A 49387-nucleotide genomic window follows, 5' to 3' on the forward strand; every position below is an offset into this window, starting at 1 on the left:
CCCTCTCCCCTTCCGGGGCGATGGGCAGCAGGGATTGCGGCCTAAGTGAATGCCTCACACATCTTCCTGGGGCTTGTAATAAAATTTCACGCGGCGGATTGTTTTGCCGGCCGCCCGGCAAGGCGGCCGTGTTTTCTGCTCATCTTGCTGCTTTTTTCTGGGCGCCTCTTTCCCGCCATTGAAGCGCCTTGGTGCTGGGGCGATTCTCTTCTTAATCAGCAGGGGAGGAAACCATGCCGATCTTTACCGCGCCGGACTTCGACAATCACGAGCAGGTGGTATTCTGCAACGATGCCGAGACCGGGCTGAAAGCCATCATCGCGATTCACGACACGACGCGCGGCCCGTCGCTGGGCGGCTGCCGCATGTGGCCCTATGCCAGCGAGGCGGCGGCGGTCACCGATGCGCTGCGACTGTCGCGCGGCATGACCTATAAGTCGGCGCTGGCCGGCCTGCCGCTGGGCGGCGGCAAGTCGGTCATCATCGGCGACGCCAAGACGCAGAAATCTCCCGCCTTGTTCCGCGCCTTCGGGCGTTTCGTCGATAGTCTGGGCGGGCGCTACATCGCCGCCGAGGATGTCGGCACCGGCGTCGCCGATATCGAGGCGATGCGGCAGGTCACGCGCCATGTCGCGGGGACGGCCGGCGGCAGCGGCGATCCTTCGCCGGTCACCGCCTATGGCGTGTTCCAGGGCATCCGCGCGGCGGCGAAGGCGAAGCTGGGGCGCGATGATCTGGCCGGGCTGCGCGTGGCGGTGCAGGGCCTGGGCCATGTCGGGCTCGATCTGGCGCGCCAGCTCTATGAGGCGGGGGCGGCGCTGATCGTGGCCGATATCGACCTCGACCGTATCGCCCGGGCGACCACCGCCTACCGGGCCGAGGCGATGCCGGCCGACCGCATCCATGCCGCCGATGTCGATATCTTCGCGCCCTGCGCGCTGGGGGCGATCCTGAACGATGCGACGATCCCGGAGATCAAGGCCGGCATCATCGCCGGCGCGGCCAACAACCAGCTCGCCGAGGAGCGGCACGGCGCGGCGCTGATGAAACGCGGCATTCTCTACGCCCCAGATTACGCCATCAATGCCGGCGGCATCATCAACATCCACCATGAATCGGCTGGCAAGTACGACCGTGCGGCCGCGCTGCGCCAGGTGGAGGGCATCTACGACACCTTGCTGGAAATCTTTGCCCGCGCCGCCGCCGAGGGCATTCCCACCAGCGACGCCGCCGACCGCGTCGCCGAAACCCGCTTCGGCAAGCACCGGCAGGCGGCGTAGGGGCGGGAATCTAAGCCTCGCCCTCCTGCTTGTAGGGGCTGAATTCGGCGGTCAGCGCGGCGATCTCGGCCTGCATGGCCGGGCGTTCGCGGCGCATCGCCTTGTCGACGGCCTCGCGCAGGCCGGGATGGGCGATCCAATGGGCGCTGTAGGTGGCGGTCGGCAGGTAGCCGCGCTGGATTTTGTGCTGGCCCTGCGCGCCGGCCTCGACCGTCTTGAAGCCGTGCTCAATGGCCCAGTCGATGGCGCGATAGTAGCAGGCCTCGAAATGCAGGAACTTCACATGCTCCTCGCAGCCCCAATTGCGGCCGTAGAGCGTGTCCGATCCGGCCAGATTCAGCGCGCCGCAGACATAGCGGCCTGCTTCCTCGCCCAGGAACAGCACCACCTTGTCGCCCAGCCGCTCGCCCAGCAGTTCGAAGAAGGCGGGGGTGAGGTAGGGCCAGCCCCATTTGCGGTCGATGGTGTTCTCGTAGAAGCGGTAGAACGCCTGCCAATGCTCCGGCCTGAGGTCGCCGCCGCTATAGGCGCGCAAGGAGACGCCGCCTGCCTGGGCCTCGCGGCGTTCCTTGCGGATCTGCTTGCGCTTGCGGGAATTCAGCGCCGCCAGGAAATCCTCGAAGCTGCCATAGCCGTCATTATGCCAATGGAATTGCTGGCCGATCCGCTGGATCAGCCCCAGCTCGCCCGCCAGATCGTATTCCGCCCGGGTCGGGAAGGTGATGTGCAGCGAGGATAGCTCGGCCTGCTCGCAAAGCTGGATCAGCGCCACGGTCAGCGCCTGGCGCAGCGCCAGCGCATCTTCGCCGGCGCGGACCAGCAGGCGCGGACCGGGGGCCGGGGTGAAGGGCACGCAGACCTGCAGCTTGGGGTAATAGCGCCCGCCGGCCCGCTCGAACGCATCGGCCCAGCCATGGTCGAAGACATATTCGCCATAGGAGTGCAGCTTGATATAGGCTGGCGCGCAGGCCAGCACCCGGCCGCCCGCGTCCTGGATGGCGACATGCTGCGGCAGCCAGCCGGTCTTTTCCGGGCCGACCGAGCCGGAATCCTCCAATGCTGAGAGGAATGCGTGGCTGACGAAGGGGTTGTCCGCCCCGGCGCAGGCATCCCACTCGGCCGCCGGTATGTCGGCGATGCGTGCGGCGATGCGCGCCGTCAGCGGCGGGGCAGCCTCGTCGGGCATGGCAAACCTCAGGGACGGCAGCGGGACGATGTAACCGTCTTATTAGATCGACCGTTCCGGGCCGGGCGCAAGACGTCAGTCGCGTTTCGTCGTCACCGCCAGGGTGAGCTGCGAGGGATCGACCGTCACATCCCGCAGATTGGCGTCGATCAAGTTGGTGTTGTGCAGCTTGGCCCCGGTCAGGTCGGCTTTGGCCATGTTGGCCCCGGACAGCATGGCGTTGCTGAGGTCGGCGCGCGACAGATTCGCCCCGGCCAGGTTGGCGGGCCAGAGCCGGCCGGTCGAGCGGCCCTCGCTGTTCTTGATGTCGACCGAGCCCATCTGCGCGCCGCGCAGCCGGGCGGCGGAAAGGTTGGCGTTGCTGAGGTTGATGCCGTCAAGCACGGCGCCCTCCAGATCGGCCCCTTCCAGATTCGATTCCGACAGGTCGGACATCACCAGCTTGATGTTGGCCATGCGCGCGCCGACCAGGACCGCGCCGCGCAAATCCGCGCCCGACAGGTTAGCGCCGCTGAGGTCCTGGCGGCTGAGATCGGTCTTGCCAAGCTCCGCGCGCGCGCCGACGACGCCGTCGCTCTCCACCCATTTCAGATGGTCGCGGATGATGTCCTTGATCGAGCGCGACATGGTGGTGCGGGTTTCGGCCATGTGGGCGCCGGTCAAATCCGCGCCGCTCAGATCGACATTGGTGAGGATGGCGCGGTTCAGCTCCGCGCGGCTCAGATTGGTCTTGGCGATGATCGCGCCGGTCAAATTCACCCCGGTGAGATCGGCGTCGGTCAGGTTTGTGCCGGTCAAATTGGCCCCGGACAGATCCGCCCCGTCCAGCTTCGCGCCGCGCAGATTGACGCCCGACAGGTTGGCGCCGCACAGCAGCGCCCCCTCCAGCGAGGCCTCCACCATGGTGGCGTTGGACAGATCGGCGCCCGACATGTTGGCGCTTTGCAGCACGGCGGAATCCAGCTCGGCGAAGCTGAGGTCGGCGCGCAGCATGGTGGCCGGGCTGGCCGGATTGCCGCTGATCAGCGCGCCGCCGCGCAGATCGGCCTCCTTCAGATTGGCTCCGGTGAAGTTCGCGTTGCGCAGGTGCGCGCCGCGCAGGTCGGCGCGATGCAGCATGGCACTGCGCAGATCGGCCGCATCCAGATTGACGCAGAACAGGTCGCAATAGCTGAGATCGGTGCCGGCCAGGATGCAGCGGCTGAGATTGGCGCCGGAGAATTTCGCCGATTGCAGGTTTAACTCGCCCAGATTGAAGCCGGACAGATTCATCCCCGACAAATTGGCGCGCGCGCCGCCCGGCTTGCGTTCAAGCCAGAATTCGTGGCGTTGGATGATCTGCAGGATTTCCTGAGGCGTCATCGGGCATCGATTGCTAAGGGAAGGACCTGGACAAGAGGACGGCCCTGTGGGGGTATCATTTGTTTCGGCATCCTAAGTAGCGGGTGCGAGACCATCAAGACGTATAACTGGTTAAGCGAGAATTAAGCCCAGCCATCCACGACCACTTTATAGATTCGCGTCAGGTTGGGCTGATGCGTGTAAAAATGTTCTTCCAGGCGACTGCCGAGCTGTTTTCGCTGACAGGTGTCGCGTAATTTACGAAAACCTTCGGTTTCTTCCATGTGGATCCGGTTGATGCCATGCTTGGTCAATACCGTGTCTTTCAAGGGTTCGCCATCGGCATTGCGCAGGAAATAGAGCATGAAACCGACGGCGGCGGGAACCGGGCTGGCATTGGCGTGCTGATGGATATCGCGCTCGACCCGTTGCGCGATATCGTCGAACTGCCGGCTTACAAGCGTAAGCAGCGCCTTTCGTGAATGTTCCTTGTTCAGGGGCACCATGGCGGTTCCGTCGTCAGAATCTGTTAGAATTCGTTTATACCACTTGGTTCTCGAGCCATCATCAGGAGACATACAGTCTCACTGAAAAGAATGAAGAGAAAGTTACGCCCAGCGTTACTCTTTTTTAAGCGCTTCGCGAGATTTGCGATGCAGGCGGCAAGCGAACCTGCCATTTTGCGGTAGATTCGATGCCTCAAAAGGCGGTCGTGGTGGCCACGGATAGTCAGACCAGAGAAATTAATTTTTCGATAGAGGCGGCGTCCCTGATGGATGGGGTGTTCGCCAGCGGGCTGTGCGGTGTCTTTCTGCTGGAGGCCCAGCCGGGGGGCGCGCTGGCCTATCGCCGGGTGAACAAGCATTTCGCCGAGATGGTGGGGCTGCCGGCGGACGAAGTGCTGGGCCGCTCGCCGGTCGATCTGGTGGCCGCGCATGAAGCGCCTTTCGTGCGCGCCCAATTGCGCCGCTGCCTGGAGCGCCACGCCCCGCATCAATATGAGGAGGTGGTTACCCTGCCGCGTGGACGGCTGTGGTGGCGCATTCACCTCAGCCCCGTGGCCGGCGCGCCCGGGCAGACGGTGCAACTGCTCGGCATGGTCACGGACCTGACCGATTCAAAGCGCGTGGAACAGGCCCTGCAACAAAGCGAGCGCAAGAACCAGGCGCTGCTGGAGGCCATGCCCGACATGGTGCTGCGGATCAGCCGCACGGGCGTTCTGCTGGATATCGAGGAAGGCAAGGATCCGGTGCTCAGCCTGGCGCCGATCCGGATGATGGGCCGGCCGGTGACGGAAACCTTGCCCGCCGCCATTGCCGGCCCGGCGATGACCGAGATCGCGGCGGCGCTGGCCACCGGCTCGACCCGGCTGTTCGAGTTTAAATGGGATGTCGGCGGCGAGGTGCGCGATCTGGAGGCGCGCATCGTGATGCTGACGGCGGAGGAGGTGCTGGCCTTCCTGCGCGACATAACCGAGCGCAAGCGCTTCGAATTGCAGGTCCTGCTGGCGAAGGAGCAGGCGGAGGCGGCAAGCCGCGCCAAATCCGAATTCCTGGCCAATATGAGCCATGAGCTGCGCACGCCGCTGAACGCCATCATCGGCTTTTCCGAGATGATCAAGAACGAGACCATCGGCGAGATCGGCCATCCGAAATACCGGGAATACGCCACTGATATTTACGAAAGCGGCGCGCATCTGCTGGAGACGATCAACGATATTCTCGATCTATCGCGCATCGAGGCCGGCAAATTCAGCCTGACCGAGCAATTGGTCGATCTGAACCGCACTTTCGAGAATTGCCTTCGCCTGATCCTGCCGCGCATCGACCGGGGCAGGTTACAGCTCGTGCGGGCGTTGCAGACGGACCTGCCCTATGTCCGCGCCGATGAACGGGCGATCAAGCATGTCTTGTTCAATCTTCTGTCCAATGCGGTGAAGTTCACCGCACCGGGCGGCAGCATCACGGTCAGCACGCTGCAGGCGCCGGATGGCGCGGTGGAGATTGCCGTGCAGGATACCGGGATCGGCATCGCCAAGGAGAATATCGCCAAGGCGATGGCACCGTTCGGTCAGGTCGACGCCACGCTCAGCCGGCAGTTCGAGGGCACTGGCCTCGGCCTGCCGCTGGTCAACTCGCTGGTCGATCTCCACGGCGGCAGCTTTATACTGGAGAGCGAGCCGGGGGTTGGCACCACCGCCATCGTGCGGCTGCCGACCAGCCGCCTGGCCGCGCTCAGCCGGCCGGCGGGGCCGGGCGCCGGTTAGCCTTACTCCATCACCGCGAGATGCAGATCGGCGCCGTCCAGCGTCGCGTCGGTCAGGTTCGCGCCGACCAGGATGGTGTTGGACAGCTTCGCGTCGGTCAGGTCGGCATCCATCAGATTGGCGCCGCGCAGATTGGCGTTCGACAAATCGGCGCCGCGCAGCTTGGCCCCGGCCAGGTTGGTCGGCCATTGCCGGCCGGTCTCCTGGCCCTTGCTGTCCTTCAGGTCGACCGGGGCCAGGCTGGTGCCGGCCAGGTTCGCGCCGGACAAATCGGCATCGACCAGGTTGGCCCCATCCATCACCGCCTGGCGGATTTCCGCATTGGTCAGCACCGAGCGCGACAGGTCCGACATCACCATCCGGCAGCCATTCAGCCGGATGCCGATCAGCTTGGAATCCCGCATTTCCGCGCCGCTGAGATTGGCGCCGGTGAAATCCATATAGCTGATGTCGATGCCGCTCAGCACCGCGCGCTCGCCCTTGCCGCCCTGGCCTTTGATCCACAGCGCGTGACTATCCAGGATTATGCGGATATCCGGCGGCAACCCTTCATCGCTGCTGGCGATGGTCGCCCCGGTCATATCGGCGGCCGACATGTCGACATCGTCCAGATTCGCGCCGACCAGCACCGCGTTCTTCAGCACGGCGTTATGGACGATGGCGCCGCGCAGATTGGCCCCGGACAGATTTGCCCCGGTGAGGTTGGCTTCCGATAAATTCGCGCCGGTCAGGTTCGCGCCGGTCAGGTCCGCGCCTTTCAGGTTGACGCCTGACAGGTTCGCCCCGGTCAGCGTCGCGCCTTTCAGGTTGCAATTCATCATCGCGGAGTTGGAGAGATCGGCGCCGCCGCTATTGGCGTTGCGCATCCGCTCCGAATCGCTGCCGGCCGCGCCATACAGAGCGCCGCCGCGGAAATCCGCCATTTCCAGATTGGCATTGTTCAGATTGGCGCGCCTCAGGCTACAGCCGCGCAGATCGACCTTGCGCAGATTGGCGGCCCGCAGATCGGCGCGGTCCAGCGTCGCGCAGAACAAATCCGCCTCTTCCAGATTGCAGTTCGACAGCACCGTGCGATGCAGATTGACGCCCGCCAGATTCGCCGCGCGCAGATTGGTGTTGGCCAGCGTCAGGCCGGACAGGTCGCGCATCGCCAGATTGGCGCGCTGGCCGTTCTTGCGTCGGTTCAGCCAGCGCTCGTGCTGATCGATAATGCCGGCGATTTCCTGCGGCGTCACCGTGGACCCGCCAGCTTGAAAGGAGAGTCGCCGCCGCTTGTTTCCGGCGTTGTCTTATGGCGCGTCGGCACGAATTACCCCCTCGAAAGCCGCTAAAAATTCCGCTAAACCCCACCCACCAGTATGTTGCGCCCACGCTGGCCCTGCAAGCCATAGCAAAGACCGGTTGCAGCCGTTGCGGAAGGGACGCCGGTGCAAGAGTGCACCGGCTTTGATGAACGGATGGTAAAGATTCGTCCGATTTCCTGCCGGCTTGTTCCGGTCAGGCGGGATGGCTACACTCCGCCACCTTTATTCCGGCTTGGGAGCAAGGCAGAACCATGAGCGACGACAAGCACGCCGATATCGCGGCCATGAGCTTCGAGCAGGCGCTGGCGGAGCTGGAGGCGATCGTCTCCAAACTGGAGAAAGGCGAGATCGGCCTCGAGGATTCCATCGACGCCTATGAGCGCGGCGCCAAGCTGAAGGATCATTGCGAGGCCAAGTTGAAAGACGCCCAGCTGAAGGTGGAGCGCATCAAGCTGGGGCCGGACGGCGCGGTCTCGGCCGAGCCTTTCGACCCGGCGAGCTGATTTGCCATGACCGTGAAAGCCGCCATGGCGGAGGCCGCCGAGGCCGTGCTGGAGGTGATGGACCGGCTGCTGCCCATCCCCGACGGCCCGGAGGCGCGCGTCGTGGAGGCGATGCGTTATTCCAGCCTGGGCAGCGGCAAACGGTTCCGTCCCTTCCTGGTGCTGGAAAGCGCCCGGCTGTTCGCGGTGAACCGCGCCTGCGCGCTGCGCGTCGGCGCGGCGGTGGAGTTCCTGCACAGCTATTCGCTGATCCATGACGATCTGCCGGCGATGGACGATAGCGATCTGCGTCGCGGCCGGCCGAGCTGCCACAAGCAGTTCGACGAGGCGACGGCGGTGCTGGCCGGCGACGCGCTGCTGACCTACGCCTTCGAGGTGCTGGCGAACGAGGCGACCCATGCCGATCCCCGGGTGCGGGCGGAGCTGGTGCTGGCGCTGGCCAGGGCGTCGGGCACGCAAGGCATGGTCGGCGGCCAGATGATCGATCTACTGGCCGAACAGCAGAGCGAATTCGACCATGCCCACGTTACCCGCCTGCAGCGCATGAAGACGGCCGAGCTGATCTGCTTTTCCTGCGAGGCCGGGGCGATCCTGGGCAAGGGCGGGCCAGCGGCGCGTTATGCCCTGCGATCCTACGGCCAGGAGATGGGGCTGGCGTTCCAGATCGCCGACGATCTGCTGGATATCGAGGGCGACAGTGCGGAGACCGGCAAGCCGACCGGCCTGGACGCCGCGGCGGGCAAGGCGACGCTGGTCGCGGTGCAGGGCGTGGAAAGCGCGCGCGCCCATGCGTCGATGCTGGTGGAACAAGCAGCCCGGCATCTTGATTTCTTCGATGAGAAGGCGGACCTGTTGAAGAGCGTCGCCCGATTCGTCATCGACCGCCGTTCCTGATAAGAATAACGGTTTACGCATAACCAACGAGAAGCCTGATGGCCGACAGCCGTACCCCTTTGCTCGATAGCGTCAAGACGCCGAAAGACATGCGTGGCTTCGATGTCGAGCAACTGACGCAGTTGAGCGACGAACTCCGCTGGGAGACCATCGACGCGGTATCCCGCACCGGCGGGCATCTGGGCGCCGGCCTGGGCGTGGTCGAGCTGACGGTGGCGATTCATCACGTGTTCAACACGCCGGACGACCGGCTGATCTGGGATGTCGGCCACCAGGCCTATCCGCACAAGATTCTGACCGGCCGGCGCGACCGCATCCGCACGCTGCGCCAGGGCGGGGGCTTGAGCGGCTTCACCCGCCGGTCGGAGAGCGAGTACGATCCGTTCGGCGCGGCGCACAGCTCCACCTCCATCTCCGCCGGGCTCGGCATGGCCGTGGCGCGCGACCTGAAGGGCGGCGCGAACAACGTCATCGCCGTCATCGGCGACGGCTCGATGAGCGCCGGCATGGCCTATGAGGCGATGAACAATGCCGGCTCGATGGACAGCCGGCTGATCGTCATCCTGAACGACAACGACATGTCCATCGCGCCGCCGGTCGGGGCGATGAGCAATTATCTGTCCCGCCTGATCGCGTCGAAATCATATCGCGGGTTGCGCGAGGCGATGAAGCAGATGGCGGCGCACTTTCCCAAGCCGCTGGAAAACGCCGCGCGCCGGGCCGAGGAATATGCCCGCGGCATGGTCACCGGCGGCACGCTGTTCGAGGAGATGGGCTTCCTGTATATCGGCCCGGTCGACGGGCACGACATCTCGCATCTGGTGCCGATCCTCAAAAGCCTGCGCGACCGCCCGCAGGCCGGACCGGTGCTGCTACATGTCGTCACCGAGAAGGGCAGGGGCCATCCGTTCGACAAGGACAGCCCGGAGAAATATCACGCGGTCCAGAAGTTCGATCTGGTCACCGGCGCACAAGTGAAGGCGAAAGCCAACGCGCCCAGCTACACCAATATCTTCGCCCAGGCGCTGATCCAGGAGGCGGAGAAGGACGAGCGCATCGTCGCCGTCACCGCCGCGATGCCTGGCGGCACCGGCCTGGACAAGTTCGCCCAGCGCTTCCCGGCGCGTATCTTCGATGTCGGCATCGCCGAGCAGCACGCCGTCACCTTCGCCGCCGGCATGGCGACGGAGGGGATGAAGCCGTTCGCGGCGATCTATTCCACCTTCCTGCAGCGCGGCTACGATCAGGTGGTGCATGATGTGGCGATCCAGCGCCTGCCGGTGCGCTTCGCCATCGACCGCGCCGGGCTGGTCGGCGCGGACGGGGCTACCCATGCCGGCAGCTTCGACGTCGCCTATCTGGGCTGCCTGCCGGAATTCGTTATCATGGCCGCCGCCGACGAGGCCGATCTGGTGCATATGGTCGCCACCTGCGCCGCCATCGACGACCGCCCGTCCGCCGTGCGCTATCCGCGCGGCGAGGGGGTGGGGATCGAGCTGCCGGCCTCCGGCGTGCCGCTGGAGATCGGCAAGGGCCGCATCGTGCGCGAAGGTACGGCGGTCGCCATCCTATCGCTCGGCGCGCGCTTGCAGGAATGCCTCGCCGCCGCCGACGAGCTGGCGGGCTACGGCCTGTCCACCACCGTCGCCGATGCCCGCTTCGCCAAGCCGCTGGACGCCGACATGGTGCGCCGGCTGGCGCGCGAGCATGAGGTGCTGATCACCATCGAGGAAGGCTCCATCGGCGGTTTCAGCGCCTTCGTGCTGCATCAGCTCGCCACCGAAGGGTTGCTCGATACCGGCCTGAAAATCCGCCCGCTGGTGCTGCCCGACCGCTTCATCGAGCATGACAGCCCAGCCAGGCAATATGCCGATGCCGGCCTCGATTCGACCGCCATCGTGCGCACGGCGCTGGGCGCGCTGGGCCGCGACGTGCGCACCGCGCCGGCGCGGGCGTGAATGGCGGCCAGCAAGAAGCAGCGCCTCGACATCCTTCTGGTCGACCGCGGCCTGGCCGAGAGCCGGGCGCGGGCGCAGGCGCTGGTGATGGCGGGGCTGGTCTATTCCGACACCAGGCGGCTCGACAAGCCGGGCGTCGCGATCCCCGAGGATGCGCCGATTGAGCTGAAGGGCCAGGATCATCCCTGGGTCTCGCGCGGCGGGCTGAAGCTGGTGCAGGCGCTGGACCATTTCGCCATCGACCCGGCCGGCATGACCTGCCTGGATGTCGGGGCCTCGACCGGCGGCTTCACCGACGTGTTGCTGAGCCGGGGGGCGGCCAAGGTCCATGCCGTGGATGTCGGGCATGGCCAGCTTGCCTGGAAGCTGCGGCAGGATTCCCGCGTGGCGGTGATGGAGCGCACCAACGCCCGCACGCTGACCGAGGCGGAAATTCCCGACCCCATCGATCTGGTGGTGTGCGACGCCAGCTTCATCGGGCTGGAGGTGGTGTTGCCGGCCTCGCTGGCGCTGGTGCGGCCCGGCGGCTGGCTGGTGGCGCTGATCAAGCCGCAATTCGAGGTCGGCAAGGGCCGCGTCGGCAAGGGCGGCGTGGTGCGCGAGCCGGAACTGCATCGCGAAGTATGCGAGCGGATCGAGGCCTGGCTGTCCGGCCTGCCGGGCTGGCGCGTGCTGGGCATCGCGGAATCGCCGATCCTGGGCCCGGAGGGCAACAAGGAATTCCTGATCGGCGCGCGGAAAGACGCTACATCAGCAGCTTGACGTAGATCTCAACCACATGGCCGGGGAATTGCTGGCCCAGCGCCTGCATCGATTTCACCTTGAAGGCATGGATGCTTTCCGGCGCCGGGCGGCCCTTGGCGTACATCTCCATCGCCAGGGGCAGCAGGATGCTGTCGATGCGCTGGCTGTTCTGGGTCAGGGCGCTGCGGGCGACCAGATCCTTGGCCTCCAGCGTCAGGGCCAGGCGACCGTTCACCGGCTTTCCGTCGACGAAGAGATTGATCAGATAGGGGCCGACATTGACGAACTGCACGCGCTCCGTTGAGCCGGCGTCCTTCTTGGAGGCGGCCTGGGCCGGCAGTGCCGTGGCCAGCGCGATCAGGAAAGCCAGGAAAATAGCGCGGCGCATGCCCGCTCCCCATTTCAGCCTCATAACGGGCGATCATGCCTTATCGCCCGTCGATTGGCGAGCGGCGCGCTGACGCAGCCCCGTCGGCTTGTGCAATAAAGGGCGTAATGCCAGACTATGCGGCCTTGCCTAACTGCTTCAGAAAGAACCACGAATGATCGATGTGGCCCGTGCCCGGGCGGAGACGCCGGGCTGCGAGAAGGTGATCCATTTCAACAGTTGCGGCGCGTCGCTGATGCCGGCGCCGGTGCTCCAGGCGGTGAAGGATCATCTGGACCTCGAAGCCGGGATCGGCGGCTATGAGGCGGCCGACAAGCAGCGGGCGGAGATCGACGGGCTGTATGACAGCGCCGCGCGCTATTTCAACTGCTCGCCCGGCGAGATCGCCGTGGTGGAGAACGCCACCGTGGCCTGGGATATGGCGTTCTACGGCCTGTCCTTCCAGCCCGGCGACCGCATCCTGACGGCGATGTCGGAATATGCCGCCAACTATATCGCCTATCTGCAGATCGCCAAGCGCACCGGCGCGGTGATCGAGGTGATCCCGAACGATAATGCCGGCCAGATCGATGTGGCGGCGCTGGAGCGGATGATCGACCGCAAGGCGAAGCTAATCAGCATCACCCATGTGCCGACCAATGGCGGGCTGGTGAATCCGGCCGAGAAGGTGGGCAAGGTGGCCCGCTCCGCTGGGGTGCCCTATCTGCTGGATGCCTGCCAATCCTTCGGCCAGATGCCGCTGGATGTGGAGAAGATCGGCTGCGACATGGCCTCGGTCACCGGGCGCAAATTCATGCGCGGGCCGCGCGGCACCGGGCTGCTCTATGTCCGCCGCAGCATGCTGGACAAGCTGGAGCCGCCCTTCCTGGATCTGCGCGCGGCAAGCTGGACCGGTCCCGACAGCTACGAATTGCAGCCCGACGCCAAGCGCTTCGAGAATTGGGAAAAATATATCGCCGGCATGATCGGGTTGAAGACCGCCATCGATTACGCGATGGGCTGGGGCATGGAGAATATCGAGGCCCGCGTGGTCGAGCTGGCGGGCAATTTCCGCCGCAAGCTGGCCTCGGTGCCCGGTGTGGTGGTGCGCGACCTGGGCGAGCGGCCCTGCGGTATCGTGAGCTTCACCAAGGACGGAGTGCGGCCGGAGGATATCAAGGCGCGGATGGCGGAGGAGGGCATCAATTGCTCGACCTCGTCGCGCTTCTCGACCCGGCTGGATATGACGGCGCGCGACTTGCACATGCTGTCGCGCACCGGCATCCATTATTTCAACACCGAGGCCGAAACCGACCGCTTCGTTGAGCTTCTGGAAGCTATGCGGGCCTAGATATGGGCCGGGACGTGGTATTGCAGCGACAAGGCCACGCCCGCGCCGGCGACGACGAACATCCCCAAGGCTATGGCCCGCCAAATACGGCCCGCGAGTTTCTGCTTAGCGCTCATATCCGCCTCCAACCGATTCCATCGGCCAATTGCAAGTTAGATACATTCTAACTTATGTGCGAATGAGTCGCAAACAAGACGTGAGGCGTCGTTTTCGCCAGAAGGGGCTGCTTATTCGGCCAGCGTGCTGGCCTCGGCGGGCATTTCCATCGCGCTGGCGAGGGAATCGAGGCGGCGGCGGACGACGTCGCCCAGCATGGCCTCGTGCGCCGGGCCGACAGTGAAATAAAGCTTGCCGGCGACAATCTTCAGCGGCGTATGCGGCAGAATGCCGGGCGCGCCGCCGGTGAAGGTATGGCCCAACCGCAGCGCCACGCCCAGGACCAGCGCCTGGCGCAGCAAATCCTTGTCGATCAGCCCCTTCGCGGTGTCGGCGGCCGGCAGGTCGACATGGCCGACATAGCGCGCCATCAGCGCCAGGGCGACGAAGCAGCGGCCGGCATGGTCGAAGCCGGGGATCGGCGCGCGCAGGATTTTCCAGAAGGCGTTCTCGGCGCGATAATCGGGATGCTCCGACCAGGCGATGTCGGACAGAATGCAGGCGGCGTGGCGCAGCCGCCGCCGCGCCGGCGTATCGTCGGCGAAGAGCGGACCGGTCCAGTCCAGCAGTTCCTCGCCATGCGGCTTGAAGCGGCCGGAGACATCGGCGATCTCGCGCGCCGATTCGATCAGCGGGTCAAGCGCGCGCACCGCATCGGGCAACTGGTCGTACAGGCAGCCCTCGCGCAGCCCATAGGCGGAGAAGATCACGGTCGAGGGTTGCGCCATCTCGATCAGCCGCTGCAAGACCAGCGAGGCGAGGGGAATGGTGTCCGCGCGGCGCTTGGAGATGCCGTCGACCGCCTTCAACCCCGATTTGCCGATGCGCTGCAACCGGCCCAGAAAGTCCGAGAGGTTGGCGCTGTCGATGCGATATTCGTGCAATATGTGCAGCGGATAGCCGGTCAGCTCCATATGCGCCTTGGCGATGGAGCGCCAGGCCCCGCCCACCGCATAGAAGGGGCGGGCCTTCAGCGCGCCGATGAAGGGCACGCTGGCTAGGTGATCGTCGATGGTGGCGAGCAGCTTCTTGCGGTTGCCGCTCTCCGCCAACCCGCCCAGGCGCAGCGGCCCCAGCGGCAAGGTGGTCTGGTGGCCGACCTGGCCGAGGCGAAGGTCGACCAGCTCCAGGCTGCCGCCGCCCAGATCGCCGGCCACGCCATCGGCCTGCGGCATGGCGCACAGCACCCCCAGGGCGGAAAGCCGGGCTTCCTCCTCGCCGGACAGAACATTGACCTGGAAGCCGAGCTGCTTTTCGATGGCGGTGACGAATTCCGGCCCGTTCTCAGCGTCGCGCACGGCGGCGGTCGCCAGCACGAACAGGGTGCCGACATCCATGGCGCGGGCCACGGCGGCAAAGCGGGCGAGATTGTCGTAGGCCGATTTCACCCCGTCCTCGGACAGCCGGCGGTGGCCGTTCATGCCCTTGCCCAGGCCGCATAGCGCTTTTTCGTTGAACAGCGGCAGCAGCACCCGGTCATGCCGGTCATAGACGACCAGGCGAATCGAGTTGGAACCGATGTCGAGAACACCGGTGCGCGCCCATTGGCCGGTCTCGGCAGGGCCATCGGCGGACGGCGCCGCGTCAGGAAACGTCGCCCCGATCCATTTTGCTCGCATTACATTCCAGTCGCGGTTCCGCTCAGGACTGGCTCATCACCAAGCGCGGCAATGGCTGCGACTTCTTAAGGGCACTCCCGCGCCCGGACAAGCTCGGATTTGTCATGAAGTAATGATGGGCATTGAATGGCGCGTCGCCAGGCTCCAATCGCGCATAGCTGCCATCCGGCAACAGACGCCAGCTCTGCTCGGTATCCTTCAGGTTGGCGATCATGATCTGGTCGAGCACCTGTTCGTGCACGGTGGGATTCTCGATCGGCACCAGCGTCTCGACGCGCCGGTCCATATTGCGTTGCATCCAGTCGGCCGAGGACATGAATATCCTGTTCTCCGGCGCGGGCATGGCGTGCCCATTGGCGAAGCAGGCGATTCGGCCATGCTCCAGGAAGCGGCCGACGATGCTCTTGACCCGGATATTCTCCGACAGGCCCTTCACGCCCGGGCGCAGGCAGCAGATGCCACGGATCACCAGGTCGATCTGCACCCCGGCCTGCCCGGCCTTGTACAGCGCGTCGATCAGCTTTTCGTCGACCAGCGAGTTCAGCTTCGCCCAGATGCCGGCCGGCTTGCCGGCCTTGGCATTGTCGATCTCGTGCTTGATGCGCTCCAGCAGCGCGTCGCGCAGCGTGTGCGGGGCGATCGCCAGCTTCGCCAGCTTTTCCGGCTTTGCATAGCCGGTCATGAAATTGAAGATGCGCGCGGCATCCTCGCAAAGCTGGGGTTCGCAGGTGAAGAACGACAGGTCGGTATAGATCTTGGCGGTCACCGGGTGGTAGTTGCCGGTGCCGAAATGGCAGTAGGACCGCAAGCCGCCGCCCTCGCGCCGCACCACCATCGAGATTTTGGCGTGGGTCTTCAGATCCATGAAGCCATAGACCACCTGGCAGCCCGCGCGTTCCAGGTCGCGGGCCCAGCGGATGTTGGCTTCCTCGTCGAAGCGGGCCTTCAGCTCGACCATCGCGGTGACCGACTTGCCGCTTTCGGCGGCCTCGATCAGCTCCTTCACGATCGGCGAATCCTGGGAGGTGCGATACAGCGTCTGCTTGATCGAGATCACCGCCGGGTCGCGCGCCGCCTGGCGCAGGAACTGCACCACCACGTCGAAGCTCTCGAACGGGTGATGCACCACGATGTCCTTGTGCCGGATGGCGGCGAAGCAATCGCCGGCGAAATCGCGGATGCGTTCCGGAAAGCGCGCATTGAAGGGCTGGAAGAGCAGATCGGCGCGTTCCGGCACGATCAGCTGCGACAGGTCGTCGATGCCGATCATCGCTTCCAGCGAGAACACGTCGCCCGGGCCGACGCCGAGCTGGTCGCTGACGAAACGGCGCAACTCGTCGGAGATCGCGCCGTTCACGGTCAGGCGGATGACGCTGCCACGGCGGCGGCGGCGCAGGGCTGATTCGAACAGGCGGACCAAATCTTCCGCTTCCTCGTCGATTTCCATCTCGCTGTCGCGCAGCACCCGGAACATGCCGTATCCGACCAGCTCGAAGCCGGGGAAAAGCTTCTGATAGAAGTGCAGGATCAGCGCCTCCATCGGCAGGAAGCGGATCGCCGCTCCCGGCAGCCGGACGAAGCGGCCGATCTGCGGCGGCATCGGCACCAGCGCCTCCAGCCGGCGATTGTCCGACGGCCGGTGCAGTTGCAGCACGATGGCCTTGGCCTTGTTCAGCAGGAACGGGAAGGGATGCGCCGGGTCGACGGCGAGCGGGGTGAGGGTGGGGAACACCTGCTCCATGAAATAGCGGTCGAGCCATTTCTGGTCGGTACGGCCGACCTGCGCCCAATCGACCACGGAGATGCCTGCCTTGCGCAGCTCCTCATGCAGGGTGCGCCAGCAAGCCTGCTGGTTGGCGATCAGCGTCGCCGTCGCCTCATGGATCGCGGCAAGCTGCTGGCCGGGGGTAAGCCCGTCCTGGCTGAGCGCCGATACGTTGGCCGCCATCTGGCCCTTCAGCCCGGCGACGCGGACCATGTAGAACTCGTCCAGGTTGGATGACGAGATCGACAGGAAGCGCAGCCGTTCCAGCAGCGGATGCTTGGGGTTCGCCGCCTCTTCAAGCACGCGCGCATTGAAAGCGAGCCAGGAAAGCTCGCGGTTGAAGAAGCGCTTGGGCGAATGCAGGTCGATCTTCTCGACAGATTCGATTTCAGCAGTCGCCACGGACAGCTCCTTTGGATACAGCGGACATCCTCTGAAATAGCACGCGGCCGGGGCCGCTGTCATGCGAGCCCCGGCCGAAATGCATTACGGTTCGATGAAGATTGCGGGCGGCGGCCACCGCCCTCGAAGGGGACGGCGGCAAACTGCCTTTTACCCCATCGTGCCGTTATAGGCGCCGCCATCCATCACCAGGTTCTGGCCGGTGATGAAGCCGGCATGGGCGCTGCACAGGAAGGCGCAGGCGGCGCCGAATTCCTCGATGGTGCCGAAGCGCCCGGCCGGATTCTCCTTCCGGCGGCCGTCCAGCACCTCGTCGATGCTCTTGCCGCTCTTCTCGGCGGCGACCGAGGCGGTCTTGCGCACGCGGTCGGTCTCGAACGGGCCGGGCAGCAGGCCGTTAATGGTGACGTTGTGCTTCACCGTCTGCCGGGCCAGGCCGGCGACGAAGCCGGTAAGGCCGGCGCGCGCGCCGTTCGACATGCCCAGAATCGGGATCGGCGATTTCACCGAGGCCGAGGTGATGTTCACGATGCGCCCGAACTTGCGCTCGATCATGCCATCCACCGTCGCCTTGATAAGCTCGATGGGGGTCAGCATGTTGGCGTTCAACGCCGCGTTCCAATCGTCCAGCGACCAGTCGCGGAAATCGCCCGGCGGCGGGCCGCCGGCATTGTTCACCAGAATGTCGGGGTTGGGACAGGCGGCCAGCACCTTGGCGCGGCCTTCCGGCGTGGTGATGTCGCCGGCGATGGCGGTCACCGTGGCGCCGCTATCCTTGCGGATTTCCTCGGCCGTGGCCTGCAATGCCTCTTCCCCGCGCGCCAGGATGAACAGCTCCACCCCCTCGCGGCCCAGCGCCAGCGCGCAGCCCTTGCCCAGCCCCTTGCTGGAGGCGCAGACAATCGCCTTGCGCCCGCGAATACCGGTTTCCATACGTCAGTTTCCTTCCTTGTCGTTTTCTGTGTTCCCGCCAGCCAGCAATGCGCGCGCCAGCGGAACCGTGATGTTGCGCCGGGATATCAGGGCCGCCTTGTCCAGCCTGTCGACGATGGACTGGACGGCGGCGAAGGAACGCTCGATGCGCGGTAGCAGGAACTGCACCAGCTCCTGGCTTACCATGAGCTGGCGGTCGGCGAACAGCTTCACCATCACCGCGGCCAGCAGCGCCTCGTCCGGCGCGCCGACGCCGATGGCGGGCAGGGCGGCGAGGCGGGACTTCAGGTCCGGCAGGGCGATGGCCCAGCGGGCGGGGGGCAGGGCGGCGGTGATCAGCAGATGTCCGTCGCGCTCGCCCAGCAGGTTCAGCAGATGGAACAGGCCGCGCTCGTCGATATCGGCGGTCAGCCCGTCCAACACGATGGCGTCGGCGCCCTCCAGCAGGGCGGGCACGGTCTCGGCCGTCACCTGCCGCGGCTCGATCCGCCGTGCGGCGCTGACCGCCTGCCAGACCGAGGCAAGGTGGGTCTTGCCGCAGCCGGCCGGCCCGTGGATCGCCAGCGCGGCGGGCAGCCGGCCGGCGCGCGGCCAGTCCGGCCAGCGGTCAAGCCAGGCGACAGCCTCCGCATTGCAGTCCGCGACCAGGAAATCTTCCCGCCCGAGTGCTGGGCGCTGCGGCAGGTCGAACGCAAGTTGGGTCATCGTCTATCGCTAAAGCCGGTCGCCGGGATCGGCCTGATGTTTATCGTACAGCGAGCTTTGAAGATATTGCTCTATGGCGAAGCGGGCCATCACGCCCATCACGGCCGCCGCCGGCACCGCCACCAGCACGCCGACGAAGCCGAACAGCGCCCCGCCGGCCAGCAGCGCGAAGATCACCCAGACCGCGTGCAGGCCCACCTTGTCGCCGACCAGCTTGGGCGTCAGGAAATTGCCCTCGATGGCCTGGCCGAGGATGAACACGCCGGCCACCGCGCCGACCTGCCAGAACGAATCGAACTGCACCAGCGCCAGGCCGATGGCGGCGATGCCGCCGGCGATCGAGCCGACGAAGGGCACGAAGGAGATCAGCCCGGCGAAGATGCCGATGATCAGCCCGAAATCCAGTCCGCACAGGGTGAGGCCGATGGCGTAGAAGGTGCCGAGGCTGAGGCACACCAGGGCCTGGCCGCGCACGAAGCCAGCCAGCGTTTCGTCGATCTCGCGCGCCAGCCGGCGGATCGTGTCGGCCTGGGCGCGCGGCAGCCAGGTGTCGATCTTGGCCACCATCTTGTCCCAGTCGCGCAGCAAGTAGAAGGCGACGATGGGGGTGATCAGGATCAGCGACAGGATATTGGCGAAGGCGGCGCCGCCGCTTATCACCCCGCCCAGGAAGCTGGCCGCCCAGCTAAGCGCCGTGCCCGACGAGCTGAGCAGCTTGGACAAATCCGGATCGCCCTGGGAGGCGAAGCGCACCCGCAGTTCCTCCAGGATCGGTTCCAGCCGTTGGCTCAGCGTGTCGATATAGCCGGGCATCCGGTCGATCAGGATCGATATCTGCGAATGCAGCAGCGGCACCAGCAGCAGCAGCATCGCCAGGAAGACGATGAAGAACAGAAACAGCGCCAGCAGCGTGCCGATGGCGCGCGAGACGCCCCAGCGCTCCATCCGGTCGACCACGGGGTCCATGAAATAGGCCAGCGCCATGCCGGCCACGAAGGGCAGCAGCACATTGCCCAGCACATAGAGCGCCAGGAACAGCAGGACGATGCCGCCGATCCAGAAGGCGATCCGCCCCCTGAAGGTCACGATTTTTGTTCAGCCTGCATGGCGCGGCTCCCCCAGATCCAGACATAGGCAATACCGGAGACCAGCGTGGTCAGCCCGACAATGTAGACGAGCAGCTGTATCAACAGCCTGTCGGCCGCCAACAGACTGTCTTCGGACAATATCTGGCCCAGCAGCACCAGCCCGACAAGACCGACCTGCGCCACCGTATTGCTCCGGGAGATCGCAAGCGGCGCCATCGTGACCTTGTGGGCCAGCGTGTGCAAGAGGATCACCCCGCCCATGATCACCAGGTCGCGGAACACCACCAGGATGACCAGCCAGACCGGCAGCAGCCCCAGATAGCCAAGCACGAGATAGGCGGAGACCAGCAGCGCCTTATCGGCAATCGGGTCGAGATAGCTGCCCAGCGCCGTGCGCGCCTGGAAGCGCCGGGCGACATAGCCATCCACCGCATCGCTGATCCCGGCCGCCAGGAACAGCCAGAAGGCCAGATCCATCTCGCCCACGATCAGCGCCCAGATCACCACCGGCACCGCCGCCATGCGCCAGACGGTCAATATGTTCGGCACCGGCTTCATCAGGCTGTGCAGGCGCATGGCGTAGACCAGTCCCTTTCAGCTCCACTTCTCTAAAGGCCGGGGAGGCGGCGGCGTCACCTCACCTCACCGCGCCGCCAGCCGCCAGCCGGTCGCATCCTCGCTGAGCGCCAGGTTGCGCTGTTCCAGGGCGCTGCGAAGCTGGTCGGTGGTGCCGGCATAGCCGATATCCAGCGTCGCCTCGCTGCGCGACAAGGATTTCACCGTCTGCTTGCGCACGATGGGCAGGCCGGACAGGCGGCGGCGAACCGTCATCCAATCCTCCAGACCGGTCAGCGGCACGGTCACGGTGAGCGTGTTTTCCATGCCCGGCTGAATCGTCGCCTGCTGCTTCCAGTCGCGGTCGAGATCGTTGGAGATACGGCTGATGGCCCGGTTCAGCAGCGCCTCGCGGGTTTCCCCCGGCTCGGCGGCCAAGGTCTCGGCGATGGCCGGGCCCGGCATGCCGCCGATCTGGTTGACCTGGATATTGACCGCCGGCTGCGTCTCGGTGCCGCCCAGCCGGGCGACGGCGACCACGCTGCTGGACGCGCCATAGCGCTGCGCCAGCGTGGTCAGTGCCGCCTCGTCGCCGGCCATCGCCTGTTCCGCGGTGATGCCGGTCAGGTCGCGGGCATCGCCCAGCGGCACCGTGATCGGCACGATGGTCTGGCCCAGCGGGGCCTGCTCCCACGCTTCGCGCCAGGGGTTGGGGTCTTCCCACAGCCTGGCGCCGCCTTCCTCGGCCAGCACCGGCACGATCAGCACGGCGGGGGCCGCGCTGACCACCGCCGCCACATTGCGCCGGCTGAGGAAGGATTGCACGGCGGCGGGGCGGAACTGCACCACCAGATTGGCCAGATAGCGCACGCCGGAGGCGCGTTCGTCGCGAATCTGGAAGCCCTGCACCATGCCCTCGATTTCGGAATCGGAAGCGCCGGGCGGCGTGCTACCGGCCGGGGTCAACCGCTCCATCAGCCGCTTGAAGGCCTCGCGCTGGCCCTCGGTCAGCGCCTGGTCGCGGGCTTCCACGGCGCTTTTGGCGGTCACGTCGATCGGCACGCCCTCGACCACATAGAGCCGCCCGCCCGCCTGGGCGTGGGCGTGCTCCAGCGGCGCAAAGACCGCCAGAACGGAGAAAAGAGCGGCGGTCGAAAGGGCCTTCAGGCGATGGACCATTGAAAAGCGTCCCGTATTCGTTATTGTTCGGCGCGCTCGCGCGGCAGGCCGGGCGCGAACCATGAAGTTTCGTGCAAAGTGGGGGCGAACTTCGCTCCAGCGCAAGGGCTTATTATCCCATGCCGGTCGATGACACCGCAAATCCGATGACCAAACGCAATAGCCTTACATACCGCGATGCGGGCGTCGATATCGATGCCGGCGACGCGCTGGTCGACGCCATCAAGCCGCTGGCCAAATCCACCGCCCGTCCGGGCGCGGACGCGGCGCTGGGCGGCTTCGGCGCGGCGTTCGATCTGAAGGCGGCCGGCTTCAAGGATCCGATCCTGATCGCCTCCACCGATGGCGTCGGCACCAAGCTGAAGGTCGCCATCGACAGCGGCCATCACGGCACGGTCGGCATCGATCTGGTCGCCATGTGCGTGAACGACCTCGTGGTGCAGGGGGCGGAGCCGCTGTTCTTCCTGGATTACTACGCCACCGGCAAGCTGGAGCCGCAGATCGCGCGCGACGTGGTCGCCGGCATCGCCGAGGGGTGCCGGCAGGCCGGCTGCGCGCTGATCGGCGGCGAGACCGCCGAAATGCCGGGCATGTACGGCAAGGGCGACTACGATCTGGCCGGCTTCTCGGTCGGCGCGGTCGAGCGCGACGGGCTGCTGACCGGCGATGGCGTGGGCGAGGGGGATATCCTGCTCGGCCTCGCTTCCAACGGCGTGCATTCCAATGGCTATTCGCTGGTCCGCCGGGTGGTGGCGGACCTTGGCGTCGATTACGAGGCACCGGCCCCGTTCGATCTGGAGCGCACGCTGGGCGAGGCGCTGCTGGCCCCGACGCGGATTTATGTGAAGGCCTGTCTGGCCGCCATCAAGGCCGGCGGCGCGGATGGGGTGAAGGCGCTGGCGCATATCACCGGCGGCGGGCTGGTGGAGAATCTGCCGCGCGTTTTCCCGAAGCATCTGGCCGCGCATATCGATGGCTCCTCCTGGGAAATTCCGGCGGTCTTCGGCTGGCTGGCCAAGGCCGGGGGCGTGGATCCGCTGGATATGCCGCGGACGTTCAATTGCGGCATCGGGATGGTGCTGGTCGTCTCCGCGGCGGCCGTGGATACCGTCGCTAGGACATTAACCGACGAAGGCGAGACGGTGTTCCGAATCGGGCGCATCGAAAAGCGCGCCGAGGACGACAAGGCGGTGGTGATCGACGGGCTGGAGGCACGGTGGAACGGCTGAAGGTCGCGGTTCTGATCTCCGGCAGGGGCAGCAACCTGCAATCGCTGATCGACGCCTGCGCCACCCCCGGCTTTCCCGCCGAGATCGTGCTGGTCCTGTCGAACAAGGCGGATGCCTATGGGCTGGTCCGCGCGCAGGAGGCCGGCATCGCCACCAAGGCGATCTCCCATAAGGCCTATCCGGATCGTGAAAGCTTCGACGCGGCGCTGCATGATGAGATCGTGGCCGCCGGCGCGCAACTGGTCTGCCTGGCCGGTTTCATGCGGCTGCTGACGCCGGGGTTCGTCGCTAAATGGCACGACCGGATGATCAATATCCACCCCTCCCTGCTGCCGGCCTTCAAGGGGCTGCACAGCCATGAGCGCGCCATCGCCGCCGGCTGCCGCTTCACCGGCTGCACCGTGCATTTCGTGCGCGCCGAGATGGATGACGGCCCGATCATCGCCCAGGCCGCCGTGCCGATCCTGCCTGGCGACAGCGCCGACGACCTCTCCGCCCGGGTGCTGATGGCCGAACATCGCTGTTATCCGCTGGCCCTGCGCCTGGTCGCCGAGGGCAAGGCGATGGTCGATGGCGAGATCGTGCGCATCGCCGATTCCGCGGCCCCGCAGGAACCGCTCCTGAACCCGCTGGCGGGATAATTCTTGGCGCCGCCGTGTCGAAGCATCGGGCGGGCTGCTCCGTCAATATAGATGCTGGCCGCCGGTGACGAAGATTTCCGTGCCGGTGACGTAGCCGAACTGGTCGGAACACAGCGCGAAGACGGTCGAGGCGACATCTTCCGGCTTGCCGAGGCGGTGCATCGGGATGCGCGGCACCAGCATCTCATATTCCGGCGACAGCATGGCGGTCTCGATCTCGCCGGGGGCCACCGCGTTCACCCGCACGCCGAGCTGGGCGAAATCCGCCGCCATCTCGCGGGTCAGCGCCGACAACGCCGCCTTCGAGGTGGAATAGGCCGAGCCGGCGAAGGGGTGGATCGAATGGCCGGCGATCGAGGTGATGTTCACGATCGAGCCCTTGCCCTTATGCAGGGCGGACGCGAAGCCGCGCGCCAGGCGCAGCGGGGCGAAGCAATTCAACTCGAACACCTGCTGCCAGGCGTCGATATCGCCGTTCAGGCAACCCAGCCTTTCCTTGAAGTCGGTCTTGGGCGACCAGCCGGCATTGTTGATCAGCGCGTGCACCGGCCCATCCTCCAGCAGCGCGTTGGCCTCGTCGATGAAGGCCTTCACGCTGTCCGGGTCGAACAGGTCGGTCGGGATGTGCGCGGTCCAGTAAGGGTCGCGCTTGCATTCGGGCGGGGCCTCGTCGCGGCTGCAGGTGATGATCTTCCAGCCGCGATCGCGGAAATAGCGGGCGGTGGAGTGGCCGATGCCGCGACTCGCACCGGTCACGATGCAGGTCTTGGCGTTCGTCAGGTCGGGTGTGTCGCTCATGGCGCGCAGCTTAGCCTATCGGGCAGTGGAAGGGGAGATGTTGCGAGCGATTCGCAACATTACAATTTCAGGGCAATGCGCAACGCCTCCAGCGCGGCTATCGCCGCCTCGGCGTCGTAGGGTTTCGCCGGAACCTTGCCCCAGACCGGGCCGGGCCAGGCGGGATCGTCCTCGAACCGGGCGATCACATGCACATGCAGCTGCGGCACCATGTTGCCCAGCGCCGCGACGTTCAGCTTCACCGGCTTGTACAGCGTCTCCAGCGCCGTGGTGACGTGTACGATCTCCTCCATCAGCAGCGCCCGGTCGGCGGCGTCGAGCTGATGGATTTCCCGGATGTCGGCGCGCTGCGGCGTCAGGATCAGCCAGGGATAGGCGGAATCATTCATCAGCAGCACGCGGCACAGGCCGAGCCGGCCAACCTCCCGCGTGTCGGATGCAAGCTGCGGATGCAGGGTGAAGTCGGTCATGCGGTTACTCGTTCTTCCGGCAAACAGAGGTGACGGGCGGGGGTGGGCACCGCCGTCTTTACCCTTAGGCCCGAAACGCCGGCTGAGTCCATCTGGGACAGGGCCGCGATAACCGATGGAGGGCGGAAAATTATCCTCTTCGCGACGGAACGGCCGCGCCCTTGCGTTCAACCCACGACAAGCCCGGTGAACGGGTTCCCGATGGGTCGTGAGGTAGGCAGATGGCGGCAAAACGGCGTTCTCCCTGGAAGATGACGATAGCGGCGGTCCTTGTGACGGCGGCCCTGGCTGGCGGCGTCGGGTACGGCATTCTGGGGGCCGGCGCGCGCGAGACGCCGGCTTACGAGACGCGCCCGGCCGCGCGCGGCGACATCCTTTCCACCATCACCTCGTCCGGCACCTTGCAACCGATCTCCTTCGTCGATGTCGGCGCGCAGGTTTCCGGCCAGTTGAAGAAGCTGCATGTCGCCGAGGGCGACTGGGTGAAGGAAGGCGACCTGCTGGCCGAGATCGATGGTCGCGTCGCCCAGTCGCGGCTGCTGGAGGCGGAGGCGACGCTGGATAATTTGGGCGCGCAATTCGCCGCCAAGCAGGCCGAGATGACCCTCGCCAAACAGCAGCAGGACCGCGCCCGCAAGCTGCTGGCGCAGGACGCCATCGCCCGCGAGGAGGTCGATATCGCGGTTTCCAGCTACAAGGTGTCGGAAGCGACGCTGAAGGCGCTGGAGGCGCAGATTCGCCAGGCTGAAGCGTCTCTCCAGACCGCCCGCGCCAACCTGGATTATACCCGCATCCTGGCGCCGCGCGACGGCGTGGTGGTGTCGATCACCGCGCAGGAGGGCCAGACGCTGAACGCCAACAACACCGCGCCCTTGATCCTGCGGATCTCCAATCTGGAAACCATGACCGTCGTGTCGCAGGTGTCGGAGGCCGATGTGTCGCGCCTGAAGGTCGGACAGGCCGCCTATTTCACCGTCCTGGGCCAGCCGGACAAGCGCTGGGAAGGCGCGTTGCGGCAGGTTCTGCCAGAACCGGAAATCCTGAATAACGTTATTTTCTACAACGCCCTGTTCGACGTTCCTAATCCGAATGGCGAGCTGATGACGCAGATGACGGCGCAGGTCTTCTTCATCCAGGAGAAGGCGGAGAATGTGCTGACCGTGCCGCTGAGCGCCGTGCGCGCCGGCCGCAATGGCGGAGGCGAGCGGATCCGCGTCATGCTGCCCGACGGTACGGTGGAGATGCGCCCGGTGACGCTGGGCCAGCGCGACGAGATCAATGTCGTGGTGCTGGACGGGCTCAAGGAGGGCGAGCGGGTGGTGGTCGGCGGCGGCGCGGTTGTGTCCTCCGGGGCGCCGGCCGGCGGCGGCAACCGGATGATGGGGATGATGCGATGAACGCGTCCACCCCGTTGCTGAAGCTGTCGGGCGTCTATCGCCGCTATGGCGAGGGCGAGGCGGCGGTCACCGTGCTGAAGGATGTCGATCTGGAGATCGGCCGCGGCGAGTTCGTCGCCATCGTCGGCCAGTCCGGCTCCGGCAAATCGACGCTGATGAACATTATCGGCTGTCTCGACCGGCCGACCGAGGGCCGCTACGAGGTCGCCGGACAGGATGTCGCCGATCTGTCGACCGATGCGTTGGCGGGCCTGCGCCGGCAGACCTTCGGCTTCATCTTCCAGCGCTATCATCTGGTGCCGGGCATCACCGCGCTGGGCAATGCCGAACTGCCGGCGGTCTATGCCGGCCTGTCCGGCGCGCAGCGTCGCGGCCGGGCGGAAAAGCTGCTCGGCCGGCTGGGCCTGTCGGACCGGCTGACGCATCGCCCGTCGGAGCTGTCGGGCGGGCAGCAGCAGCGCGTCGCCATCGCCCGCGCGGTGATCGGCCGGCCGAAGCTGCTGCTGGCCGACGAGCCGACCGGCGCGCTGGACAGCGAGAGCGGCCGCGAGGTGATGGGCATCCTGCACGAGATGCACCGCGAAGGCCGCACCATCGTCATCGTCACCCACGCGCCGGAGATCGCCGAGCAGGCCGAGCGCGTCATCCAGATCAAGGATGGCGTGATCGTCAGCGACGAGCGTACGCGGCCGGCGCTGACGGGGCAGGGGCCGGGCGCGCCGGCGCCTGCCGATGGCATGGCGCTGGCCAAGGTGATCGGCGAATCCTTCGCCATGGCGATGCGGGCGCTGGCGCATAACAGGCTGCGCACGCTGCTGACCATGCTGGGCATCGTGATCGGCGTCGCCTCGGTGGTGGCGATGCTGGCCATCGGCACCGGGGCGCGGCAGAACATCATGACCCGCATCGAGGCGATGGGCACCGACCTGCTGCTGGTGAAGCGCGGCCAGCTCGGCGTGCGCGCCTCCGGCCGGGAGGTGATCAGCTTCGTCGCTCCCGATATCGAGGCCATCGCCAAGCTGCCCGGCGTCGAGGCCGTGGTGCCGGAGACGACGCAGACCGTGCTGATCCGCTACGGCAACCGCGACGGCCAGGTTTCCGCTCTGGGAACCGGCCGCGACTATCCCGCCGTGCGCGCCTGGAACGCGGAGCGGGGCGTGTTCTTCACCCGCGATCACGAGCGGCGCTACGCCCAGGTGGTGGTGATCGGCGCCAGCATCGCCAAGTCGCTGTTCGCGCAGGAAAACCCGGTCGGCAAATACCTGCTGGTCGACAGCGCGCCCTTCCAGATCATCGGCGTGATGGAGGCCAAGGGCATCACCACCGGCGGTGGCATGTACGACCGCGACGAAATGATCTGGCTGCCCTATTCGACCGCCGGCACGCGGCTGTTCGGCCGCCAGCATTTCAGCGACATAACGGTCAAGGTTGCCCCCGGATATCAGCTCGCCGAGGTGGAGCAGCGGCTGCATGAATTGCTGCTGCGCCGGCACGGCAAGGAGGATTTCCACATCCGCAACATGGGCGAGATCATCGATACGGTGAACGCCACGCAGGACACGTTCCAGACCCTGCTGGGGGCCATCGGCATCATCTCGCTGCTGGTTGGCGGCATCGGCGTGATGAACATCATGCTGGTTTCGGTGACCGAGCGGATCGGCGAGATCGGCGTGCGCATGGCGGTCGGCGCAAGGCCGCTGGACGTGATGCTGCAATTCCTCACCGAATCGGTGATCGTCTGCTTCATCGGCGGCATGCTGGGCGTGGCGCTGGGCATCGGCGCCAGCTACGCGCTGACCGCGCTGGGCAGCGGCTGGAACGCCGTCGTCACCCTGGAGCCGATCCTGCTGGCCTTCGGCTGCGCCTTCCTGACCGGCCTCGTCTTCGGCCTGGCCCCGGCCCGCAAGGCCGCCCGGCTGGATCCTGTCGCCGCCCTTACGCGGGAGTAACGGATATGAAGAAACTGTCCCTGGCGGTGGTCGCCGCCCTTGCCTTGTCGGCCTGTGCGACGGAGGTGCCGACGGCGGTAAAGCCGATCACCGCTCCGTCGGGCTGGCGGGCTGGCGGCGATGCGCCGCTGGCCGATTCTCTGCCCGGCTCGGTCAGCGAGGGCTGGTGGACCGCCTTCGACGATCCCGAGATGGATGTGGTGGTGGCCGAGGCGCTGGAAGGCAATTTCGACCTGCGCGCCGCCGGGGCGCGGGTTCAACAGGCCCAGGCGGTGCTGCGCAGTCAGGCCTCCAATTTGATGCCGCAGGTCAACGCCAGCGGCGGCGGCAGCTATCGCACCTATCTGGACGACCGGGCGAGCGGCCGCAGCTTCGATGCCGGCATCGGCATTAATTACACCGTCGATCTGTGGGGCGGGCTGGCGGCGGCCGAGCGCGCCGCCGCCGCCGACCTGGCGGCGACCGAGCAGGACCGGGCGGCCACCGCGCTCGACCTCAGCCTGGCGGTGGCACAGCTTCACTTGCAGCATCGCGCGCTGCTGGATCGTCTGGCCATCGCCACAGACAGCCTGGAAACGGCGGAGCGGCTGGTCGGGCTGGTGCGCTCGCGCTACGACGCCGGCGCGGTGTCCCGCCTCGATCTCTCGCTGACCGAGACGAATTTCTACAATGAGCGCGCCTCGGTGGAATCGCTGCGCCAGTCGCTGGCGGAACTGGAGAATTCCCTGTCGCTGCTGCTCGGCAAGCCGCCGGCGGAGATTTACTTCGCGCACTATCGCGGCAGCATCGGCGTGCTCGACGTGGCAACGCCGCCGACCGTGCTGAGCATGCCGGCCAGCGTGCTGGCGCGCCGGCCGGATATCCAGTCGGCGGAGCTGCGCCTGGCCTCGGCGGAAGCCGATATCGAGGCGGCGCGGGCCGCACTGCTGCCCAGCCTGACCATCGGCGTCGATGGCCGCATGGTGGCCGAAACCATCGCCGGCGCGTTCGACCCGACGCGCCTGGCGCTGGCGATCCCGGTGGCGCTGGCCCAGGCGGTGTTCGATGGCGGTCGCCGCCAGGCCAATATCGATATTGCCGTCGCCCAGCGCGAGCAGCTTTTGCAGAATTACGGTCAGGCGGTGCTGGGCGCGCTGGTCGATGTCGAGGATGCGCTGGTCGCCATCCGCGCGCTGGAACGGCGCGAGGCCTCCGAGCGGCTGGCGCTGGACAGCGCCGAGCAGAGCTTCCGCCTGTCGGAAGTGCAGTATGGCGCCGGCCGCACCGATTCGCTGACGCTGCTGACCGCGCAGCAAACCCTGCTGCGCGCCCGGACCTCGGTGATCGATACCCGCAGCCTGCGCCTGCAGGCCATCGCCGCCCTCTATGCCGCGCTTGGCTACACGCCGCCGGAGGTGGCGGTGTAGCGCAGCCCCTTAGCGGGTGTGGCCGATTGCCGGCTGCACCGGGGCTTGCAGCGGCGCGGGCGCGCTGCCGGCGGCCAGCCAGGGCTGCAGGCCGGCCAGCAGCCGGGTCAGGGTCTGGACCTGTGTGAGGACGCCGAAAAAGCCGCCGCCGCCACGCATCGTTTCCATCAGCGCATCCAGCGGCTTGCGGCGGGGCGGGAAGGGCAGTAGCTGCAGCGCGGCCTGCGGCTCCAGGCTCAGCGCCTCGCGCAGGGCTTCCAGCGCCATGTGATAGCCGCCCAGATCGTCGATCAGCCCCATTGCCTGCGCATCCGTGCCCGACCAGACGCGGCCGCGCGCCGCCCGGTCGATCGCGGCGTCGTCCAGGCCGCGCGCCGCCGCCGCCTTGCCGGAGAAATCGGCATAGATGCGGTCGAGCTGGGCGTTCATGCGCTGCGCGCCTGCATAGTCAAACGGCTCGATCGGGCTGTAGAGCCGGGCATTCGCGCCGACCGAGATGGCGTCATGGCCGATCCCCAGCTTCTCCAGCAAGCCGGCGACCACCACCTTGCCGCCGGCGACGCCGATGGAGCCGGTGATGCTGGTCGGCTGGGCGATGATGCGGTCCGCGCCCATGGCGATGAAATAGCCGCCCGACGCGGCCACGTCGCCCATCCAGGCCACCACCGGCTTGCCGGCGGCCTTGGCGCGCTCCACCGCGTGCAGGATGCTGTCCGAGGCGATGTAGGAGCCGCCGGGGCTGTCCACGCGCAACAGGATCGCCTCGATCTCCGGATCGGCGATGGCGGCCTCAATGGCGCGCACGATGCGGGCGCTGGAGGCGACCTCCGGCATCAGATTGCTGGCCTCTGCCTGGCGCACAATGGGGCCGGCGCCGACGATCAGGGCCACATCCGTGGCCGCGCCGTCATAGGCGGGCATGGCGCTGGCGTAGCGGGTGAGGGGAACCGGCACAGCCTGTTCGCCGGCGCGGGCCAGCACGGCGCCGCGGGCGGTGTCGATATAGGCCAGCCGGTCGACCAGCTTGCCCGCCAGCGCATCCTCCGCCGATAGCGGCGCGCGGTCGATCAGCGCGCGCAGCGCCGCGGCGTCGATGCCGCGAGCGTCGGCGATATCCGCCACCATGCGGTCGAACAGCGACTGCACGAGCTGCTGGTAATTCTCGCGCACCGGCGCGCTCATCTGCTCGCGCGCCAGCATTTCTATGACGCCCTTATATTCGTGCCGCTGAAACATCTGCGGTTCGACGCCGATCTCGCTCAGGGCCTGGCGGAAGAACAGGAACTCCAGCGAAATGCCGGTCAGCCCCAGATCGCCGGAAGGCTGCAGCCAGATTTCGTCGAAGGCGGTGGCGAGGTAATAGGCGGCGCTGGCCGCGCCCGCCTCGCCGAACGTGTCGGCAAAGGCGATGGCGGGCTTGCCGGCGGCACGGAAGCGCTGCACCGCCTCGCGCAGCTCCTGCGCTTCGGCCTGCCCCATCTCGGCGTGGCTGAGGTCGGCATACAGCGCGCCGACGCGGTGGTCGCGCGCGGCGCGGTCGATGGCCTGCAGCGTCTCCACCAGGGTCGGCTGGCCGTTGAAGCCGGAAGCGATGCTGCTGAACGGATCGTCGGAGGCAGTCTCGGCCAGCGGGCCGGTCAGCGTCATCGACAGCACCATGCGCTCCGGCAGATCGGTCTCGCGCCATTGTTCCGGCAGCTCCGGGGTCAGCCGGTCGATGGCGTAATAAATCCCGCCGAACAGGATAAGCGCCGCCACCCCGAACAGGGCCAGCAGGCCGACGATCAGGCGACGCAGCCAGGTCAACATGGGATCACAATGCTCCGGTCAGGCCGCGCTGGCGCAGCACATGGTCGGCCAGGACGAGGGCCATCATCGCTTCGCCCACCGGCACCGCGCGGATGCCGACGCAGGGATCGTGGCGGCCCTTGGTGCGCACCTCGATCTCGCGGTTGTAGCGGTCGACCGAGCGGCGCGGGCTGAGGATGGAGCTGGTCGGCTTCACCGCAAAGCGCACGACGATATCCTGCCCAGTGGAAATGCCGCCCAGGATGCCCCCGGCCTTGTTCGACAGGAACTCGACCTTGTTGCCGGCGCTGCGCATCTCGTCGGCATTCTCCTCGCCGGTCAGCGCCGCCGCCTCGAAGCCGGCGCCGATCTCCACGCCCTTCACGGCGTTGATCGACATCATGGCGCGCGCCAGGTCGCTATCCAGCTTGTCGTAGATCGGCTCGCCCAGCCCGGCGGGGAAGCCGCTGGCGACCACCTCGATCACCGCGCCGCAGGAGGAGCCGGATTTGCGGATGCCGTCGAGATAGGCGGCCCAGTCGCCGGCCGCCTTGGCATCGGGGCACCAGAAGGGGTTGTTCTCGGTCTCGGCCCAGTCCCAGCTTTCGCGCTCGATCCGGTGCGGGCCCATCTGCACGAGCGCGCCGCGGATCGAGATGGCGTCGCCCAGCACATGGCGCAGCATCTTGCGCGCCACGCCGCCGGCCGCCACCCGCATCGCCGTTTCGCGCGCCGAGGATCGCCCGCCGCCGCGATAATCCCGGATGCCGTATTTCGCCTGATAGGTGAAATCCGCATGACCGGGGCGGTACTGGTCGGCGATCTCGGAATAATCCTTCGAGCGCTGGTCGACATTCTCGACGATCAGCCCGATGGGGGTGCCGGTCGTCTGCCCGTCGAACACGCCGGAGACGATCTTCACCTGGTCCGGCTCCTGGCGCTGGGTGGTGTAGCGCGACTGGCCCGGCCGGCGACGATCGAGCCAGAGTTGCAGATCGTCCTCGGACAGCGGGATCAGCGGCGGCACGCCATCGACCACGCAGCCGATGGACGGGCCGTGGCTCTCGCCCCAGGTGGTGAAGCGGAACGCCGTGCCGAAGCTGTTGCCGGCCATCGTCAGACGACGGAGATATCGGGCGCGTCGACAGCCTTCATGCCGACGACGTGATAGCCGCAATCGACATGGTGCACTTCGCCGGTTACGCCGGTCGAGAGATCGCTGATCAGATAGAGCGCGGAACCGCCGACATCCTCCAGCGTCACATTGCGCTTCAGCGGGGAATTGTACTGGTTCCACTTCAGGATATAGCGGAAATCGCCGATGCCGGAGGCGGCCAGCGTCTTGATCGGGCCGGCCGAGATGCCGTTCACCCGGATGCCCCGGTCGCCCAGATCGACGGCGAGGTAGCGGATGCTGGCTTCCAGCGCCGCCTTGGCCACGCCCATCACGTTGTAATGCGGCATGACGCGTTCCGCGCCGTAATAAGTCAGCGTCAGCAGGCTGCCGCCATCATTCATCATCGGTACCGCGCGCTGCGCCACGGCGGTGAAGGAATAGCAGGAAATATCCAGCGTATTCAGGAAGTTGTCGCGCGTCGTGTCGAGATACTTGCCCTTCAGCTGGTCCTTGTCGGAATAGGCGACGGCATGGACGATGAAGTCCAGCGTGCCCCAGGCCGATTTCAGCGCCTCGAAGGTCGCGTCGATGCTGGCCTCGTCGGTCACGTCGCAAGGCAGCAGCAGGCTGGAGCCGATGGAGGCGGCCAGCGGCTCGACCCGCTTCTTCAGCGCGTCGCCCTGATAGGTGAACGCCATCTCGGCGCCATGCGCCGCCAACGTGCGCGCGATGCCCCAGGCGATCGAGCGATCATTCGCGACACCCATTACCAGGCCGCGCTTGCCGGCCATCAATGGCGTGGCGTTCGTCATCAGTTCCAACTCACGTATTACGGGCGAAAAAGGCTGCGCATCCTACACGAAACCGTAAAGCGGGGTAAAGCGATGGCAACCGCGTGGCTGCAATCCGCTTACTCCATGCCGGCCGCCTTGCGGGGATTGTAGCTGTTCTTCGGCTGCCAGCGGGCGAGGAAGTCGGTCAGCTCGCGGTCGGGCGGGTCGGGCAGCATGATGCGCAGGGTGACGTATTGATCGCCATGGGTGGCGGATTTGGAATCGTGGATGCCCTTGCCCTTCAGGCGCATCTTGGTGCCGCCGCTGGCGCCGGGGGGAATTTTCAACTGCACCCGGCCATGAATCGTGGGCACCGGGATCGACGCGCCCATCACCGCCTCCTGCAGGGTTACCGGCAGGTCGAGATGGATGTTCATGTCCACGCGCTCGAAATAGGGGTGCGGCTTTACCGTCACCTCGACATAGGCGTCGCCGGGCGGGCTGCCATGCGCGCCGGGGCGGCCCTGGCCCTTCAGACGCAGCGTCTGGCCGCTCTGCGTGCCGGCCGGCACGGCGACGTCCAGCGTCTTGCCGTCGGGGAAGGTGACGCGCTTCTTAGCCCCGGCGGCGGCTTCCACGAACTCGATGTCGAGCTTGTAGGTCAGGTCGGCGCCGCGCTGGCTGTCGCGCGTCTGGGTGCCGGCGCCGGCATTCGCCCCAGTGGCTCCCCCGGCGGCTCCCCCGGCGGTGCCGCCGGTGCGGGCGTCCTGTTCGGGATGGATGCCGGCGGCGCGGAAGAATTCGGCGAAGATATCCTCGGCCCGGCCGCCGCCGCCGAACGGTCCACGCTGGCTGGAGCCGCCGCTGCTGCGGGTGCCGGCGCGCGCGCCGCGATAGCCGCCGCGCGAGAAACGCCGCTCATTGCCCTCGGCGTCGAGATCGCCCCGGTCGTATTTCGCGCGGCGGTCGGCGTCGGACAATAGATTATAGGCGGTGTTGATTTCCTTGAACTGGCGCTCGACGTCCGGGTTATCCGCGTTCACGTCGGGATGGTATTTCTTCGCCAGCTTGCGGAAGGCCGCTTTGATCTCGGCCTGCGACGCGGTCGGCGCCACGCCCAGCACGTCATAAGGATCGCGCATGCTGCGTGGCGCCCCCGTTTCCTACTGTACCATCTTCCAGCTGCCGTCCGGCTGCCGGCAGGCGGTGCCATAGGCCCGCTCCGTCTGGCCGCCGATATTCACGGTCTGCTGGAATTCGCGGCAATAGGCGCCGTCATTGGCGGTGCCGTCGCGCACCGGGATCACGGTGCCGGAATTGCCGGTGCCGGGATTGTTCCAGGCGATGGTCTGGCCGACCGGGGCGGCCTGCGCCTGATGCATCGCCGAGGTGGCCTTCTGCTTATCGACATCGTCCAGGCCGCGGCCGACCTCGCCACCCAGGAACGCGCCGATCAGCGCGCCCGCGGCGGTTGTCGCCAGCCGGCCGGTGCCGCCGCCGAACTGCGCGCCGGCGACCGCGCCGCCAACGCCGCCCAGCACGCTGCCGACGGTCTGCTTGGTGCCGTAATTGCTGTTCTCGCACGCCGCCAGGGCGAACAGGGCGGCCATGGCGATAATTGTCTTCCTAAGCATGCTCTCGAACCTCGTTAGGCCTTCGATATGCGGCCAAGTCCAGATTTTGTGGAACGTGCGGTCCCGAACCGGCATATCGACACAAGATACTGCGGTAATCGCCCATGCCGAAAGCTCTTTTTGCACATCAGGCAATTGCCGTCGATGGCTGGACCCAGGGAACGCACATCATTAGCTTAGCGATCTCCCGCGGCGAAATTGAGGCGATATCAGATGACCGAGGCTCCGTTCAGCGACCCCTTCGAGCGCTTTCAATCCTGGTTCGAGGAAGCCAAGCAGAAGGAGATCAACGATCCGAACGCGATGACCGTCGCCTCGGTCGATGCGTCCGGCCGCCCGTCGCTGCGCATGGTGCTACTGAAGGGCCATGACGAGCGCGGCTTCGTTTTCTTCACCAATTTCGAGAGCCGCAAGGGCCGCGAGCTGCTGGCCAACCCGCAGGCAGCCTTGCTGTTTCACTGGAAGTCGCTGCGCCGGCAGGTCCGCATCGAAGGGCCGGCCAGCCCGGTGAGCGAGGCGGAGGCGGACGAATATTATCACAGCCGGCCGCGCCAGAGTCAGATCGGCGCCTGGGCCTCGCAGCAATCCCGGCCGCTGGAAAGCCGTTTTGCGCTGGAGAAGGCGGTGGCGAAATACGCCGCCAAGCATCCGGTCGGCGAGATTCCCCGGCCGCCCTACTGGTCGGGATTCCGCATCGTTCCCGATTACTTCGAATTCTGGGAGGATAAGCCGTTCCGCCTGCATGACCGGCTGGTGTTCCAGCGGGCCGGCGGGAACTGGCGCACCGAGAAGCTGTTCCCTTAATCGCCTATGGGGAGAACCCACCGGGGGAGGCGATGGAGACGCGGAAACTGACGGGGCAGGAAGCCGGCCGGCTGATGCGGCGGGCGACGCGCTTTGCCGTGATCGCCGCCCTGATTCTTATTGTCGTCAAGTTCGCCGCCTGGCTGATGACCGATTCGGTGGCGCTGCTGTCCAGCCTGATCGATTCGGCGCTGGACGCCTTCGCCTCGCTGGTGAATTTGCTGGCGATCCGCCAGGCGCTGGTGCCGCCGGACCGCGAGCACCGCTTCGGCCATGGCAAGGCGGAGCCGCTGGCGGCGCTGGCGCAATCCGCCTTCATCACCGGGTCCGCGATCTTCCTGCTGATCGAGGCGGCGCGCCGGCTATGGCAGCCGCAACCGACGTCGCAGGAGGGCGTCGGCATCGCCGTCATGATGTTCTCCATCGCCGTGACCGTGGGGCTGGTGGCCTATCAGGCGCATGTCGTGCGGCGCACCAGCTCGCTCGCCATCACCGCCGACAGCCTGCATTACAAGGGCGACCTGCTGATCAATGTCTCGATCATCGTGTCGCTGGTGTTGAGCGGCTGGTTCGGCGTCACCCTGGCGGACCCGGTCTTCGCGCTGGGCATCGCCGGCTATCTGATCTTCACCGCCTGGGGCATTCTGCGCGAGGCGCTGGACATGCTGATGGACCGCGAGCTTCCGGCCGACGAGCGGCAGGCGATCCTGGACATCGTCCGGCGCGAACCGGCGGTGCTGGGGGTGCATGATCTGCGCACCCGCTCGGCCGGGCAGCGCCGCTTCGTGCAGATGCATCTGGAACTGGACGGGGCGATGAGCCTGAAAGCCGCGCACGATATCGCCGATTCGGTGGAGGCGGCCGTGGAGGCGGCTTTTCCCGCCGCCGAGGTGATCGTGCATCAGGACCCGTTCGGCATTCCCGACAAGCCGCGATGAGCAGTCTGGACGATATCCTCGCCTTCCTGGCCCAGCCGGAGACCTATGGCGTCGCCGGGCCGGTGGAGCGCCTGGAAACCCACAGCGCCTACGTCTTTTTGGCCGGCGAGCGGGCCTACAAGATCAAGAAGCGGGTCGATTTTCCCTACATGGATTTCTCGACGCTGGAGAAGCGCCGCGCGGCCTGCATGGCGGAGCTGGAGATCAACCGCCGCACCGCGCCGGATTTGTATCTGGCGGTGCAGCCGGTCACCGACGACGGCGCGCTCCATCTGGGCGGCGCGGCGGCGGCGGCCGTCGAGTGGGTGGTCGTCATGCGCCGGTTTCCGCAGGAAGCGCTGTTCGACAGGCTGGCCGCCAGGGGCGCGCTGTCGCCAGAGCTGATGGACGGGCTGGCCGATGCGGTGGTGGCGCTGCACGAGGCGGCGGAGCGATCCGTCGAGCGTGGCGGCAAGGCCGCCTTCGGCCGCTATGTCGAGGGCAATGCGGCGGAGCTGGAGCGCGCCATCGGCGACGTGTTCGAGGCCAGGCCGGTGGCGCGGGCGAACCAGGGCTGCCGGGCGGCGCTTGAGCGGCTGGGCGACAGGCTCGACCAGCGCCGCGCCGCCGGGTGGGTGCGGCGCTGTCACGGCGATCTGCATCTGCGCAATATCTGCCTGATCGACGGCGCGCCGACGCTGTTCGACGCCATTGAGTTCAACGAGGATTTCGCGGTCATCGACATCCTCTACGATCTCGCCTTCCTGCTGATGGACCTCGACCATCGCGGCCTTGCCGGCCACGCCAACCGGCTGTTGAACCGCTATCTGTCGCATATCGGCTATGACGGGCTGGCGGCATTGCCCTTCATGATGGCCTGCCGCGCGATCATCCGCGCCCATGTGACCGGCCGGCTGGCGGAAGGTCAGGAAGATGGCGCGGCCGCCGCCGGGGAGGCGCGCGGCTATCTCGACCGGGCGCTGAGCTACCTGTCGCCGGCGCCGGCGCGGCTGATCGCGGTCGGGGGCATTTCCGGCAGCGGTAAATCGACCCTGGCCCGGGCGCTGGCGCCTTGCATCGGCGCGCCGCCCGGCGCCGTGGTGCTGCGCAGCGACGTGATCCGCAAGCGGCTTTATGGCGTGGCCGAGACGGAACGCCTGCCGGCGGCGGCCTATGAGTGGCAGGTGTCCGTGCGCGTCTTCGCCGAGATCGAGCGGCGGGCGGAGCAGGTGTTGCGGCAGGGGCACGCGGTCATCGCCGACGCGGTCTATGGCAATGACGGCCAGCGCGACGGCATCGCCGCGGTGGCCGGCCGGCTGGGCGTGCCGTTCGACGGCGTCTGGCTGGAAGCGCCGGCGGCGGTGCTGGAGCAGCGCGTCGATGCCCGCCGGGGCGATGCCTCAGACGCCACGGCGGCGGTGGTGCGCGCCCAGCTTTCCGGCATCAGGCCGCCGCGCGACTGGCATCGCCTCGATTCCTCGGCCGGACCGGACTCGGCGCTGCGGGCGGCGCGGCAGGCGCTGGGCGCTTGAGGGGCCTTTCCCGCCTGTTGCTGGTCGGCGTGCTGGCGGCTTTGCTGTCGGGTTGCGGCGTCGACGTGACCCAGAGCATCCAGTGCGAAAGGCTGCTGAGCGCGCTGGAACCGGCCTATCCCGATATCGGCCCGATTGACTGGAGCGAACCGGACGCCCCGCCGAACAGCATACGCGGCGATTATTACGTGGCGGGCGATCCCGCCCGGCATTGGATACGCTGCCAGTTTCGCGGCGCGCGGTTCGAGGAAGGGCGCTTCGACCTGGCCGGTGTGGCGAGCGACCGACAGGGCGTGCTGTCGCCGGTGCAGTTCCAGCTTCTGTTCCTGGCCTTGCGCCTCGACCCGCCGGAGCGCCGGTTGAGCGCGGCCCAGATACAGCGAACGGACGCGACTATCGATCGCTTCTATTTCCTCCAGCAGCTCGTGAACATGGCGACGCTGGCCTGCGTCTACGCGCTGCTGGCGGCGGGGTTTACCCTGGTCTATGGCATTATCGGCAAGATCAATTTCGCTTTCGGCGAGATGGCGATGCTGGGCGCCTATGTCTCGGTGATCGCCACCGTGCTGCTGGGATTGGCCGGCGCGCAGGAGCAGACGCTGGGGCTGCTGGCCGTGCTGGCGGCGGCGATGCTGGCGACCGGGGCCTATGGCTGGGTCACCGACCGGCTGGTGTTCCGCCCGCTGCGCCGGCGCGACTCGCACGCGCCGCTGATCGCCGCCATCGGGCTGTCGATCTTCCTGCAGGAGGCGGTGCGGCTGCTGCAAGGCACGCGCGACCGCTGGGTGCAGCCGCTTTTCGGCGAGCGCTATCTGCTGGCCGATCCGGGCGGTTTTCCGGTCTATGCCACGCTGCGGCAGATCATGGTGGTCGGTATGGCGGCGGTGCTGCTGGGCGGGCTGGCGCTGCTGATGCGCCGCAGCCGCTATGGCCGTCACTATGCCGCCTGCGCCGACGATCCGCGCATGGCGGCGCTGCTGGGCGTGAATGTCGACCGCACGGTGGCGTTCAGCTTCGCCATCGGGGCGGCGTTCGCGGCGGCCGGCGGGCTGGTGCTGGCGCTGTATTATGGCGGGGTGAACGCCTATATGGGCTTCCTGGTCGGCTTCAAGGCGCTGACCGCCGCCATCGTCGGCGGCATCGGCTCGGTGCCGGGGGCGATCCTGGGCGGATTGATCATTGCCGGCCTCGAGACCTTCTGGTCGGCCTATCTGACGGTCGCCTACAAGGAGGTGGCGATCTTCGCGCTGCTGGCGCTGACCCTGGCGCTGCGTCCGTCCGGTCTGCTGGGCCGGGATCGGGGGCGTGGGGATTAGCCAAGGCTTCCAGCCACTTGGCCCCATCACTTGGCCCCATCACTTGGCCCCATCACTTGGCCCCATCACTTGGCCCCATCACTTGGCCCCATCACTTGGCCCCATCACTTGGCCCGGCCTTCCCGGCGCGCCATATAACCCCCATGCGTATTCCCAAACCAGAAAGCTGGGTCGAGGTGCGGCCGGAAGGGCTATATGTCCGCCCCGGCCGCTTCCATGTCGACCCCACGCGGCCGGTGCCCAAGGCCGTCATCACCCATGGCCATGCCGACCATGCCCGCGCCGGCCACAAGGCGGTGCTGGCGACGCCGGGCACGCTGGCGATCATGGCGGCGCGCTACGGCGTGGAGGAGGGGCAGGCCCGCCAGGCGCTTTCCTATGGCGAGCCTGTCAATATCGGCGAGGTCGAGCTGCGGCTGCATCCCGCCGGCCATGTGCTGGGCAGCGCGCAGGTCAGCCTCACCTATCGCGGCAGCCGCATCGTCGTCTCCGGCGATTATAAGCGCCGGCGCGACCCGACCTGCCCGCCCTTCGAGCCGGTGCCGTGCGACGTGTTCGTCACCGAGGCGACCTTCGCCCTGCCGGTGTTCCGCCATCCGCCGGACAGCGAGGAGATCGGCAAGCTGCTGCATTCCCTGGCGCTGTTCCCGGAGCGCGCGCATGTCGTCGGCGTCTATGCGCTGGGCAAGGCGCAGCGGGTGATCCGCCTGCTGCGCGAGGCCGGCTACGACGCGCCGATCTTCATCCATGGCGCCCTGCAAGGCCTGTGCGCGCTGTACGAGGCGCAGGGCGTCGCCCTCGGCCCGCTGCTGCCGGCGCTGGCGCGCGAGAAGGAGGAGTTTCGCGGCCGCCTCGTGCTGGCCCCGCCCTCGGCCATCGCCGACCGCTGGTCGCGCCGCCTGCCGGAGCCGGTGACGGCGGTGGCGTCGGGCTGGATGCGGGTGCGCCAGCGCGCCAAGCAGCGCGGCGTCGAGCTGCCGCTGGTGATCTCCGACCATGCCGATTGGGACGAGCTGTGCCAGACCCTGGCCGATGTCGGCGCGCCCGAAATCTGGGTGACGCATGGGCGGGAGGAAGCGCTGGTGCATCATGCCCGTGCGCAGGGCATCCGCGCCCGCGCCCTGGCGCTGGTCGGGTTCGAGGAGGAGGGCCAATGAAGCCCTTTGCCGCTTTGCTCGACGCGCTGATCTTCATGCCGTCGCGCAACGGCAAGCTGCGGCTGATGACGGAATACTTCGTCACCACGCCCGATCCCGACCGGGGCTATGCGCTGGCGGCGTTGACCGGCGACCTCAATTTCCGGGGCGCGAAGCCGGCGCTGGTGCGCCAGCTTGTGGCCGAGCGGGTGGACCCGGAGCTGTTCGGCTGGTCCTACGATTTCGTCGGCGACCTAGCGGAGACGGCGGCGCTGATCTGGCCGGAGCGGCCGACCAACCGCGACTGGCCGCATCTGGCCGAGGTGGTGGAGGCGTTGAACGGCGCCGGCCGCGCGGAGGTGCCGGCGCTGCTGGCCGGCTGGCTCGATGCGCTGGACGCCACCGGCCGCTGGGCGCTGCTGAAGCTGATCACCGGGGGGCTGCGCGTCGGCGTCTCGGCCCGGCTGGCGAAGACCGCAGTGGCGGCTATCGGCGGGCAGGACGTGGCCGAGGTGGAGGAGGTCTGGCACGGCCTGACGCTGCCCTACGAACCGCTCTTCGCCTGGGTCGAGGGCCGGGCGGAGCGGCCCAACGTGGCGGCGGGGGCGGGCTTCCGGCCGCTGATGCTGGCCAACCCGCTGGAGGAGCGCGACGCCGACAGCCTCGACATCGCGCTCTACCGCGCCGAATGGAAATGGGACGGCATCCGCGTGCAGATGGCCGCGAAAGGCGGCGAGCGGCGCATCTATTCCCGCACTGGCGACGATATCTCCGGCGCGTTCCCCGATCTGCTGGAGGCGATGGAGTTCGACGCCGTGGTGGATGGCGAACTGCTGGTGCTGCGCGACGGCGCGGTGGCCCCGTTCAACGATCTGCAGCAGCGGCTGAACCGCAAGAGCGTCACCGCCAAGATGCTGCGCGACTATCCCGCCCATGTGCGGCTCTACGATCTGCTGTTCGAGGAAGAAGAGGATCTGCGCCCGCTCTCCTTCGATGCAAGGCGGCTGCGGCTGGAGCAATGGCACGGGCGGGTGGCCCCGAAGCGCACCGACCTGTCGCCGCTGATCCCGGTGAGCGATATAGAGTCGCTGCGCCATCTGCGCGCCGGCGCGCGCGACCAGTCGATCGAGGGGCTGATGTTGAAGCGCGCCGACAGCCCCTATCTGGCGGGCCGGCCAAAAGGCCCCTGGTTCAAATGGAAACGCGACCCGCTGACGCTCGACGTGGTGCTGATGTACGCCCAGCGCGGCCATGGCAAGCGCTCCTCCTTCTATTCCGACTATACCTTCGGCGTCTGGCGCGAAGAGGCAGCGGGCGGCCCGATTCTGGTGCCGGTCGGCAAGGCCTATTCCGGCTTCACCGACGAGGAGCTGCTGCGCATCGACAAATGGGTGCGCGCCCACACCACCAACCGTTTCGGCCCGGTCCGCGAGGTCGAGCCCGGCCTGGTCTTCGAGGTCGCCTTCGACAGCGCCCACCCGTCCCCCCGCCACAAGAGCGGCTATGCGCTGCGCTTTCCCCGCATCCACCGCATCCGCTGGGACAAGCCGATCGAGGAAGCGGACCGGATCGAGGCTGTGGCGGGGTTGGTGGCGGTCTGAGACAACCAAATGGAGGAAGCGCCAGCCGTATTCTCTCGCCGTCATTCCCGGGCTTGTGCCGGGAATCCAGGGTCCAGCTTGCTCGACCGACGATCCAGCAAGCGGAAGCATGGCCCCCGCGACAAGTGTGGGGGTGACGGATTGGGAATGGCTCATAGCTGATGCCTAGCGCCTGGCCGTAGATCCAGCACTTGGGAGACGCTGTGCCATAAGCCCGATGGAGCCGTGCGGCGCTCCCTTGTATAAGGGGGTGGGACAGCCGTCCGTGGGGGCGGCGCGCGGGCTTTGTTTCAGGGGAAAACACGTAATGCTGGAGCAGTTCTTCAAGCTTCGCGAGCATGGCACGACCGTGCGGACGGAGGTGCTGGCGGGGCTAACGACCTTCCTGACGATGGCGTACATCATCTTCGTCAATCCGGCGATCCTGTCGGATGCGGGGATGGATTTCGGGGCGGTGTTCGTCGCCACCTGCCTGGCGGCGGCCATCGGCACGGCGATCATGGGGCTGTTCGCCAATTATCCCATCGCGCTGGCGCCCGGCATGGGGCTGAACGCCTATTTCACCTACGGCGTGGTCGGCGGCATGGGCTATACGTGGCAGGTGGCGCTGGGGGCGGTGTTCCTGTCCGGCGTGCTGTTCCTGATCCTGTCGGCGCTGCCGGTCCGGGAATGGGTGATCAACGCCATCCCGCGCAGCCTGAAAATGGCGATCTCGGCCGGCATCGGCCTGTTTCTCGGCATCATCGCCCTGAAGAACGCCGGCATCGTGGTCGCCCATCCGGCGACGCTGGTGACGCTGGGCAGCCTCGCCAGCCCGTCGGTGCTGCTGGCGGTGCTGGGCTTCGTGGCCATGGTGGCGCTGGATGCGCGCAAGGTGCCGGGGGCCATCATCATCGCCATTCTGGGCACCACCCTTCTGGGCGTGCTGCTGGGGGTGAGCGAGTTCAAGGGCGTTGCCAGCCTGCCGCCCGACCCGACGCCGACGCTGCTGCAGCTCGACATTGCCGGCGCGCTGAATGTCGGCATGATCGCCATCATCTTCGCCTTCTTCTTCGTCGATCTGTTCGACACCGCCGGCACGCTGGTCGGCGTGGCGCACCGCGCCGGGCTGCTGGACGCGCAAGGCCGCCTGCCGCGCCTGAAACCGGCGCTGTTCGCCGATTCAATCGCCACCGTGGTGGGGGCGGGCCTCGGCACTTCCACCACCACCAGCTATATCGAGAGCGCGTCGGGCATCAAGGCGGGCGGGCGCACCGGCCTGACGGCGCTGACGGTCGCCGCCCTGTTCCTGGCCTGCCTGTTCCTGTCGCCGCTGGCCGGCACGGTGCCGGCCTACGCCACCGCCCCGGCGCTGCTGTTCGTCGCCTGCATGATGGCGCGCGGCCTGGCCGAGCTTGACTGGGAAGACGCCACCGAATACGTGCCGGGCGTGCTGGCCGCGCTGGCCATGCCGCTGACCTTCTCCATCGCCCACGGCATCGCCTTCGGCTTCGTCGCCTATGCGCTGATCAAGCTGCTGGCCGGGCGCGCGCGGGAAGTCGGCATGATGGTCTATATCCTGGCGGCCTTGTTCGTGCTGAAGTTCGCGGCGATCTGAGGCGGGCGTCTCACGGCACCTTGCCCTTGTCGAGCAGGATGGAGACGTACTGATCGTAGCTCATGCCCAGCGCCTGGGCGCGGCGCAGGCGCATCAGGACGACCTCGCGCGGGGCCTCGAAGGCTTTCTTGCGCGCCTTCTGCCAGCAGAATTGCTGCCAGCTGACGAAGTTCGGCCCGCCATTATGGCCAATGCCGAAGACCGGTTTGACCGGGATGTCGGGGCGCGGGATGCGGGGTTTCAGGCGATGCACGGCGATCCACGAAGCAGCGGAGCCCACACTATAGGCGGTGCCGCCGCCGGGCGTTAAGCGGCTTTCGCGAAAGGCCGATATGCGGGCCTGTCCCGTCTGGGGCTCCCCGCCGGGGCGGGAGGGCCGCCCTCAGCCGGCGAGCTTGACCTGGTTGCGGCCGGCGTGCTTGGCGGCGTAGAGGGCCTCGTCGGCGCGTTTGTAGAGGTCGGCGGGGGCCTCGCCGGGGCGCAGGATCGCGACGCCGCTGCTGAAACTGGCGGTGATGTCGTCATCCTCGAATCTGTGCTGGATCTGGGTGAAGGACTGGCGCAGCCCGTCGACGCGGCGCTGGGCGTCCTCGACCCCGGTATTCGGCATGACGACAACGAATTCCTCGCCGCCGACCCGGCCGACAATGTCGGAGCGGCGCAGCCGGCGCAGCAGCATCTGGGCCAGCGATTTCAGCACCACATCGCCGAACTGATGGCCGAACGTGTCGTTGACCAGCTTGAAGCGGTCGATATCGATGACGGCCAGAGACAGCGGCGCGTCGCGCCGGGCGGCCTCGGTCGCGGCGGCGTCGATGCGGGCCCAGACCGTGCCGTGATTCAGCAACCCGGTAAGGCTGTCGCGCTGCATCAGCCGGCGTAGCTGGCGATAACGTTCCGCCCGGCTGATGATGGCGGAGGCGAGTTGAGCCGGCGTCACCGGCTTGGTCAGGAAATCGTCGGCCCCGAAGCGCCGCGCCTCGATCTGCCGGTCGATATTGCTTTCGGTCGAGAGGAACAGGATCGGGATGCTGGCGAAAATGGCGTGCTGGCGGATCACCTGCGCCAGCTCGGTACCCATGCAGGTGGGCAGGAACAGATCCATCACCACGATGTCGGGGTGCAGCTCATGCATCGCGGCGATCACCGCTTCCGGGGCCAGCGCATGCTCGACGACCAAGCCTTGCGCCGACAGGGCGGCCCGGTACAGCGCCACCAGGTCCATATCGTCCTCGATCAGCAGGGCGCGGATCGGTTCTTCCTCGATATGCGGGAAATGCCGCGACAGCGTCTCCACCACCTCGGTCGGGCGCACCGGCTTGGTGAAATAGGCCACCGCGCCGCCTTGGACAGCGCTGAGCCTGGCCAGCGTATCCGACCGATCGGCGATCAGGGCGACCGGCGGCGTTGGCCGATAACGCCGGGCCAGCGCGTCGCGCAACTCGATCATGGCGTTGCTGGTGGGGTTGCCGTCGAACAGCACCACATCGGGCGTGAAATCGTCAGTGCCGTTCTCAATGCCGGGGATGACCCGCAGATCGTAACCCACCTCGTGAAGCTGTCCGGCGAGCCCGTCGGACAGGTCGGAATCGTCGGAAATCAGCAGGATACGCGCCAGGCTGACGCCGCTGCCGCGCGGCTGGGGCGCTTTGTCGGCGGCGCTCTCTATCGCCGGCAGCGTCTCCAGGGTCATCTCCGGGGCCAGCCGGTCGATGGCGGCGACGATGTCGGGCCAGGGCCGGCCGGCGGCAATGGCGCGCTCCAGCGCCCCGGCCGCCTTGCTGAGCGGAGCGAAGCCGAAGGTGCCGGCGGAACCGGTCAGCTTATGCAGAAGCTGGGCGCATTCGCCCTGCGCGTCCGGCTCGGCTAAGCCGCGCCGGGCGGCGTCGCGGATCGCCTGCAGCCGCTCGTTCAGGGTCTCTTCGTAGCGCCGCTTCAGCGCGGCGATCTTCTCCAGGGCATCGGCAGTCATACGATCAGAATACTCGTTCAAACGGATGCAGGGAAATGTAGTGCTGCAACCGTTAAAACAATCTTATGAGCGATGGTTAAGCGCGCAGGCCGGAGAGGAAATCGAGGATCAGCCGGTCATAAATCTCGGTGACGGTGCGCGAGGCGGCGTGGCCGCCGGTTTCCAGCACCGTGAACCGGGCATTGGGAATCCGATCGGCATAATCCTGCGAGAAATAGAGCGGCGTCAGGATATCGTCCTTCGCGCACAGCACGAGAGTCGGCACCGACAGTTTCCGCAAATCGGCGCGCGGGTCGAAGGCGAGGATGGCGTCGAGCCGGCTGCCCTGCACCTCGGCCCCGCCCAGCGTCTTGGCGGCCGCCGCCTCGTCCGCCGCCAGCCGCTCGGCGTTCTGGTTGATGTACCAGGGCGGGTAGAGCAGCAGGCTGGTATAGCTGGCATAGGCGTCGGGCCGGTCCATCTCCAGCAATATCCTGCGCAAGCCCAGCAGCTTGTGGCGATAGGCATCGCCATGCGTGGTGCTGGCGTTGATGATGAGCCCGGCGATGCGGTCCGGGTGTTTCAGCGCCAGCGCCGTGCCGATCGCCCCGCCGGTGGAATGGCCCAGATAGAACGCCTTGTCGATGCCGGCCGCATCCATCACCGCCAGCGCGTCCTCGGCCATCTGCTCGACCGAGCTTACCGGCACATGGCTGGAACGCCCGGTGCCGCGCTGGTCGTGCAGCACCACGCGATACTGCGGGCTGAAGGCGGGAAGCTGCGGGTTCCAGTAGGTCGCCACGCCCCCCAGTCCGGCCACCATCATCAAGGGGGGGCCGACGCCGACGGCCTCCCAGTAGATTTGGGCGCCGTCGCGTTCGATCAGGGCCATCGCTTCAGCCGATATGCGCGATGGAGGTGATCTCGACCAGGAATTCCGGCTTCACCAGATCGGCCTTGATGCAGTAGCGCGCCGGCGGGTTGGACGGGAAATACTCGGCATAGACCTTGTTCATCGCGGCATAGTCGCCGAGATCCTTCAGGATGATGGCGTTATAGGCCACGTCGGCCAGGCTGCCGCCGGCGGCCTCCACCACGGCCTTCACCCCCTCCAGCACATGGCGCGTCTGGGCCGTGATGTCGCCGACGCCGACCGACTTGCCGTCCTTGTCCAGCGCCAGCATGCCGGAGACATAGACCGTGTTGCCGACCTTCACGCCGGGCGAGTAGGGGGCGAGCGGCGGGGCCGAGCCGACGGGCACGATGGGGGTATGAGCCATTGCAGTTCTCCAAATTGGTTGCTCCGCCGTCGAGCGCGGCGGCTACGGGTGGCGCATGGTGGCGACGGGGCGGCGGAGCGTCAAGCGGGGCGGAGCCTGCCATGCGCCGTTTGCCGCTTGGCGCGGCCTGTAAGCGCCGCTAGCATCTTGCGCACACCGCGAACGGGAGAAGATCATGGATATCGCATTCTGGTCGGCGAAGAAGCAGGCCGCCGCCATCGCCAAGGGCAAGATCGGCTGCCTGGAACTGCTGGACCATTATCTGGCGCGCGTCGAGACGCACAATCCCGGCCTGAACGCGGTGGTGTTCAAGGATGCCGACGCCGCCCGCAAGCGCGCCAAGGCGGCCGACAAGATGCGCGCCAAGGGCGATATCTGGGGCCCGCTGCACGGCGTGCCGATGACGATCAAGGAATCCTTCGACATTGTCGGCATGCCGACCACCTGGGGCCTGCCGGAGCTGAAGGATAATTATCCGCGGAAGAATGCGCTGGCGGTCGACCGGCTGAACGCCGCCGGCGTCACACTGTACGGCAAGACCAACGTGCCGCTGATGCTGTCGGACTGGCAGAGCTTCAACGCGGTCTATGGCACCACCAACAATCCGTGGGATTTGACGCGCGGGCCGGGCGGCTCCTCCGGCGGCTCGGCGGCGGCGCTGGCGGCCGGCCTGTCGGGCATCGAGGCGGGCAGCGACATTGGCGCGTCGATCCGCAACCCGGCGCATTATTGCGGCGTCTACGGCCATAAGCCGACCTACGGCATCTGCCCGCCGCGCGGCCAGGCGCTGCCCGGGCGCGTCTCGGCCAGCGATATTTCCGTCATCGGGCCGATGGCGCGCAGCGCCGACGACCTCGCCATCGCGCTGGATGCGATGGCCGGGCCGGACGAGATCGACGCCATGGGCCTGCGCCTGAAGCTGCCGAAGCCGGCGAAGAAGAAGCTGAAGGACTACAAGGTCGGCCTGATGCTGACCGACCCGAATGCCGAGGTCGATAAATCGGTGCAGGATCTGCTGCTCGCCCTGGCCGACTTCCTGCGCCAGGAAGGGGCCACGGTGGACGAGACGGCGCGGCCGGACATCGATACGGACGAGGCGATGCGCGTCTATATCAACCTGCTGCGCAGCGCCACCTCCGGCCGGCAGACGGCCGAGCAATTCGCCGAGAACCAGGCCCTGGCGGCCAAGCTGGACCCGAAGGACGATGGCTATGGCGCCCGCATGCTGCGCGCCATGACCATGCCGCACAAGGATTGGCTGGCGGTGAACGAGCGGCGCTACCAGATGCGGCTGAAATGGGTCGAGTTCTTCCACGATTACGATTTGCTGCTGTGCCCGACCGCCACCACCGCCGCCTTCAAGCACAATCAGAAGGGCGAGCGTTACGAACGCATGATCAAGGTGAACGGCAAGAACCAGCCGACCACCGACCAGCTGTTCTGGGCCGGCTATTCCGGCGTGTTCCACCTGCCCTCCACCGTCGCCCCCATCGGGCTGACCAAGGAGGGGCTACCGGTCGGGGTGCAGATCGTCGGGCCGCATTATGGCGACCGCACCTGCATCGCCTTCGCCGGCATGATCGAGCAGGGCTATTACCGCTTCGTCCCGCCGCCCGCCTATGCCTGAGGCGTAGGCGCAGATATCGCGCAGCGGGCAGGCGGGGCAATCCGGGCGGATCAGCCGGCAGAGCTGCTGGCCGTGGCCCTTCATCAACGTGTGGTGGCGTTCCAGCGCGGCGGAATCCCAATCCTCGGGCGTCAGCCGTTCCAGGCGGGGATAAGCGCCCTCCAGCGTCGTCGTGCGCCGCACCAGGCCCAGGCGGCGCAGCACGCGCAGGTGATGGCTGTCGATCACGAGGGCGCGGCGGTCCAGCGTGCTGAAATTCAGCACCGCCGCCGCGACTTTCGGCCCGACGCCCGGCAGCCGCGTCAGCCAGCCCATCGCCGCTTCCACCGGCCAGTCGGCCAGGAAGGCGAGATCGAGCCGGCCCCGCAGCCGCGCGATCTGCTGCAGCGCCAGCGGCAGGCGATACGCCTTGTCCTCGGCGAAGCTCAGCGGCTCCAGCAGGCCGAACAGATCGGCCGGATTGGCCGCCGCCACCGCCTCCCAGCTTCCATAGGCGGCGAACAGCTTTTCGAACACAGCCATCGACTGCTCGCCCTTGCTGCGCGTGCCGATGAAGGACAGCACAAGCTGTGCTACCGGCGGCAGCCTCAACCGCTCCTCCGGCACCCCGTAATGCCCCGCGAGCCGGCGATGCACGACCTCCAGCGACGATTCGCACGAAAGGGGAAGGGAAAGTTGCATGCCTCCGATATTGAGAACAAAAACGGAACAATGCAAGTGGCATTTATGTCTCTCGCCCCGCAGCTTCCCTCGCCCCGGCAGGGGAGAGGGAAGCGGAGACTTGGGCTGGCGCCCGTACCTTTCCCTCGCCCCGGCAGGGGAGAGGGA

At 66.9% G+C, this 49387-nt stretch carries 45 protein-coding genes; 21 read left to right on the forward strand and 24 right to left on the reverse strand.

Features of this window, described 5'->3' with window-relative positions; genetic code table 11:
• Both AUP43_RS19380 and AUP43_RS06100 read left to right on the forward strand, forming a co-directional pair.
• On the forward strand, positions 1-182 hold a 182-nt coding region (locus AUP43_RS19380; RefSeq protein WP_232314892.1), incomplete at its 5' end, for a hypothetical protein.
• Between the two features lie 51 nt (positions 183-233).
• Positions 234-1280 carry a Glu/Leu/Phe/Val dehydrogenase dimerization domain-containing protein gene (locus AUP43_RS06100; RefSeq protein WP_067553824.1) on the forward strand — a complete coding sequence of 349 codons (1047 nt, stop codon included), beginning with the start codon at positions 234-236 and terminating at the stop codon, positions 1278-1280.
• 10 nt (positions 1281-1290) lie between these two features.
• Here the strand turns inward: AUP43_RS06100 and AUP43_RS06105 are convergent, their stop codons facing one another.
• From AUP43_RS06105 to AUP43_RS06115, 3 genes are all read right to left on the reverse strand, one after another.
• A complete protein-coding gene (locus AUP43_RS06105) occupies positions 1291-2466 on the reverse strand; it encodes a GNAT family N-acetyltransferase (protein WP_067553826.1) in 1176 nt (391 codons plus the stop codon).
• Positions 2467-2541: 75 nt separating this feature from the next.
• Positions 2542-3828 carry a pentapeptide repeat-containing protein gene (locus AUP43_RS06110; protein WP_232314893.1) on the reverse strand — a complete coding sequence of 429 codons (1287 nt, stop codon included), beginning with the start codon at positions 3826-3828 and terminating at the stop codon, positions 2542-2544.
• 122 nt (positions 3829-3950) lie between these two features.
• Positions 3951-4313, reverse strand: coding sequence for a hypothetical protein (locus AUP43_RS06115; RefSeq protein WP_067553829.1), 363 nt, complete (start codon positions 4311-4313; stop codon positions 3951-3953).
• A 266-nt stretch (positions 4314-4579) separates the two neighbouring features.
• Between AUP43_RS06115 and AUP43_RS06120 the strand changes: the two genes are divergently transcribed.
• A complete protein-coding gene (locus AUP43_RS06120) occupies positions 4580-6073 on the forward strand; it encodes an ATP-binding protein (protein ID WP_067553831.1) in 1494 nt (497 codons plus the stop codon).
• A 2-nt stretch (positions 6074-6075) separates the two neighbouring features.
• Here AUP43_RS06120 and AUP43_RS06125 read toward each other — a convergent pair whose 3' ends face one another.
• Positions 6076-7308 carry a pentapeptide repeat-containing protein gene (locus AUP43_RS06125; RefSeq protein ID WP_067553832.1) on the reverse strand — a complete coding sequence of 411 codons (1233 nt, stop codon included), beginning with the start codon at positions 7306-7308 and terminating at the stop codon, positions 6076-6078.
• Positions 7309-7628: 320 nt separating this feature from the next.
• Between AUP43_RS06125 and AUP43_RS06130 the strand changes: the two genes are divergently transcribed.
• From AUP43_RS06130 to AUP43_RS06145, 4 genes are read left to right on the forward strand one after another with little or no spacing between them, the layout of a single operon-like run.
• A complete protein-coding gene (locus AUP43_RS06130) occupies positions 7629-7880 on the forward strand; it encodes an exodeoxyribonuclease VII small subunit (RefSeq protein ID WP_067553834.1) in 252 nt (83 codons plus the stop codon).
• A gap of 6 nt (positions 7881-7886) precedes the next feature.
• Entirely contained in the window at positions 7887-8774 is an 888-nt protein-coding gene (locus AUP43_RS06135) for a polyprenyl synthetase family protein (protein WP_067553836.1), read from the forward strand.
• 38 nt (positions 8775-8812) lie between these two features.
• Positions 8813-10732 carry a 1-deoxy-D-xylulose-5-phosphate synthase gene (gene dxs / locus AUP43_RS06140; RefSeq protein WP_067553838.1) on the forward strand — a complete coding sequence of 640 codons (1920 nt, stop codon included), beginning with the start codon at positions 8813-8815 and terminating at the stop codon, positions 10730-10732.
• A complete protein-coding gene (locus tag AUP43_RS06145; RefSeq protein WP_067553840.1) occupies positions 10733-11494 on the forward strand; it encodes a TlyA family RNA methyltransferase in 762 nt (253 codons plus the stop codon). It abuts the gene before it with no gap.
• Here AUP43_RS06145 and AUP43_RS06150 read toward each other — a convergent pair.
• Positions 11478-11864 (reverse strand): hypothetical protein, encoded by a 387-nt coding sequence (locus tag AUP43_RS06150; protein WP_067553842.1) that lies wholly within the window; start codon positions 11862-11864, stop codon positions 11478-11480. The genes AUP43_RS06145 and AUP43_RS06150 overlap by 17 nt on opposite strands.
• Positions 11865-12018: 154 nt before the next feature.
• Between AUP43_RS06150 and AUP43_RS06155 the strand changes: the two genes are divergently transcribed.
• Entirely contained in the window at positions 12019-13194 is a 1176-nt protein-coding gene (locus AUP43_RS06155) for an aminotransferase class V-fold PLP-dependent enzyme (RefSeq protein WP_067553844.1), read from the forward strand.
• A gap of 227 nt (positions 13195-13421) precedes the next feature.
• Here AUP43_RS06155 and AUP43_RS06160 read toward each other — a convergent pair whose 3' ends face one another.
• The 7 genes from AUP43_RS06160 to AUP43_RS06190 all read right to left on the reverse strand — a co-directional run bounded on the left by AUP43_RS06160 (position 13422) and on the right by AUP43_RS06190 (position 21596).
• Positions 13422-14969, reverse strand: coding sequence for a Ppx/GppA family phosphatase (locus AUP43_RS06160; RefSeq protein WP_084462601.1), 1548 nt, complete (start codon positions 14967-14969; stop codon positions 13422-13424).
• Between the two features lie 22 nt (positions 14970-14991).
• On the reverse strand, positions 14992-17136 hold the full coding sequence (locus tag AUP43_RS06165) for an RNA degradosome polyphosphate kinase (protein WP_067553846.1): 2145 nt from the start codon (positions 17134-17136) through the stop codon (positions 14992-14994).
• A 150-nt stretch (positions 17137-17286) separates the two neighbouring features.
• Entirely contained in the window at positions 17287-18069 is a 783-nt protein-coding gene (locus AUP43_RS06170) for an SDR family oxidoreductase (protein WP_067553848.1), read from the reverse strand.
• Positions 18070-18072: 3 nt separating this feature from the next.
• Positions 18073-18774, reverse strand: a complete 702-nt coding sequence (locus AUP43_RS06175) for an HdaA/DnaA family protein (RefSeq protein ID WP_067553850.1) — start codon at positions 18772-18774, stop codon at positions 18073-18075.
• A 9-nt stretch (positions 18775-18783) separates the two neighbouring features.
• Entirely contained in the window at positions 18784-19860 is a 1077-nt protein-coding gene (locus AUP43_RS06180) for an AI-2E family transporter (protein ID WP_067553852.1), read from the reverse strand.
• Positions 19857-20438, reverse strand: a complete 582-nt coding sequence (locus AUP43_RS06185; protein ID WP_067553854.1) for a CDP-alcohol phosphatidyltransferase family protein — start codon at positions 20436-20438, stop codon at positions 19857-19859. The genes AUP43_RS06180 and AUP43_RS06185 overlap by 4 nt, the downstream gene beginning before the upstream one ends.
• 66 nt (positions 20439-20504) lie before the next feature.
• Positions 20505-21596 (reverse strand): DUF2066 domain-containing protein, encoded by a 1092-nt coding sequence (locus AUP43_RS06190; RefSeq protein ID WP_067553856.1) that lies wholly within the window; start codon positions 21594-21596, stop codon positions 20505-20507.
• A 146-nt stretch (positions 21597-21742) separates the two neighbouring features.
• On the opposite strand from AUP43_RS06190, the gene purM reads away from it, so the two are divergent.
• Positions 21743-22825 carry a phosphoribosylformylglycinamidine cyclo-ligase gene (purM, locus tag AUP43_RS06195; RefSeq protein ID WP_067553914.1) on the forward strand — a complete coding sequence of 361 codons (1083 nt, stop codon included), beginning with the start codon at positions 21743-21745 and terminating at the stop codon, positions 22823-22825.
• Complete coding sequence (purN, locus tag AUP43_RS06200) at positions 22813-23466, forward strand: phosphoribosylglycinamide formyltransferase (RefSeq protein ID WP_067553859.1); 654 nt, start codon at positions 22813-22815, stop codon at positions 23464-23466. Before purM ends, purN begins: the two co-directional genes overlap by 13 nt.
• Positions 23467-23508: 42 nt before the next feature.
• Here purN and AUP43_RS06205 read toward each other — a convergent pair whose 3' ends face one another.
• On the reverse strand, positions 23509-24264 hold the full coding sequence (locus AUP43_RS06205; RefSeq protein ID WP_067553861.1) for an SDR family NAD(P)-dependent oxidoreductase: 756 nt from the start codon (positions 24262-24264) through the stop codon (positions 23509-23511).
• 59 nt (positions 24265-24323) lie between these two features.
• Positions 24324-24734 (reverse strand): HIT domain-containing protein, encoded by a 411-nt coding sequence (locus AUP43_RS06210; protein WP_067553863.1) that lies wholly within the window; start codon positions 24732-24734, stop codon positions 24324-24326.
• Positions 24735-24985: 251 nt separating this feature from the next.
• Between AUP43_RS06210 and AUP43_RS06215 the strand changes: the two genes are divergently transcribed.
• Genes AUP43_RS06215 through AUP43_RS06225 form a run of 3 tightly spaced genes read left to right on the forward strand, consistent with a single transcriptional unit; the run spans position 24986 to position 29486 of the window.
• A complete protein-coding gene (locus AUP43_RS06215; RefSeq protein WP_084462605.1) occupies positions 24986-26131 on the forward strand; it encodes an efflux RND transporter periplasmic adaptor subunit in 1146 nt (381 codons plus the stop codon).
• The gene (locus AUP43_RS06220; protein WP_067553864.1) at positions 26128-28080 is read left to right on the forward strand and encodes a MacB family efflux pump subunit; all 1953 of its coding nucleotides are present in this window, start codon (positions 26128-26130) and stop codon (positions 28078-28080) included. The genes AUP43_RS06215 and AUP43_RS06220 overlap by 4 nt, the downstream gene beginning before the upstream one ends.
• A gap of 5 nt (positions 28081-28085) precedes the next feature.
• The gene (locus tag AUP43_RS06225; RefSeq protein WP_067553866.1) at positions 28086-29486 is read left to right on the forward strand and encodes an efflux transporter outer membrane subunit; all 1401 of its coding nucleotides are present in this window, start codon (positions 28086-28088) and stop codon (positions 29484-29486) included.
• Between the two features lie 9 nt (positions 29487-29495).
• Here the strand turns inward: AUP43_RS06225 and AUP43_RS06230 are convergent, their stop codons facing one another.
• The 5 genes from AUP43_RS06230 to AUP43_RS06250 form a co-directional block, all read right to left on the reverse strand.
• A complete protein-coding gene (locus AUP43_RS06230; protein ID WP_067553868.1) occupies positions 29496-31295 on the reverse strand; it encodes a S49 family peptidase in 1800 nt (599 codons plus the stop codon).
• Between the two features lie 4 nt (positions 31296-31299).
• Positions 31300-32388 carry a chorismate synthase gene (aroC, locus tag AUP43_RS06235; RefSeq protein ID WP_067553871.1) on the reverse strand — a complete coding sequence of 363 codons (1089 nt, stop codon included), beginning with the start codon at positions 32386-32388 and terminating at the stop codon, positions 31300-31302.
• Between the two features lie 2 nt (positions 32389-32390).
• Entirely contained in the window at positions 32391-33203 is an 813-nt protein-coding gene (gene fabI, locus AUP43_RS06240) for an enoyl-ACP reductase FabI (protein WP_067553920.1), read from the reverse strand.
• Between the two features lie 98 nt (positions 33204-33301).
• Positions 33302-34306, reverse strand: a complete 1005-nt coding sequence (locus AUP43_RS06245) for a DnaJ C-terminal domain-containing protein (protein ID WP_067553874.1) — start codon at positions 34304-34306, stop codon at positions 33302-33304.
• Between the two features lie 21 nt (positions 34307-34327).
• Positions 34328-34798, reverse strand: a complete 471-nt coding sequence (locus AUP43_RS06250) for an RT0821/Lpp0805 family surface protein (RefSeq protein WP_067553877.1) — start codon at positions 34796-34798, stop codon at positions 34328-34330.
• A gap of 213 nt (positions 34799-35011) precedes the next feature.
• On the opposite strand from AUP43_RS06250, the gene pdxH reads away from it, so the two are divergent.
• From pdxH to AUP43_RS06285, 7 genes are all read left to right on the forward strand, one after another.
• Positions 35012-35602: a pyridoxamine 5'-phosphate oxidase gene (gene pdxH / locus AUP43_RS06255; RefSeq protein ID WP_067553880.1), complete on the forward strand. Its 591-nt coding sequence runs from the start codon at positions 35012-35014 to the stop codon at positions 35600-35602.
• Positions 35603-35634: 32 nt separating this feature from the next.
• Complete coding sequence (locus AUP43_RS06260; protein WP_157089261.1) at positions 35635-36540, forward strand: cation diffusion facilitator family transporter; 906 nt, start codon at positions 35635-35637, stop codon at positions 36538-36540.
• Complete coding sequence (locus AUP43_RS06265) at positions 36537-38051, forward strand: bifunctional aminoglycoside phosphotransferase/ATP-binding protein (RefSeq protein ID WP_067553885.1); 1515 nt, start codon at positions 36537-36539, stop codon at positions 38049-38051. The genes AUP43_RS06260 and AUP43_RS06265 overlap by 4 nt, the downstream gene beginning before the upstream one ends.
• Positions 38048-39367: an ABC transporter permease subunit gene (locus AUP43_RS06270; RefSeq protein ID WP_084462606.1), complete on the forward strand. Its 1320-nt coding sequence runs from the start codon at positions 38048-38050 to the stop codon at positions 39365-39367. The genes AUP43_RS06265 and AUP43_RS06270 overlap by 4 nt, the downstream gene beginning before the upstream one ends.
• 143 nt (positions 39368-39510) lie before the next feature.
• A complete protein-coding gene (locus AUP43_RS06275) occupies positions 39511-40524 on the forward strand; it encodes a ligase-associated DNA damage response exonuclease (RefSeq protein WP_067553888.1) in 1014 nt (337 codons plus the stop codon).
• Complete coding sequence (locus AUP43_RS06280) at positions 40521-42104, forward strand: cisplatin damage response ATP-dependent DNA ligase (protein ID WP_067553891.1); 1584 nt, start codon at positions 40521-40523, stop codon at positions 42102-42104. Before AUP43_RS06275 ends, AUP43_RS06280 begins: the two co-directional genes overlap by 4 nt.
• A gap of 307 nt (positions 42105-42411) precedes the next feature.
• Positions 42412-43701 (forward strand): NCS2 family permease, encoded by a 1290-nt coding sequence (locus AUP43_RS06285; RefSeq protein WP_067553893.1) that lies wholly within the window; start codon positions 42412-42414, stop codon positions 43699-43701.
• A 10-nt stretch (positions 43702-43711) separates the two neighbouring features.
• Here AUP43_RS06285 and AUP43_RS06290 read toward each other — a convergent pair whose 3' ends face one another.
• From AUP43_RS06290 to rutC, 4 genes are all read right to left on the reverse strand, one after another.
• The gene (locus AUP43_RS06290; protein ID WP_157089262.1) at positions 43712-43954 is read right to left on the reverse strand and encodes a hypothetical protein; all 243 of its coding nucleotides are present in this window, start codon (positions 43952-43954) and stop codon (positions 43712-43714) included.
• Between the two features lie 129 nt (positions 43955-44083).
• Positions 44084-45673, reverse strand: coding sequence for a diguanylate cyclase (locus tag AUP43_RS06295; protein WP_067553899.1), 1590 nt, complete (start codon positions 45671-45673; stop codon positions 44084-44086).
• 76 nt (positions 45674-45749) lie between these two features.
• Positions 45750-46544 (reverse strand): alpha/beta fold hydrolase, encoded by a 795-nt coding sequence (locus AUP43_RS06300; RefSeq protein ID WP_067553902.1) that lies wholly within the window; start codon positions 46542-46544, stop codon positions 45750-45752.
• Between the two features lie 4 nt (positions 46545-46548).
• Positions 46549-46932 carry a pyrimidine utilization protein C gene (gene rutC, locus AUP43_RS06305; protein ID WP_067553905.1) on the reverse strand — a complete coding sequence of 128 codons (384 nt, stop codon included), beginning with the start codon at positions 46930-46932 and terminating at the stop codon, positions 46549-46551.
• A 175-nt stretch (positions 46933-47107) separates the two neighbouring features.
• On the opposite strand from rutC, the gene AUP43_RS06310 reads away from it, so the two are divergent.
• Complete coding sequence (locus AUP43_RS06310) at positions 47108-48559, forward strand: amidase (protein ID WP_067553908.1); 1452 nt, start codon at positions 47108-47110, stop codon at positions 48557-48559.
• Here AUP43_RS06310 and AUP43_RS18955 read toward each other — a convergent pair.
• Positions 48443-49195: an endonuclease III domain-containing protein gene (locus tag AUP43_RS18955; RefSeq protein WP_157089263.1), complete on the reverse strand. Its 753-nt coding sequence runs from the start codon at positions 49193-49195 to the stop codon at positions 48443-48445. The genes AUP43_RS06310 and AUP43_RS18955 overlap by 117 nt on opposite strands.
• Positions 49196-49387 lie beyond the last annotated feature (192 nt).

Origin of the sequence: Oceanibaculum pacificum (assembly GCF_001618175.1) — a bacterium.
Lineage (GTDB): Bacteria > Pseudomonadota > Alphaproteobacteria > Oceanibaculales > Oceanibaculaceae > Oceanibaculum > Oceanibaculum pacificum.

What these genes read in the sequence shown, in the direction of transcription:
- AUP43_RS06100 (WP_067553824.1), top strand. Translation starts at nt 234, where the DNA reads ATGCCGATCTTTACCGCGCCGGACTTCGACAATCACGAGCAGGTGGTA.
- rutC (WP_067553905.1), bottom strand. Translation starts at nt 46,932, where the DNA reads ATGGCTCATACCCCCATCGTGCCCGTCGGCTCGGCCCCGCCGCTCGCC.
- AUP43_RS06295 (WP_067553899.1), bottom strand. Translation starts at nt 45,673, where the DNA reads ATGACTGCCGATGCCCTGGAGAAGATCGCCGCGCTGAAGCGGCGCTAC.
- AUP43_RS06155 (WP_067553844.1), top strand. Translation starts at nt 12,019, where the DNA reads ATGATCGATGTGGCCCGTGCCCGGGCGGAGACGCCGGGCTGCGAGAAG.
- AUP43_RS06130 (WP_067553834.1), top strand. Translation starts at nt 7,629, where the DNA reads ATGAGCGACGACAAGCACGCCGATATCGCGGCCATGAGCTTCGAGCAG.
- AUP43_RS06310 (WP_067553908.1), top strand. Translation starts at nt 47,108, where the DNA reads ATGGATATCGCATTCTGGTCGGCGAAGAAGCAGGCCGCCGCCATCGCC.
- AUP43_RS06150 (WP_067553842.1), bottom strand. Translation starts at nt 11,864, where the DNA reads ATGCGCCGCGCTATTTTCCTGGCTTTCCTGATCGCGCTGGCCACGGCA.
- purM (WP_067553914.1), top strand. Translation starts at nt 21,743, where the DNA reads ATGACCAAACGCAATAGCCTTACATACCGCGATGCGGGCGTCGATATC.
- AUP43_RS06230 (WP_067553868.1), bottom strand. Translation starts at nt 31,295, where the DNA reads ATGTTGACCTGGCTGCGTCGCCTGATCGTCGGCCTGCTGGCCCTGTTC.
- AUP43_RS06300 (WP_067553902.1), bottom strand. Translation starts at nt 46,544, where the DNA reads ATGGCCCTGATCGAACGCGACGGCGCCCAAATCTACTGGGAGGCCGTC.
- AUP43_RS06160 (WP_084462601.1), bottom strand. Translation starts at nt 14,969, where the DNA reads ATGCGAGCAAAATGGATCGGGGCGACGTTTCCTGACGCGGCGCCGTCC.
- fabI (WP_067553920.1), bottom strand. Translation starts at nt 33,203, where the DNA reads ATGACGAACGCCACGCCATTGATGGCCGGCAAGCGCGGCCTGGTAATG.
- AUP43_RS06105 (WP_067553826.1), bottom strand. Translation starts at nt 2,466, where the DNA reads ATGCCCGACGAGGCTGCCCCGCCGCTGACGGCGCGCATCGCCGCACGC.
- AUP43_RS06170 (WP_067553848.1), bottom strand. Translation starts at nt 18,069, where the DNA reads ATGGAAACCGGTATTCGCGGGCGCAAGGCGATTGTCTGCGCCTCCAGC.
- AUP43_RS06260 (WP_157089261.1), top strand. Translation starts at nt 35,635, where the DNA reads ATGGAGACGCGGAAACTGACGGGGCAGGAAGCCGGCCGGCTGATGCGG.
- AUP43_RS06145 (WP_067553840.1), top strand. Translation starts at nt 10,733, where the DNA reads ATGGCGGCCAGCAAGAAGCAGCGCCTCGACATCCTTCTGGTCGACCGC.
- AUP43_RS06275 (WP_067553888.1), top strand. Translation starts at nt 39,511, where the DNA reads ATGCGTATTCCCAAACCAGAAAGCTGGGTCGAGGTGCGGCCGGAAGGG.
- AUP43_RS06175 (WP_067553850.1), bottom strand. Translation starts at nt 18,774, where the DNA reads ATGACCCAACTTGCGTTCGACCTGCCGCAGCGCCCAGCACTCGGGCGG.
- dxs (WP_067553838.1), top strand. Translation starts at nt 8,813, where the DNA reads ATGGCCGACAGCCGTACCCCTTTGCTCGATAGCGTCAAGACGCCGAAA.
- AUP43_RS06280 (WP_067553891.1), top strand. Translation starts at nt 40,521, where the DNA reads ATGAAGCCCTTTGCCGCTTTGCTCGACGCGCTGATCTTCATGCCGTCG.
- AUP43_RS06210 (WP_067553863.1), bottom strand. Translation starts at nt 24,734, where the DNA reads ATGACCGACTTCACCCTGCATCCGCAGCTTGCATCCGACACGCGGGAG.
- AUP43_RS06115 (WP_067553829.1), bottom strand. Translation starts at nt 4,313, where the DNA reads ATGGTGCCCCTGAACAAGGAACATTCACGAAAGGCGCTGCTTACGCTT.
- AUP43_RS06225 (WP_067553866.1), top strand. Translation starts at nt 28,086, where the DNA reads ATGAAGAAACTGTCCCTGGCGGTGGTCGCCGCCCTTGCCTTGTCGGCC.
- AUP43_RS06185 (WP_067553854.1), bottom strand. Translation starts at nt 20,438, where the DNA reads ATGCGCCTGCACAGCCTGATGAAGCCGGTGCCGAACATATTGACCGTC.
- AUP43_RS06220 (WP_067553864.1), top strand. Translation starts at nt 26,128, where the DNA reads ATGAACGCGTCCACCCCGTTGCTGAAGCTGTCGGGCGTCTATCGCCGC.
- aroC (WP_067553871.1), bottom strand. Translation starts at nt 32,388, where the DNA reads ATGGCCGGCAACAGCTTCGGCACGGCGTTCCGCTTCACCACCTGGGGC.
- AUP43_RS06205 (WP_067553861.1), bottom strand. Translation starts at nt 24,264, where the DNA reads ATGAGCGACACACCCGACCTGACGAACGCCAAGACCTGCATCGTGACC.
- pdxH (WP_067553880.1), top strand. Translation starts at nt 35,012, where the DNA reads ATGACCGAGGCTCCGTTCAGCGACCCCTTCGAGCGCTTTCAATCCTGG.
- AUP43_RS06250 (WP_067553877.1), bottom strand. Translation starts at nt 34,798, where the DNA reads ATGCTTAGGAAGACAATTATCGCCATGGCCGCCCTGTTCGCCCTGGCG.
- AUP43_RS06135 (WP_067553836.1), top strand. Translation starts at nt 7,887, where the DNA reads ATGACCGTGAAAGCCGCCATGGCGGAGGCCGCCGAGGCCGTGCTGGAG.
- AUP43_RS06110 (WP_232314893.1), bottom strand. Translation starts at nt 3,828, where the DNA reads ATGACGCCTCAGGAAATCCTGCAGATCATCCAACGCCACGAATTCTGG.
- AUP43_RS06190 (WP_067553856.1), bottom strand. Translation starts at nt 21,596, where the DNA reads ATGGTCCATCGCCTGAAGGCCCTTTCGACCGCCGCTCTTTTCTCCGTT.
- AUP43_RS06120 (WP_067553831.1), top strand. Translation starts at nt 4,580, where the DNA reads ATGGATGGGGTGTTCGCCAGCGGGCTGTGCGGTGTCTTTCTGCTGGAG.
- AUP43_RS06265 (WP_067553885.1), top strand. Translation starts at nt 36,537, where the DNA reads ATGAGCAGTCTGGACGATATCCTCGCCTTCCTGGCCCAGCCGGAGACC.
- AUP43_RS06245 (WP_067553874.1), bottom strand. Translation starts at nt 34,306, where the DNA reads ATGCGCGATCCTTATGACGTGCTGGGCGTGGCGCCGACCGCGTCGCAG.
- AUP43_RS06215 (WP_084462605.1), top strand. Translation starts at nt 24,986, where the DNA reads ATGACGATAGCGGCGGTCCTTGTGACGGCGGCCCTGGCTGGCGGCGTC.
- AUP43_RS06285 (WP_067553893.1), top strand. Translation starts at nt 42,412, where the DNA reads ATGCTGGAGCAGTTCTTCAAGCTTCGCGAGCATGGCACGACCGTGCGG.